This window comes from Candidatus Dadabacteria bacterium, assembly GCA_009837205.1.
Lineage (GTDB): Bacteria > Desulfobacterota_D > UBA1144 > Nemesobacterales > Nemesobacteraceae > Nemesobacter.
Genome location: VXTZ01000005.1, coordinates 1 through 53998, shown reverse-complemented (window position 1 = coordinate 53998; position 53998 = coordinate 1). Strand labels below are relative to the sequence as shown.

Genomic DNA, 53998 nt, shown 5'->3' with positions numbered 1-53998 from the left:
CAAACTCGATTTTAAATTTTTTCGCTTGATTTAAGCTTTCAGAAGGGTACTGGAAACAAATTAAATGGTAATTAGGTCTTTAAGTCAATGAACTCAAATGAAGTTCAAGGAGGTTTTAATTATGAATCGTAAGAAACGTGAAAAAACGAACGCATATGGTCAAGCATATCTACGAAGCCATTCAGACGGCGTGAAGCCGCTACAAGATTTGGTCGAAGCTGCTTTCCATTTATTATATAGACATATTTCAAATTCCTGATCGTCATCGCCAGGAGGAAGTTGACTAACAGTTTCGGGAATTTCCACTGTTATCGTAATTACAGGTCCGTCACTCATTTAACGGATTAGCTATTTGGGGCCATTACACAGGCTTTTATTGAACCATCCTCATTTTTAAGATACTCTGCATAGGCTTGAGCTTCGCAGCCACCTTCCTCGACCATCTCCTGCGGAACCATTATGTACGGACAAACAACGGACGGATTACCTTCCGGACGTGTAGCTCCTCCACCCCAAAACCCAACATATAAATCCCCTCTTTTCCTAAGATAGAGAACTCCGGGATTAACAAGTTCCCCTTCTCTCGTTGCCGTTACGTAAGAGGCGGCTATACGGTCTTGAGTCTTTATACCTATATATCCGAACACCGCTTCATCAAAGACTTCGCCCGTTTCCCCTGATGCAGCAAAATTAGAACTGCCAACAACTACCTCATCTTCCACTATCAAATTCAGGTCCTCACTCTGACAGTCATCCATGTTGTTTTCATCAACGCTGTTAAAGAAACCCTTCATCTTTATTGTCGTGGGCTCAGGTTCCATGTCTGAGTCATTATCGTCATCACAAGAAGCCAAACCTATGACAAAGAAAGCCGTCAATAAAAGCAAAAATCTTTTCACAATAAAAACCTCCATTAACAGTAAGCCAAAACCATTGCCTCAACTAAACACAGGATAAAGAACTCAATAAATAGCAAAGTTTCTATCATCGCCCATATCAAACGGGGCAGTAGATGCGAAGGGTGAATGGTGAATGTTAGTATCTGGTCAGATAGCCTACTAGCATATTTTACTACCGCCCATTCCTCACTATATCAATATGTGCAATAGAACGCAATGCTAGCTTTCTTCATCTTCCATAAATTCCTCGTAGATGGTGGTTTCCTCATCTACGGATGGTGTCCAGGTCGGTCTAGGTACGTACGTCGGTATAACTAACATGAATGTGCATTGTCAAGCATTTGTTCAGAAGTCAGTTAAGCAGTAACTCTGTCCGGTTCGTAGATCCCTCCTGCAACCAAAAATCTAAGACCGGACAATTAGTTTATTGCTAACAAGCGTAAGCGGTAAGCAGTGGCGCTAGTTTGCCCCGCTGCCCAGGTTTATTGTATAGTTTTCGGCGTGAGCAAAACGGCCTACCTTATAATCGATTCGAGCGAGCGCAACTCTGACCTTTACCACAGAACCGGTTTTTTCGTTCCGGATCCCGTTATCTTTTTCGAGCACGACGGTGAAGGAACACTGGTTCTCAGCGACCTTGAGCTTGAGCGGGGGAAAAAAGAGGCAAGAGTAGAACGGGTCATCTCACTTGGGGAGTGGGTTGCCAAGATTCGCGGTGGCAAGAGAAAAAGGCCCGGTATTGCCGAGGTGGCCGCGGCAATTCTCAGGGAAAGAGGGGTAAGGAGCCTGGTTGTCCAGAGATTTTTTCCGGTTTCCTATGCCGACGCGCTTCGGGGAACCGGTTTTTTCGTCAGGACTGCGAAAACGGATTTTCTTTTTCCCGGGCGTCTCAGGAAATCCCCGGCGGAAGTTTCACTCATAAAAAAGGCGCTTTACGCTACGGCATGGGCCATGAGGATTGCTATTTCAATTATATCGGACTCAGTGGTGAAGGGTTCCGTGCTTTACCGCGACGGCAAGCCCCTTACCTCCGAGATAGTGCGTTCCGCCATAAGCTCCTATCTTGCCGAACGGGGGTATCTGGCTTCAAACACCATAGTGGCCGGAGGGGTTCAGGGCTCCATGCCCCACGAGAAGGGCTCAGGGCCTCTTAAGGCCGGGTGGCCGGTGGTGATCGACATTTTCCCGAGGTCCCAGGAGAACGGCTACTTCGGCGACATGACGAGGACGGTTGTTAAGGGCGAGCCCTCGGCTGAACTTCTAAGAATGTACGATACCGTTTTGCGCGGTCAGAAAATCGCGCTTTCCATGATAAAAGACGGCGTGAGATCAAAGGACGTGCACGGCGCGGTAATAGATTTTTTCACGGAACGGGGGTTTCCTACCACGGCTTCGGGTTCCGGAAGCCCCGAGGGGTTCATACATTCCACGGGCCACGGCCTGGGGCTTGACATCCATGAGCCGCCGAGAATCGGTCCCGGAAACGAGATTCTTAAGGAGGGAAATGTTGTTACTGTAGAACCTGGTCTTTACTACGAGCGTCTCGGGGGAGTCAGGATAGAGGACGTGGTCTTGGTCACCCAGGACGGAAACCAGAACCTGACCCGGTGTTCGAAGAAATTTCGGGTCTAGGGTGCCCCAGGAGTTATGAAAGAGGAAAAAACTTTTGACGATATAGTTTCGCTTGCAAGGCGTCTGCGCGCTCCGGGAGGCTGTCCATGGGACAGGGAGCAGACGCTCGAGTCGCTTCGGGCGTACGTTCTCGAAGAGGCCTACGAGGTAATACAGGCAATAGAGCTTGGGGATACGGACGGACTTGTAGAGGAGCTTGGAGATTTCCTTTTCCAGGTTGTCTTCATCTCCCAGATAGCAAGCGAAGAGGGGAAATTCGGCATAGGCGATGTTACCCAGAGACTCCACGACAAACTCATAAGAAGGCACCCTCACGTGTTCGGTGAGAAAAAAGCCAAGGACGCGGACGAGGCCTTAAGGACTTGGAACGCCGAGAAGCTCAAGGAGAAAAAAGGGAAGTCCGATCTGGAGGAAATACCGAGAGCCATGCCCTCTTTGATGAGGGCGCAGAGGGTTGGCGAGAAGGCGGCCCGCGCCGGGTTTGACTGGAGCGACGTTTCTTCGGTTTTTGCTAAGGTAAAGGAGGAACTGCTTGAGCTTGAGCGGGAGATGGAAACCGGCGAGAAAAACAGATCCCGGGAGGAGTGGGGAGATCTTGTTTTTTCCGTAGTGAATCTGGCAAGACATCTTGACATCGATGCCGAGACTACGTCTCATGGGGCCGTCGAGAAGTTCATAGAGAGATTCTCCCGGTTCGAAGAGAAAGCGCGGACCGGGGCAAAAGAAATAAGCACTCTTTCCATGGAGCAGATGGACGAGATCTGGGAAGAGGTAAAAAAGACGTAGTTTCCTTCGCTTCAGGGGTATTCTTTGCCCGTGAACGGTTCTTGAATTGAGAGATACAAGGAGAAAATATATGAGACATTTTACGGGCAACGGGTGTCTTTGGCTTGTGGCGGTTCTTTTGGCGGCCACCTTGTCGGTGACGGATGCAGCGGCGGAAGGTTTTTATGTAGGGCTTGAAGCGGGTTTTTCAAAGTCGGGAGACATGGACGTTTCCCAGTCCTTGATTGATCATCCAACCCGATGCGATTCGTTCCTTTACCCTTCCAGTGCGACTCCACCGATGGACGCGGAGTGCACCACCGAAAAGACAACTATCATTGCAAACGTGTTTGCCCCCGGCGCTGGCTTCGCGGGGGGCGCGACCCTTGGTTACGCATTCGGCAACGGGCTGCGTTTTGAGGCGGAGTATTTAAACCGCCGCCAGGGCTCGCAGAGAAGGCTCGCGCGCCTCGGTTCCGGCGGCGGCGAAACGTTTGATCAGAAGGAGAGCGAATGGGACGAGAACGATCTTCCTTCAGAACGCGTGTATGACCTCAGCGCTCATCATTTCTTCCTGAACGCCTACTACGACCTGCGCAACGACTCGCCCTTTACGCCTTATATCGGGGGCGGTATAGGTGTGGGTTCGACGGAAATGCGTTACTCTGCCAGATTTTTGCGCAGAAGCGATCTGGGCACGGAACCGTGGCAGATGGCCGCGGCGGGCACGGTCAGCGACATAGATACAGAGCTGGGAAAAACCAGGTTCGGCTTTCAGGTTGTGGGCGGAGTCGACTACGCGCTCAGCGACGATCTTTCAGTCGGCGCCAAGGCCCGCTGGACGCGCCTTAGCGATTTTGACCGCGACGACCTGTCTTGGAAGCGGGTCAGAGGCCACGAACCCATACGCGCCGACGGCGTTACGCCGCTTACGACCGATTTCGAAGTGGGTGACACAGACAGCTGGACCTTCACGGTCGGGCTCAAGTATTACCTCTGAGGCACTTTATTCCTGTCTGGCGACAAGCGTTCCCAATAGCTTCCAGCCTTCTTTTACATAGACTCCGCTTGCCGCGGCGCAGTCCTCGGTATAAACAAGAGAGTCATGCTTTACCGAGCGGTTCGCGGAATCAAGTATGGCAAATGGGACGGGTTCGTTCGAGTGGGTCCTGAGGTCTATGGGGGTGGGATGGTCTGAGAGCACCAGCACCCTGTATTCGCCGAACTGCTCCATCCCCGCGAGTGCAGGCCCCACTACCTTTTGGTCAAAATCCTCGATCGCCTGTATCTTAAGGCTCGCGTCTCCGACATGACCCGTTTCGTCCGTTGCCTCTATGTGGATCATTGCGAGGTCCACGCGTTGCAGCGACTCAATAGCGCCGCTCACCTTTCCCGCGTAGTTGGTGTCGAGGTACCCGGTCGCTCCCGGAACCTCGATTACTTCCATCGCGGCGAATATTCCTATCCCTTTTACGAGGTCGACCGCCGATACCACTGACCCGGTGATTCCGTAAAGCTCCTGAAGGGACGGCATGTCGGGTTTTGTCCCCTCGCCCCAGAGCCATATGGAGTCTGCGGTGTTTTTCCCTTCGGCTCTTCTTTTTGCGTTCACGGGATGGTCTTTAAGTATCCTCCGGGATCTCTCCATGAGGTTCAGGAGTTTTTCCGCCCCGTCTCCCGAAGGAAGCCAGGGAGCGATTTCCTTTCCGGAAATGTCATGAGGTGGAGTCGTTTGAATACCGCTGTTTCCTCCGCGCCAGAGCAGAAGATGCCTGTAGCTTACCCCCTGGCTTAGGGAGAACTCCTCCCCGTCGAACTCTTTTTTTAGATCCTCGATGATCCCGGCCGCATCATCGTCGGTTATGTGCCCGGCGCTGTAGTCCTCCATGACCGTCCGGCCGTTTCTCTCCGCGAGAGTTACAAGATTGCATCGCACCGTAACGTCCGTCTCCCCGAGCGAAATCCCTATGCTCGCGGCTTCAAGCGGGGATCTTCCCGTGTAGTATTTCGTCGGGTCATAGCCCAGCACCGCGAGGTTTCCCACGTCGCTTCCGGGAGGGAGCGGGTCGGGAATGGTCTTCGCGATCCCGAAAATCTCCGCCCGCTTCGCTATTGCATCAAGATTCGGGGTGTTTGCGACCTCAAGCGGAGTCCTTCCCTCAAGCTCGGGGAGCTTGTGGTCGGGCATGCCGTCGCCTTGGAGGACAAGGTATTTCACAGAACGAAGATTATACGCAAATTCAGGGGAATCAAGGCTCAGGATATGTCGGCGGCGTATTTTTTAAGATCTGAGAGATCTATGATTTTGAGCACCGATTCATGGGTCGACTGAAGAAAAACCGGGGGAGCCACACCACCGTCAAGTGCTTCTTTCCAGCGAAGCGCGCAAAGACACCACCTGTCTCCGGGTTTCAGCCCATCAAAACCGAACTCGGGGCGGGGGGTTATGAGGTCGTTTCCCCTGGATCTCGAAAATTCGAGAAATTCCTCCGTCATCTCCGCGCAGACCAGATGAAGCCCCACATCCTCGACTGCCGCTCTGCAGCAGCCATCCCTGAAAAATCCGGTCATCGGATCCGTGCTACATTCTTTTAACTCTTCGCCGAATATGTTTTTCTCTTCCGTTTTCATCCCGTATTTTCGGTAAAAGACTGCGCCTTACGGTAAATATTATATATTGTTTTACCGAGTTAGGTATATAATTCTCAGTCAGAAGATGTCCGATTTCATACTCAAGGAAAAACCCCGCACGCTTGCCGGAGAGATAACCCCTCCCGGCGATAAATCCATTTCCCACAGAGCGATCATTCTAGGCTCGCTTGCGCGGGGAAAGACCAGGGCAAGCGGGTTTCTCGCTTCCCAAGATACCCTTGCTACGGCGAACGCTTTTAGAAGCATGGGGATCGAGGTTGAAGTAGGCGCGGGAGGAGTGGAAATTGCGGGAAGGGGGCTTTTCGGCCTCAAGGAGCCCCGCAAGACTATAGACGCTGAAAATTCAGGAACCACCGCCAGGCTGCTCACGGGAGTTCTAAGTGCCCAGAGCTTCCCCTCGACCATTACCGGGGATGCTTCCCTGCGCCGCCGTCCCATGTCCAGAGTGACTGTCCCGCTTCGCAGCATGGGGGCCAGGATATCGGGGGAGGGGGAAGTCCTTCCGCTTCACATAACAGGCTCGGAACTTCAGGGAATAGATTACAGATCTCCAGTGGCAAGCGCGCAGGTAAAATCCACGATTCTGCTCGCGGGACTCTATGCTGCGGGAAGGACGAGCGTGACAGAACTCGAAAGAACCCGGGACCACACCGAAAGGATGCTGCGCTACTTTGGAGTTCCGGTGCAGATAAGCGGAACATGTGTCTCGGTAAGCCAGGGAGTGGAGTTTCCGGGAACCGAGCTTGAAATCCCCTCGGACATCTCATCGGCGGCTTTTTTTATCGTCGCCGCGCTTCTAAACCCGGGATCGGAAATCATGGTGAAAAACGTCGGACTTAACCCGCTTAGAACCGGGGTGCTTGATATCCTGTGGGAAATGGGGGCCGACATCTCGATTGAGAACCGCCGCCAGTGCTGCGGGGAACCGGTAGGGGATCTAATTGCCCGCCACGGTGCGCTTCGCGCCGTGCGCATAGAGGGAGAGTCGGTGTCGCGGGCCATAGACGAGCTTCCCGTTATTTCCGTGGCTGCGTGTTTTGCCGAGGGCGAAACGGTGATAAGCGGCGCGGGGGAGCTTCGGGTGAAGGAAACCGACAGGATAAGCGCCATGACGGGGGAGCTTTCGAAACTTGGCGCGGACATAAGCGAAACACCGGACGGCATGATTATAAACGGCACGGGTGAGCTTCGCGGAGCCCGGTGCAAGAGCCGCGGAGACCACCGGGTCGCCATGTCTCTTGCCGTCGCTGCCACGCGGGCCCGAGGGGAGACGGTGATCGGGGACGCCGGATGCGTTTCCATTTCATTTCCTGAATTCTTCCCGCTTTTCGAGGCTCTTTTAGATTCCAAATGAAACGAGACGGCGACAATATCGTTACCATAGACGGACCTTCGGGAGTGGGGAAAAGCACCGTTGCCAGACGAGTTGCCGACCTGCTCGGTTTTTCGTGTCTTGACACGGGCGCCATGTACAGGGCCGTGGCGCTTAAGGTAAGCGAGGCGGAAGTTGACCCCAACGATCCCGCTTCACTCTCGCGGCTTCTTTCCGGAACTATGGTGGAATTCTCTCCGGAGGGCCTTGTTTTCCTTGACGGGCGCAACGTCTCGAAACTTATAAGGACGGAGAAGATCTCTTCCCTTTCCTCCGAACTCGCGGAGCTTGCCGAAGTAAGGGAATTTCTCATCGGCATTCAGAGAAAGATCGGGGAAGGGGAAAACATAGTTGCCGAGGGAAGAGATATGGGAACCTATGTTTTTCCCGGGGCAAGGTATAAATTCTACCTCGACGCTACGGTCGCCGAGAGAGCGAAAAGGAGATTCCTTCAAAGTAAACGGGGAGATATTCCCCTCTCAGATGTCGAAGACGAGCTTCGCAGAAGGGACCGTCGTGACACGCTTCGCGCGGAGAACCCACTTCGTCCCGCCCAGGACGCCGTGGTGATAGATACGACCCGAATGAGCGCCGAAGATGTGATTGCGGCGATATTTCTTCGCACAAAAGATATCTCTTTCCGCGGCGATTGAAAACAATTTTTCTTCCCTAGCGCTCTTTTCATTTTAGACAGTTTTCATGTAACCTTGCCTTTATTAGTAAAAGACTGATGGCAAAGGCGGCTAAACAAAATGACTCAGGATAATGGTGTTACGGATTCTAATGAGAAAAGCTTTGAGGAGTTACTTGATGAAAGTATGGAATCGCGCTTGAGCGAGCCCGAGAACGGGGAAATAGCGAAAGGAAGGGTCATAAGGGTTGATTCTGATGCTGTTTTCATAGACCTCGGGTTTAAGTTCGAGTGCATAGTTCCCATAAACCAATTTCTAAACAAAGACGGCGAATATGAAGTCTCGGTGGGCTCGGAGATAGAGGTTCTGGTCGAAAGACCTAATCCGAACACCGTCAGGGCTTCCAAACAAAAAGCAGACCAGATCAGAGAAAAAAGGGCGATCGAGGAGAAGTTCAAGAACAAAGAACCGGTCGTCACTAAGATTCTAAACAGAGTTAAGGGTGGTTTTAACTGCGATATAGGGCGGCATACCCCCTTCAAGGTATTTCTTCCCGGTTCCCAAGTCGGCCTGCGACCGGTTGCGGATTTTGACGAGATGGTAGGACAGACGATCGAAACCCGCATTATTCAGAACAACGACAACGGTATAGTGGTGTCGAGAAGGGCGATTCTCGAAGAAGAGAGGGAGGAGAAGAAGAAGGAGACGCTTGCCACTATATCGGAAGACCAGACTGTTTCCGGAAACGTGGTGAAGATAATTGACGCCGGGGCTTTCGTGGATATAGGGGGCATAGAGGGTTTTGTCCCGATAGGAGAGCTTTCCTGGGGGAGGGTAAGGCATCCGGGGGATGTCCTCAAAGAAGGCGAGGACATCCAGGTCAAGATTCTTCGCCTTGAGATCGAAAACGGGAAAATAACTCTCGGGGTGAAACAGACCACCGAGGATCCGTGGGAGAGCATACAGGAAAGATACCGAATCGGCGACAGAGTCAAGGGCAAGGTAGTCTTCGCGGCAGAATTCGGCGTGTTCGTCGAGCTTGAACCCGGGATAGAGGGGCTTGTGCACGTAAGCGAACTTTCCTGGGTTAAGAATTTCCGTCATCCAAGTGAAGTAGTTTCAGTCGGAAGCGAGATAGAAGTCGCGGTTCTGGGAGTAAAGCCGAAGGAAAGAAGAATTTCGCTGAGCCTCAAGCAGATACAGGAAAACCCATGGGATGAGTTCAAGCGGAACAATCCTCCTAACACAAGGGTTAGCGGAACCATAAGAAACGTTACGGAACTCGGGGTTTTTGTCGAAGTTGCCCCGGACATGGTCGGGCTCGTGCGTCCGGAAAATCTGAAGTGGGAGGGGGAAATCAGCCCCCTTGAGGTTTTCTCAAGCGAAGACCTGGGAAAGGAAATAGAGCTTATTGTGCTGAATGTCATCCCGAGGCAGAGAAAAATCGGGCTTGGAGTCAAGCAGCTCACCCCGGACCCGTGGAACAAGGTGCTTCGGGACTACAAGGTGAACGAAACCGTGGTCACCTCCAAGATAGAGGAAATTCTCGAGAGCGGCGTCACCGTGGCGCTTGCCGACGACGTAACGGGATTTTACGCCATCCGCGAATTTCAGGACGATGAGTTCAGCAAGGAATCCATTAAGGTTGGAGACGAGATAAGCGGTCTCGTCACGGGTTTTAACAAGCCCAAGCATCAGGTGAATCTCAGCCGCAGAAGGCTTGAGAAGAAGCAGGAAAAAGACACGATGAGAGACTTCGCGTCTTCCCAGCAGGAAAGTTCCTCCAAGCTCGGGGACATCCTGAACGAAAAGCTCAAGGCCCTTGACTGAGGGGTGGCGAAGTGAAAGTCCCCGACCTGAATTTCTTTCTTAAGACCTTTCTCTCGCTTCTGGTCATCCTCCTTGTCGGTTTCGCGGGAATCCTCATAGGAATGCTGATCTCCGATCATGGCCAGAACCCCGGCGGGGACGGGGTGGCGGTGGTGAACATTGACGGCATAATAATCAACCCCGATCCCTATATTAAAAGCATAAGAAAAATACGCGAGACCGATTCCGTAAAGGCTGTTGTTATAAGGGTAAATTCCCCGGGAGGATCAGTCGCTGCCTCTCAGGAAATATACGAAGAACTCAGAAGCCTGGGCGAAGCCATGCCGGTTGTGGCCAGCATGGGAACGGTTGCCGCCTCGGGGGGTTACTATATCGCCTGCGCGGCAGCCACGATTTATGCCAATCCCGGCACCGTGACCGGGAGCATCGGCGTGATAGCGCAGTTTGCAAGCTACGAGCAGCTGCTTAAGTGGGCGAAGGTGGAAGTCGAGGTGATAAAGAGCGGGGAGTTTAAGGATCTGGGCTCGCCGTTTCGCAAAATGCCCGAGACGCAAAAGGCTTACCTGCAGACTCTCATAGACGGCGCCCACTCCCAGTTCAAGGGCATGATTTCCGAAAGAAGGAACCTGCCTCCGGCGAAAGTCACTTCGCTTTCTGACGGAAAGATATTCATCGGAAGCCAGGCGAGGGAGCTCGGCCTGATTGACCGCATCGGGACTCTTGAGGCCGCGATTGCCGAGGCGAGGGAGCTAGGGGACCTAGATGAGGATTCGTGGATTAGGGAGTATCCCATGAAGAAAAAAACGTTGCTTGATTTCGTTTTCCCCGAAACTCTTTCTGAGCACGTGACTTTTGTCTCTCCCGTGAGAACCGGGTTCGGTCTTTACTACATAGCCGACGTGGTTTACTAACCGAAGTTCCCCCTTATTCCATATCAATTTTCGTCTTGCAGTACGTGTACAGCAGCTTGATTCGGCTGGTATTTTCTCCAAAAACCGATATTCTAAAATGCAGTACCGCTTGGCGGATCACGCTGGTTTAGCGAAACCGTTTTTCAAACAACCGATGAAACACGTAAAAAGATTTTTTCTCCTGATCATATGCTGTTTTGTAGCCGTTTTCTTCATTCAGAACCTTGAGATAGCCACGCAGGTGTTTGTAGTCGAGCTGGGTTTTTTCTCTTTTAAGAATACGTGGGGGGTTTACAATGCCGGGATAATAGGAGCTTCGTTTATTCTGGGCGGGTTTGTTTTTTTCTTGCTGACTTTTGCAAGAGGCCATTCCACAAAGTCCGAGTTGAGGCGAAGCAGGGAAACCGTGAAAGATCTCGAGGAAAAAGTCGGGAAGCTAGAGGTGGAGCTTCTGCAGAACAAACCTGCCGGCTATCAGGAACCGCCTTCTTCCCATGATCTGTTCAAGACGCCGAAATGAGATCTGCTACCACTGAAACTCGGATGCCTGTTCGTACGGGGACTCGCAAAAAACCCGAATGGATAAAGGCCAAAATCCCAAGCGGTCCGAATTATACCAAGCTTAGGAGCTTGGTGCGCGAATTTGGCCTTCACACCGTGTGCGAGGAAGCGAAATGTCCGAACATAGGGGAGTGCTGGGGGGCCGGAACGCTCACTTTCATGATCCTGGGGGACGTCTGCACGAGAAGCTGTGGGTTCTGCCATGTGAAAACGGGGAAAGGCGGTGAACTTGACTGGGAAGAACCCGCCAGGGTGGCTGCGGCGGTCGCGGAGCTTCGGAAAAACAACGCGCGGGTTACACATGTAGTTATAACTTCGGTAAACAGAGATGACAGGAACTACGAAAGTGCCTGTATCTTCGCGCAGACCGTAAACGAGGTAAAAAAGACATCCCCGGGGGTAAAGATCGAAGTTCTGATCCCGGATTTCAAGGGGGAACACGAGGCGATTCACAAAGTGATAGCGTCATCTCCCGACGTTTTGAATCATAATATTGAAACCGTTCCGAGACTCTACTCGCTTCCCCAGAAAACTCAGTCGGGAAGAACGAGGTCCGTGAGGCCGCAGGCGGTCTACGGCAGATCTCTTGAACTTCTTTCGCTGTCCGCGAGGATGGGAAGGCCCGGGATGCTTACCAAATCAGGCATTATGGTCGGTCTTGGGGAGAGTTTCGAAGAAATCGTCGAAACGCTTAAGGATCTCAAGCGCGCCGGTTGCGACATAGTTACCATAGGACAGTATCTGCAGCCCACTATCGATCATATACCGGTATCAAGGTTCTATCATCCCGTCGAATTCGAATCTCTTAAAGACTACGGGGAGAAAATAATCGGTATCCCGCACGTGGAAGCGGGACCGCTTGTCAGAAGCTCTTACCATGCGGAAAAACAGGTTCTTGAACTCTCCGACGCAATGACCGGGACATAGAAGCGCACATTCTCAAAAGACGAACCGGTCGCGACTCGGAATTACACTTAAAGACAAAATGGGGCGTTTTAGCGACGGCTGAGATTTTATTCTCAGTTAAAAAGTCTTTCAAGCTCTTCTGCGATTGCCTCAAGCTTGTCCTCGGAAACCCCGTACTCATCTGAAATTCTTTTTATTTCCTGGGAGGATATCTGAAGTCCCGTGGTTTTTTCCGCAACGGGTTCCCGTTTTTCCCTGTCGATGAGAAGTTTGGCCACGTCCCACCTTGAATAGTGGCCCAGGGAGTCGAACACAGCCTTCACCGCCTTTATCTGGTTTGCGTAGCAGTCGGCGTAGAGTATCGCGTCTTTTTCGAAGTGGGGTTCAAAAAGGTATCTGCCGGCTGGGTTGACGATGGAGCTTCCTCCTCGAGCCCAGTCGTAATTCATGTGGTCCCCGTCGCGCACATAGTGCCATCTTTCCGGGAAATCATCGTCGTCAAGATAACCGCAGGCGCTTAGGACGAACGCCCCCGATTCAAACGCGTGAACCCTTATGAGCGCCTGCACCGTGCACCCCGCTCCGGGATCCTCCGTTTCGGCGGCAAGCAGTTTGTCGTCTCCTCTCCTCCAGTTCCCCGGCCACACCGCCACGTGGAAGTCCTGTCCGCTGTGAACCATCGCGGCCCTTACGAGAACCATGTGATTCTCCCAGCAAACAAGTCCCCCTATTCTTCCTATGTCGGTGTCGTAGGTGGTTATGTCGCTTCCGTCCCCCTGGCCCCAGTAGACTCTCTCTGTGTAGGTGGGCATGAGCTTTCTGTGCCTGCCGAGCACCTTGCCTTCTCGCGATATGAAAAGAAGAGAGTTGTAAACGGTGCGGCTTCCCTTGCGGTCGTCAAGCTCGTTGCAGCCTATTACCACGTGAGCATCAGCTGCCTTGGCGGCCTCTGCGAGCATCTCGGTATCGTCTCCGGGAATCACTAAGGAGTTATCCTGAAGCGCGATCATGAAATCCGTCCAGTCATGCGGCGGGGTTTCGTAGCCGACTGTGTAATAGGCCGGGTAGCCTGGAATGAATGCCTCGGGGAATGCGATAAGCTCCGCTCCGTTATCTCCCGCTTCCCTTATCACGCGACAGGCCTTCTCAAGGGTCCGTTCCTTGTCCATGAACACGGGAGCCGTCTGGGCAACCGCAACTTTTACTTTTTCCCTGCCGCCTAGAACTTTTCTCATGAGCCTCGGGCCGCAGGCGTACTCAGGTTATTATCCTGCTTCCGCCCTCGGGTTCCCCTCCGCTTTGTCTCTGCTGGTTCTGCTTGGCTCTGGCGTAGACAAGAGCGAAGAATTTCTCCTTGAAATCGTTGTCAAAGGCGCATACCCCTGGGATTATGTATCCCATAAGCGCTATCTGGAGAAAGTATTCGGTGTTTGCCTTGAGAAAGGACTCGTTTATCTCGCCGCCGTATGCCTGTGCGAAATTCTGGTATATCTGGTTTCCGAGCTCGGTCGCTATCTCCACGACGCTTTTTGACTGGCCGGACTCCTGATGGGCCGCTACTCCGAGGTTAAAGGCCATGTTTATGGAGTTCATGAAGTTGTCTGCTACTGCCTCTTCCGACTCTGTTCCCTCTTGCGGCTTTGTGTCTTCTTCTGACATTTTAATATCCCCCGTTTTTGTATGGTGAAATCGTCCTGACGTATTATATTATATTGCTGATTTGATTTTAACAATTTTGCTGGAGGAAAATCCATGAAAGCCGATCACCTTATACAGAGACTCGGTCTGAAAAAGCTTCCCGGCGAGGGAGGATACTACAAAGAAACTTACAGAAGCGAGGAAATGGCCGGAGAAGACCGCAGTCTTTCAACCGCTATTTACTACCTTATAACCTCAGAGGAGAATTCCAAGATGCACAGGGTGAATTCGGACGAAATTTTTCATTTTTACTTCGGCGATCCCGTCCAGATGCTGCTTCTCTATCCTACGGGAGAATCAAGGATAGTGTTCATGGGAGATAATCTTCCCTCCGGCCAGAGAACCCAGCTTGTGATTCCCAAGGGAACCTGGCAGGGCGCAATGGTGGTGGAGGGAGAGCACGGATACGCTTTTATGGGAACTACGATGGCTCCCGGGTTTGAGCTTGAGGATTTCGAACTGGGCGCGCAGGAGAGCCTTCTGCTGAGATTTCCTCAGCACGAAAACCTCATACGGGAGCTTACGTAAACGGGAGATAGAGATTCCGGGATCAGAAAAACCTGTGATTTTTTTTGACGGCGTGTGCGGGTTCTGTAACAGGTTCGTCGATTTCGTGATGTGGGCGGATGTCCGCCGGGAAATATTCTTTTCCCCCGTGCAGGGAGAGACAGCCGTTGAGTTCTCTCTGTATCAGGACGAACCCCCGCGCGATTGGAAGATAGCCTACGCTGATGAAGAAGGGGTTTACGAGGGAGCTGACGCGGTTTTGCTGGTTCTTAGAAGGCTTGGGAGTCTCTGGACACTTCCCGCGCTCCTAATATGCGTCCCCAGGCCTGTAAAAGACTATTTCTACGGAATCATATCGAGGAACCGCTACAGTATTTTCGGTAGAAGGGATACATGCCGGGTACCGTCCCCTGAGGAGAGGGAAAGGTTTTTGCCTTAAGTGTTTTTTGATAAATTCCCCGGTATATGTATATTGAAGCGCAGGAGGATTTTCGTTCAAGATGCCTTCACTTGAAGAACTTGTTTTAGCCGACGAGACAGCCAGCGAGATAGAGCGCGCAAGCGAGATCGCCAGAGAAGAATGGGAGAAGATAAGAGTCTCCCTGGCTCTTTGCGGGGATACGGGGGATTACTGCGGGGATGATTTCATGCTCGGGACAATTTCCGGGGAAACGATAACGCGCGAGCCGCTTGGGAGTCCGACGAAATCCGTTTCGGTTTACTCTCCAACCTATTATCCGATGTATCTCGTGAAGAACCTGCAGGAGTTCCGGGAGAGATTCCCGGAGAAAAACTACCGCACAACGGAAGCCCTCTACGTCTATGTAGAGCTTGTGAACGCGGCAGCGCTGCGCCTCGGCCTCGAGGGAACGCTGGCCATGGGGTTTGCCAGCGGCTACGCGAACGTGAGAACGGGCTGGATCGCGGAGAAGGGACTTCCGGAGCAGAGCGCCGTATTCTCCGAAATGTTTTTTTCAGACAGGCCTAAGAACTACGACTGGGATTTTCACTGGACCTCGGTCAGGCAGAAATTCGCAGAAATCCACCAAAAATTCGTTGCTTGGCAGCGCTTCCCCGCTCTCTACCTGGAGGAGTCAAAGTCCAAGGCGGTCGTAAAGCCCTTCATAGTCTAGACGAATCCCTCTTCGAATTCGTCCGAAGGATTCTCGAAGCTCGGAATCCCGTTTTGCTCAAGAAACACCAGCTTCACCGTGCCCGTGGGCCCGTTTCTCTGCTTTCCGATTATGAGTTCCGCCATGCCATCTTTTTCTTCGGGGTTTTTTCTGTATATGTCTTGGCGGTGAATGAAGAGCACTACGTCTGCGTCCTGCTCTATGGCGCCGCTTTCCCTGAGGTCTGAGAGCTGGGGACGGCGGTCGGTTCTGGCTTCGGTCTGGCGGCTTAGCTGCGAGATTCCTATTACCGGAACGTCAAGTTCCTTGGCAAGCGCCTTCAGGGCGCCCGAGATCTCCGCTATTTCCCTTTCCCGGGTTTCATTTCTCGAGCTTCCTCTCATGAGCTGCAGATAGTCAACCACGATCAGGTCGAGGCGGTTGTCCTTCTTAAGCCGTCTCGCCTTTGCCCTTATCTCAAGCACCGTGAGTGCCGGGGTGTCGTCTATAAAGATGCTCGCGCTCGCGTACCTCTCGGCTGAATCAAACAGCCTCTCCAGGTCGTTATCCCTTATGTACCCGCTTCGCATTGCCGAAAAACTGACTTTCGAGTTTATGGAAAGAAGTCTCATCATGAGCTGCTCCTTCGTCATCTCAAGCGAGAACATGGCCACTGAGAGGTCTTCGTTCAATGCGGCGTTGCTTATTATGTTAAGGCAGAGCGATGTTTTTCCCGCCCCCGGGCGCGCGGCAATTATCACGAGATCAGATCTCTGAAGACCCGAGGTCAGGTGGTCGAGTTTCTCAAAGCCGGTTCTTAAGCCGGTTATGAGCTCTTTTTTCTTGTAGAGCCTCTCGATATTGTCTATCGCCACCGGTGCGAGCTCCCTTGAGTGCCAGAAGCTTGGCTTTATCTTGTTCTGGGCGATGTCGAGGATTGACTGCTCCGCCCTGTCCAGGAACTCGTCAACTTCGATATCGGGTCCGTACCCGCGGTGGGCTATGTCAGTTGCGGTGAGCACCAGTTTCCTCAGGACGGACTTGTCTTTTACTATCCTCGCGTAATGAGCGACGTTTCCCGCCGTGGGAACGGTCGAGACCAAGTAGGTGAGGTAGGCGGCTCCCCCGACTTCTTCTATGATCCCCTTGGAGTCCATCCACTCATACAGGGTAAGAACGTCGATGGGTGTGCCCTCCCTGTCAAGATCTATCATGCAGTTCATTATCTTGGAGTGGCTTTCGTTATAGAAATCCTCGGCTATAAGGATTTCGAGGACCTGGTTTATCGAGCTGCTTTCAATGAGTACAGAGCCCAGTACAGCGCGCTCCGCCTCTTCGTTGCTCGGAAGGGGTGATTTCGTCAGACTGTCCATCGTTCGAGGTTCTCTCCTGTTCCGCCTGTCCGATGGTTTTTCATTCTCCTATCAGAACCACTCCCACGTCCATGACGTTTGTTCCCGTGCTTCCGGTTTTTATAAGATCGCCCAGGGTTTCGAAGAAAGAGTAAGAGTCGTTGTCGGCAAGATGGTCTCTCGCGCTTATGCCCATCGATCTTGCTATCAGGCGTGATTGCCCGTCGCATATCGCCCCGGCGGCGTCCGTGGGACCGTCTATTCCGTCGGTTCCGGCGAAAAGCCCCACGATTCCACTACTCCCTATTATCTCAAAGCAGAAGGAAAGGGCGGTCTCGGTGTTGCGCCCGCCGCGTCCCCGCCCCGTTACGTTCACGGTTGTCTCTCCCCCGAAAAGTATGCAGGCGGGTTTCTTAACAGGCCTTCCGAACCTTTGTACATCAAAGGAGATTCCCGCAAGCACCTTGGCCACTTCCCTTGCCTCTCCAGATATCTGGGAGGAGAGAAAAAGCGTGTTGTACCCCATTTTCTTCGCCATCTTCTCCATAGAGATTATCGCCTTGTGATTGTTTCCGACAACAACCGTGGTGGCTCCGCTCCGTTCGTACTGCTCGCGGTCCATCGTGGGAGAACTGTTTTTTTCCCTTCCTCTCTCAAGATGCACCACCACCCTAGGGGGAATTTTATGCTCAAGCTCAAGTGCCTCTATGACCCGCCACGCGTCCTCGTAGGTCGTAGTGTCGGGAACCGTGGGTCCCGAAGCTATGAATTCAAGCCGGTCGCCCACAACATCCGAGAGAATCAGCGTGATGACCTGCGAGGGCAGGGCTTTTTTAAGAAGCCCTCCTCCTTTTGTCTGCGACATTTTCTTCCTCACGGTGTTAAGGCCGTAGGTGTCGACTCCGCTCAGCATCAGTCTCTGGGTCACCGCTCTTTTATCCCCTATGGTGAGCCCTTCGCTTGGCATCGCGAGTATCGAGCTTCCGCCTCCCGATATGAGGAAAATCACGAGATCTTTCTCTCCCGATCCTTCGAGAAGCGAGACTACTTTTTTCGCCGCCTCGACGCTTTTTTCATCCGGCACCGGGTGAGAGGAGAGATGAAAATCCATTTTCTGAAAAGCCTGCTCGGAACGGACATTTGATACCACGATTCCCCCGGTTATCCGCTCGCCGAGAAGCTCCTCAAGCGCCGCGGCCATGGAGGACGCAGCCTTTCCGAAGGCCACGACGTACACCGACTCGAAATCGGAGAGATTGAAGCTCTTCCCTCCGACCTTAAGTTGCTTGCCTTTGAGTTTAATATGCTCCAGAACGCATTTTCCCGGGTCGGCTTCTTTAAGCGCCTGGTCAAAAAGCTTCCTTGCGTCCTTTCTAAGTTTCTCGCTCATTCCCTTCTCTTAATTTCATCAACTATTCTGTCAACTTCCGACTCGGTGAGGTTCTCGTAAAGAGTATCGTCCACGAGCATGGCGGGGGCGGTACCGCAGGAGGCAAGACATTCCGCTTCGAGAAAGGTTATTTTTCCGTCGGCCGTTGTTTCACCGGTTTTTACTCCCAGGCGCTTGCATAGGTGATGCTCCAACCCCTCGGCTCCGCGAAGCGCACAGGAAAGGGTTCTGCAGAGCCACATAACGTGAGTCCCCACGGGTTCTGTGAAAAACATGGTGTAAAATGACGCGACGTTCTGAACCGAAGAGGCGGGAATATCAAGTGTCTCGGCGACTTCTTCCATGGATTCGGTGGAAAGCCAGCCGAATTCGTTCTGCACTTCCCGCAGGACGGGAATAAGCGCCGAAAGCCTGGTTTCGTGGTCATCCGCTATTTCTTGTATCTTATCTCTTAGCCTGGGGGGGAAAGGCAATCCGAACCTCCTCACAACTTAAAGCCGGAAATTAAAAACTAACATGATTTAAAGCGGCGGGCAAGGCGCTTGGGATGTGTCGCAGGAGGGAGGAGATTTAAACCACAATTGAAGCTCGCAGGAGGGCGGTTAAAATTTTTTCAAATGCCTAAAAAGAGAATAACTACTGTTTACACTGGTCTTGGAGATGACGGGAAAACTTCGCTTCTGGGCGGAAAAAGGGTGAGGAAATCATCGCCGAGGGTCGATGCGTACGGCGATGTGGACGAGCTTAACTCGGTTCTGGGAGTTGCCTGCACAAAAGCGGTCGATCCCAGGGTTAAGGAGCTTCTGCGGGAAATACAGAACGCGCTTTTCACCGTGGGAAGCGACTTGGCGACCCCGCTGGATTCGACTTTCTCCCCGCCGAGGGTGACCGCGGGGATGGCGAAACGGCTTGAGGAACGGATAGATGAGTTTTTGCCAGAGGTCGGAGAGCTTAGGGAATTTGTTTTGCCTGGAGGGGCGGAGGGCGCCGCCTGGCTTCATCTCGCCCGCACGGTGTGCAGGAGGGCCGAGAGAGGCGTTGAGGAATTTTTCGGGGATTCCGAGGAGGGAAGCAAGATTCTGGTTTACCTTAACCGCCTCTCGGATCTTCTTTTCGTTCTTGCGAGAGTGGAGAATAAGGCCGCGGGGACGGGGGAGATCTTCGTTGATTTCGGACGGGGCGAGGACGGGTGATGGACGAAGGCGCAATTATAACGAACCCCGAGATCGAAGATTACATTCTCTCTCTCTATCCTCGCGTCCACGAGGTTTTCTATGAGATGGAAAAGCGGGCTGAGGGAAGCGACGTGAAAATAGTGGGGCCTCTTGTGGGAAGGTTTTTTTCGCAGATATGCCTTCTGCGCAGGCCGCAAAGCATTTTTGAGATGGGTTCCGGGTTCGGGTACTCGGCCCTTTGGTTCTCCCTTTTTCTGGGTGACGGAGGCGTGGTAACCTGTACGGACTGGCTTGAGGAAAACGCGGAGGCGGCGCGCGGGTACTTCACGCGGGCCGGGCAGATTCGCAAGCTCCGCTTTGTCTGCGGGGACGCGCTCGAAGTACTGGCGAATTCGGACCGTAAATTTGATATGATATTCAATGACATAGACAAGGAGAACTACCCGCAGGTCATCGAGCTTGCGCGGGAGAGGCTTAACCCCGGAGGGATGCTCATTACCGATAACGTGCTTTGGGGAGGGAGGGTTCTCGGCGGCGGAGGTTCTGAGAGCACCGAAGGAGTCTTGGAGTTTAACCGGCTTTTGTTCTCGGACCCGGAGTTTTTCTCCACGGTGGTTCCCCTTCGCGACGGGGTGGCGCTAAGTGTCAGGATTTAACGGATATTTATTTCCCGGGATCCCAAAGTGAAAGAACTTGAGACCACTGAGAATGAGCTTCTGGCTTTTTTTACGGACTCCTACGAGCATATACGCAGGCGCCATTACGCGAGGAGCAGGAAAAATAAGGCCCTCATAGGCTACGAGCTTGCCCGAGAGAGAACCGAGATTGTGGACGAGTTCATCAAGCAGGCCCTTTCGCGGTACGGTTACCCGGAACTCAAAGGCGTCTCTATAGTGGCTCTCGGGGGTTACGGCAGGGAAGAGCTTTCCCCGTACTCCGACATAGATCTTCTTTTCCTTCACAAAAAAGGCTCGAAGGGCCTGGCCGAGGAAGTAGTTGAGCGGCTTCTTTACCTTCTCTGGGATACGAAAATGGATGTGGGGAACTGCACGAGAAGCCTTGAGGAGTGCAGGGAGCTCTCAATGGACAAAAACGATGTAACCATCCTGAGTTCTCTTCTTGACTCGAGGTTCATATGCGGGGACAGGGCTCTTTACGACGAACTTGAAAACGAAATTTACGGCGAGGTGCTCCCCAAGATCTCACACGATTTCATAAGGAGAAAAATAGATGAAAGGGACGTAAGGGGCGAAAGATACGGAAAAACCCTCTACATCCTCGAACCTAACGTTAAGGAGGGAAGAGGAGGGCTCAGGGAGTTCCAGACGGCGATGTGGATAGCACAGGCAAGCTACAAGGCCAAAAGTTTCGAGGAGGTGCTCCAGAGGGGGTTTGTCTCGGAGAGGGAATACGTGGCGATACGCAAATGCCTTAACTTCCTTATGCTTGTGCGTGCGCAGTTGCATTACCAGGCGAAAAAAAGGGAGGACAACCTGAGTTTCGATCTTCAGGTCCAGGTAGCGAAATCCTTCGGTTACAGGGACGGAAAGCTCCGTGCGGTGGAGAAGTTCATGAGGATCTATTACCTCCGCGCCGCGGTGCTGGTACAGCAGTCCCGAAGGCTGACGGAAAAATGCACGAGGGCGTACGCGCGAAGAAGGCTCGCCAAAAGGGCCATTCATCTTGACCACGGTTTTACAATACGGGGCAAGTATCTCTCCGTGACGAGCAGAAACGTTTTCAGCGAGGACTTCTGCAATTTCCTGCGCGCGTTTGAATACGCTGACCGCCACTCGGTCGAATTCACGGAATACCTGGAACTTCTCATGGCCGAGCAGGCAACCCGCATAGACGAAAAGGTCCGAAACGACCCGGAGTTCAACATGATGTTCCTGAGACTCCTGCGTTTCGGAAAGGATGTTTCTAAAATGCTGCTCAAGATGAACGAGATGCGTCTTTTGGGCCGCTTCATTCCGGAATTCGGGAAAATAGTCTGCATGGTGCAGTTCGATTCCTACCATGTCTATACAGTCGACATACACTCCATATTCATGGTCAGGGAGATCGAAAGGCTTATAAATTACGAATACGAGGAAAAATTTCCCTTTCTCACAAAGGTCGCCGAAACCTTGGTGAAAAGACATGTTCTTTTCCTCGCCTGCCTTTTCCACGACATGGGGAAGGGCCAAGGGGGAAGCCACGCGCAGAAAGGGGCTGCCATGATCCCGAAGATAGCCGAGAGGATGGGTCTTAGTGCCTCCGACGCGGAGCAGCTTGAATTTCTGGTGAGACATCATCTGGCCATGGTTCATTTTTCCCAGAGAAGGGATCTTGACGACCCGGTCGTTCTGAACAGGTTGGCCAAGTCCATTCCGGACCAGGAAACACTCTCTCTTCTCTACCTGCTCACTTTTGCGGATATAAGATCGGTTGGTCCCGACGTGTGGAAAGACTGGACGGGAATGCTGCTCCAGGAGCTCTATGTGAAGACCCTCCGGCAGATGTCGGCGGGCACGTACCGGCGTAAAACCGATGAGGAGTGGATGCAGAAGATGACCTCGGACATAGTGGCAGACGCCGCCGGAGAGATTCCCGAGCGCAAGGTGACGAAAATATTGAAAAGAATGCCGGTTTCCTATTTCGGCCAGTTTTCGAGACAGAACATTTTACGCCACGTAAAGCTCCTGAACTCGATTGAGGGAAAGTTCGCAACGGAGGTAATCCGCTACGAGGAATACGACGAGTTTACAGTCTGTGCTCCCGACAAGAAGGGTATATTCTCGGAGTTCTGCGGGGTTCTTAGTGCGAACGGACTCAATATCCTGGGGGCAAGAATCGTAACCACTCTCGACAAGAAGGCTTTCGACGTGTTCTACGTGGAAAGGACCGATTACCTGACCGAAGAGGAGTATGGAGAGGTGTGGAAAAAGGTCGACAAAAACCTCGGGAAGGTGCTTGACGGAGATGTTGAGGTTAACGAGCTGGTTGAGAGGAGGAAGAGGAACTATTCCTCCTACGGAAGAAAGATTCCCGAGTATCCTCCGGAAATCGTGTTTGACAACGAGTCTTCAGATAAGGCGACCGTGATAGAGGTTTATGCCCATGACCGGGAGGGACTTCTCTACAGCATCACGAAAACAATTGCCGAGCTGAATCTTTCGATTGACTACGCCAAGATTTCGACCAGGGCGGATCAGGTCGCCGATACGTTTTACGTGCGTGACTCGAGAGGGCGCAAGATAAGCGGTGCCAAGAAGCTGAAAAAGATAGAGGATTTTCTTATATCGGCGGTGAGCTAGGAGAGAAGGCGGGCGGTTTTAATGAGCGCGGAAATTATTGACGTCGAGTGCGATTTTCTTGTTGTGGGCGGGGGGCTTGCGGGTCTCTACGCTGCGGTGTGCGCATCTTCCCTCGGCCGGTGCGTGGTGGTGACCAAGCAGACCCTCGTGCAAAGCAATTCATACTGGGCTCAGGGAGGAATCGCGGCTGCGGTCGACCCCGAGGACTCGCCCGTTTTTCACCAAGAGGACACTATTGCCGCGGGAAGAGGGCTTTGCGATGGCCGCGCAGTGCAGATTCTGGTCGAGGAGGGAAGGGAGAGGGTCACGGACCTCATAAACCTCGGCATGAAGTTCGATTCCGACGACAGCGGTCTTCTGCTCGGCCTCGAGGGTGGCCACTCGAAAAGGAGAGTTCTTCACGCGGGAGGCGACTCGACGGGAAAGGAGATGATCGAGTTCCTAATCTCTTTTGTAAGTTCAAGCGAATCGGTAACCATTTTGGAACTTGTCACCGTTACCGACATAATCTCAGACGGAGAGAGATGCTATGGCGTCTGGGGTTACGACGAGGGAAGGGAAAGCTACGTGAGAATTTCTTCTCCCTGCACCATAGTCGCCACCGGCGGTGCGAGCGCCCTTTACAGCAGGACCACCAACCCGGAAGGGGCCTCGGGAGAAGGCATATCGCTTGCTTGGAGAGCGGGGGCCGAGATTTCCGACATGGAGTTCGTTCAGTTCCACCCCACTGTTTTCAGCGGCAAAAAAGGCGACGCCTTTCTTCTCACCGAGGCGATAAGGGGGGAGGGAGCCTATCTCCTTAACGCCCGGGGCGCGAGGTTCATGGAACACTACAGTTCCCTCCTTGAACTTGCCCCGAGAGACGTGGTCTCAAAGGCGATTCACAGTGAGATGAGGTCCTGCGGAGAAGATTACGTGTATCTCGATCTCTCCCATATGGATCCCGGATTTGTAAGGAAAAGGTTCTCTAACATAGACAGGCTCTGCAGGGATTCGGGCTTTGATCTTGCCAAAGACCGCATTCCTGTTGCTCCGGCCGCCCATTACACCATAGGCGGAGTGAGGACCAGTCTCATGGGAGAGACGAACATAGAGGGTCTTTACGCCTGCGGAGAGGTTTCAAACACTGGTGTCCACGGAGCCAACCGCCTTGCGAGCAATTCCCTTCTCGAGTGCATGGTGTTTGCTAAAAGGTGTGTTGACAGCGCGTCCGGCAGGCGGCATGCGGGGGACATTAGCGGAGATTTCGAAGGCTTTATGCTTGCCGACACCAGAGAAGCCGATGCCGGGTTTTTCAACGAAGCCAAGGACTCAATAATCGGGGGGATGAGCACGCATCTCGGGATAGTGAGAGAGCGAGAGGGTATGGAGGAATTCGTTGCGCGGCTCGAGGAGTTTTCCTCGGCAGCCAGGGATGTTCCCGGATGGTTTGGCTTTAAGCTCGGGACGATGCTGGATGTGTGTCTGCTCGTCGCGCGCGCAGCTCTTTTGAGGAAGGAGTCGCGGGGAGCCCACATGAGGTCTGATCATCCGGAGGAAGACTCGGATTATGAAAAACATCTGGTTTTCAGGAAGAATCTGGAGATATACGGAGCCGACTGATGAAGACGCACGAAAGTTACCCGCAGGAAGTTGACGCCGTCTTGGAGCTTGCCCTTCGGGAGGATATAGGAAGCGGAGACGTTACGACCGGGAGCATAGTTCCCGAAGACGCCGTTTTAACCGGAGAAGTGCGTGCGAAGGGGACCGGCGTGGTTTCGGGACTGGGACTTTCCGGCGCCGTTTTCCGGAAACTTGATCCGGACTGTGTGTGGGAAGAGATTGTCCATGACGGGGACAGGGTTTCGCCGGGAGACACTCTTGCCCGCGTTACGGGTAGAAGCAGGGCGATTCTTTCGGCGGAGCGGACCGCTCTTAACGTACTTCAGAAAATGAGCGGCATCTCGACTCTCACTTCTTTTTTCGTCGAGGCCGTAGCCGGTTCCGGAGTGAAGATAAAAGACACGAGAAAAACCCTTCCGGGACTCAGGTGGATCAGCAAATACGCCGTGGCAGTTGGCGGGGGACATAATCACCGCGCCGGGCTTTACGACGGAGTGCTCATAAAGGACAACCATATAAAGGCCGCCGGGAGCATAACGGCGGCGGTCGAGAGGGCGGGGCGGGGCGTCGGAGAGGATTTCTCCATAGAGGTAGAGACCAAAACCATGGAGCAGGTAAAGGAGGCGGTTTCCTGCGGCGTTGACGTCATAATGCTTGACAACATGGACATCCGGGAAATCGGGGAGGCCGTGCGCCTGATAGGCCGCCGCGCGCTTGTCGAGGTCTCCGGCGGAGTTACCCTTGAGAACGTTAGGGATCTGGCGCAAAGCGGAGTCGATTTCATATCCGTAGGAGCTCTTACGCACTCGGCTCCGTGTTTAGATATTTCTTTTGATGTGTTAGACTGAAAGTTGCGGGCTAAATAGTGGATGCCCGGCTGTTGAGATGGACAGCTTACGTGACATTTCAGAAGAAATAAACAGGCTCAGAAAGGAAAAAAACGCGGTAATTCTGGCCCATAACTACCAGATACCCGAAATCCAGGATCTTGCCGACTACACGGGGGATTCCTTGGGTCTCTCGCAGAAGGCTTCTGAAACCGACGCGGAAATCATCATCTTCTGCGGAGTCCACTTCATGGCCGAAACCGCTTCCATAATCTCTCCCGACAAGAAGGTGCTCATCCCCGACCCCGAGGCAGGGTGCTCCCTTGCCGAGACCATAAACCTGGAGCAGCTCAAAAAGTGGAAATCCGAACACCCGGACGCACTCGTGGTTTCCTACGTGAACACCTCGGCCGCCGTCAAGTCGGAGACCGACTACTGCGTTACATCCTCAAACGCCGTCAAGATAGTGGAATCCATTCCCAAGGACAGGGAGATACTTTTTCTGCCTGACATGTTCCTGGGAGCTTTCGTCTCCAAGGTTACGGGCAGAAAGATTCATATCTGGCCCGGGGAATGCCACGTGCACGCGGGAATACGGCCTAAGGACATAAGGAGAATAAAGGAGTCCTATCCCAACGCGGAGATGATAGTTCACCCCGAGTGCGGCTGTACCACGTCTTTTCTTCATTCCGCAGCCGGGGACGACGAGCTTGCAAGGGAGATAAAGTTTTTCTCTACGGGAAAGATGATTGACTACACCCGCAATTCCGACACCCCAGAGTTCGTGGTCGCCACTGAAACCGGAATTCTTCACACTCTCAGGAAGCAGAGCCCCGAGAAGGAGTTCTACCCCGCCAAGGCCGACGCGGTCTGCGAGTACATGAAGATGATAACGGTTGAGAAGGTGCTGAATTCACTAAGGGAAGAGGTGTATGAGGTCAGGGTTCCGGAGGATATTGCCCACAAGGCTAAAAAATCGATAGACAGGATGCTTTACATCTCGGCTCAGTGACGCTTTCTAGAATGTCATGTGCACTCCGAGACTGAACTCATGGTTGAGGTTGGAGTCGTTGCCAAAGCCCCCGGAGTAGCCGACGAAAGTTTTCGTCCGGCTGCCGATGTTGGCAGTAAGGCCGCCGCCGGCGTTTACCCATTCATTCGGCGGTTTGAAACCCGGGAGAGTAAAGCGGCCGGACATGGTGTTCGATCCCGCGGTGACCGAAACGGAATCGTCATTAAGCTCTCTCTCGTAAGAGACGCGGAGGTATGGCAGCAGCCTTTCGCCTAGGCCTAGATTTCCCTTGAACTGATAACCCGCTCTCGCAAATAGGGAGTCGCGTTCAAAGTCCGAGAAGTTCATCGAGGTGGACGTGGAGCCGATTTCACTGTAGCCGTCGATTTTCTGATTAAGCCATCCGAGTCCCAGGAACAGATTATGTCTGTATCTCTCGGATGTGCTCGAAACCCAGCCCACTTCAACATCGGTTCCGAACTGATAGGAGCTTGTGGAGCCGTGCTCCGTGCGTAGTGCCGCTCCGAGCCGGGTCGAACGGTTGATGTCAATGGATGTCCTGCCCCCGTTAAAGGCGCCGCTTAGGTAAAAAACGTCGTAAACAAGGGTGCCGTGCAGCGAGCCTGTCACAACGATGCTGTCAATGCTTGCGCCCGAGAGATCATTGTCGTGGTTCCCGAGGCTCAATGCCGCGCCCAGGTAAAGCCCATCCCCGATGCGGTAGTCGGTGCCCAGGGTGAGCACATGCATTTCGGCCTGCGTTTTGCCCAGATGCGGCAGGGATTCGAGATTGTGTCTGCCTATCAGGCCCCTAGCGTAGCTGCGCCATTTCCTGGCCGAGCGGTTAAACCCGAGGTCAAGCATCCGCTCCGTAAATACGGCGTCGCGGTGCGCCCTAGCAACTTCTACTCCTGCCTCCCCTCCAAGCGATACCTGAACCGGGGCCGCGAGGGTGGAGATTACCGTGTTTGCAACCGCCGCGTGAACCGCTCCGCTGGGATGGGAATCATCCGCGAAAAGATAAGTCTCGTCAGTTTTGGGAGGTGAGAGGTAGCCTGAGTCGGTCGGGCCGCATACCAGTGACTCCAGTCCCCCGCCAGGGCGCAGGGGGTTTGAACCGGGAGCGCAGGCTATATCATCGGTGTTTGTGAATCCGTAGTTTCCTGGATCTTCAGTTATCTCGTCCATCAGGGCGGAGACATTTACGGGAATGATTCCGCGCTCCAGAGAAGCAAGACCCGTGTCCAGTGCTTCGTTGTAGGCGCGGGTCAGGGCTGAGAGTCCTGCCGCGGCCGCGGCTCCGGCGCGCCGGGCGCTTAAGGTTTTTCCGCGGTCGGGCAGGTTCAGCACCACGACGTAACGCGCGCCGGCGTCCTGAAGGCCTCGGATCTGATCTATGTATGCTTCCGCCGCTTTCAACGTGTCTTCAAGAGCGTCCTGGGGATCAGACTGGTTCTCCCCGGCTACGGCGCTTATGTCGTTTGCGCCGCCCCAGATCATGTAGAGCGCGTCCGGATCCGCGCTTGAGCCCGAGAGATGCTGGCTGATCTGCTGCCGCGTCGTGGGCACGGGATTCTCACAGGCAACGTCCGGGTCTACGCAGGCGCCTCCCCAGGAATAGTTCGTCCCGCCGGCGAGCGAATTGACTGCCGATGCTCCGAAGGCTTCGGCCACGATTTCAACCCAGACCGGGTCGGGATTCGTGGTGAAGCTTGTGCCGTCCGGAATATTGAATCCGCGAGACTTGGCAACAGGCGCGTAAAACTGGACGATATTTCCTGAGTCGCTCAAGCTGTCGCCGAATGTGACGACGGAACTGAAAGTTTGCGCCCGGCTGCCGATGCCAAACCCTGACAGGAGCAAAACGGCAACGGCAAAAAGCAGATATCGCAACATGGAGAGTTCTCCTCTGGATTCCGTTTTCAGACTTGATTTTACCATACAAATAAAGACGGATTCCGGCAACCTGTTTTCCCGGGCGCGGCGTGCGGGTCAGTATCCCTGCGCCAGTCCTCCCGGGTGCCTGGGATCGGCTGCTCCGAGAAAGAGCCCTTCTGTCTTCGCCACGCTCTGAGCGCTCTCCATCGGGCCGGTTCTTTTCACCTCGTATCCTTTTTCCCGCAGCCTGGCCTCCAGGTCTTTCCCTGTTTCCCTTTCCACGTACAGGGTATCGGGGAGCCACTGGTGGTGTATCCTCGGGGCCGATGTGGCCTCCCGGATGCTCATCTTGTGATCAATCACGTTCAGAATGACCTGAAGCACGGAAGTTATTATTCTGCTCCCTCCACGGCCCCCCGTCGCGAGAAGAAATTCTTCGCCGTTAAACACGATGGTCGGCGTCATGGAGCTCAGCATTCTTTTGCCGGGGGCAATGGAGTTCTTTTCGCCGCCGATGAGACCGTATGCGTTCGGCGTTGCGGGTTTTGCCGAGAAATCATCCATTTCGTTGTTAAGCAGTATCCCTGTTCCCGCCACGGCGAGACCCGAGCCGTAGGCGAAATTAAGCGTGTACGTGTTTGAAACCACGTTTCCGAACCTGTCGGCTACGGTGAAGTGGGTGGTGTCAGTGCCTCCGGCGGGGGGTGGTGAGCCCGGCTTTACGTATATGCTCGGAGTCGCTTTTTGGGGATTGACGCGGTTTGCCAAGCGTTTTGCGTACTGTTTTGAGACAAGATGTGCTGTGGGAACGGGAGAGAAGTCCGGATCGCCCAGATGTTTTGATCTGTCGGCGTAGGCAAGCTTCATGGTCTCCGAGAGAATATGGATGTAGCGCGCGGAATTATGGCCGTATTGCGAGAGGGGATAGCGCTCGAGAATGTTAAGCATCTGGATAAGATGGACCCCGCCCGAGCTTGGAGGCGGCATCGAGTGTATGCTGTAGCCCCTGTAGCTTCCGGTCACCGGTTCTCTTATGAGAGCCTCATAAGAGGTAAGGTCCTGTTCGGTTATGAGGCCTCCCTCTTTTTTCATGTAAGCCGTGATTTTTTTCGCTATCGTCCCTCTGTAAAACGCCCCGGGACCGTTTTTGCTTATTTCCTTGAGGCTCCACGCAAGGTTTTTCTGCCTGAGGATTTCTCCCTCCCGGGGCGGCTCTCCGTTGTTTTTGAAAAAAATCTCCATGCTCTCGCCTGATTTTTTCAAGCGCCCTTTTGCTTTCAGAAGCGATTTTCTGAGTTCCGGCGTAACCGCAAATCCCTCCTCCGCGAGCCTTATTGCCGGCGCAAGAACCTTTTCAAGCGGCATGGTCCCGTATTTTTCAAGGGCCAGCGAAAGCCCCGCGACCGTTCCCGGAACCCCGCAGGAATAGATGCTGTGCCGTGCCCGCTCCGTGTCAACCTTTCCGTTCTCATCGAGGAACATGTTGCGCGTGGCTTTAAGCGGAGCTTTTTCCCTGTAATCTATGGCGACTGTCCGTCCCGTTTTGCTCAGATGCACCAGCATGAATCCGCCGCCCCCGAGGTTTCCGGCTCTCGGGTGAGTGACCGCAAGGGCGAATCCGACGGCGACCGCTGCATCAACGGCGTTTCCGCCTTCCTTGAGTACGGAGAGCCCGACGAGGGTAGCGATCTGCTCCTCGGATACAACCATCCCGTTTCGAAAAGATGTGGATTCCGCCGTACTTTTATTTAAATAATCGGGCTCCGCGTGGGCGGAAGAGAGTGCAATGGATAAAACAAGACAGAGTATGAAGGCGTGTTTAAGGATCGAGTCCGCGGGCATATTAAGCGACCGGGGAGTGTTCAGAAAGACACTCCATACCTGTAACGCTTCGACATGTTCATCCTGTCTTCGCAGATCTTTATCTTTTTGGAATAAAATGCCTTTTCGAAAGAGTCCTCGGCAAGGCCGATCGCGCGGTTGAAATTCGATATCGCGTCTTCGTACTTATGAAGCTGGAAATGAAGATTTCCAAGAGTTGAATACAGAAGATCGTGCGAGCGGAGATCCTCAACCCCGCGTATTCCCCCTATGACGCGAAGACCTTCCTGCGCCCCTCGGGTTTTGGAAATGGCGATTGCTTTTTGAAGTTCGACAAGCGGACAGTAGTTGCACGCCAGGTACTTGTCGTAAAGTGAGATAATCCGGTCCCAGTTCGTGTCTCCGTATTTTTTGGCTAGAGAGTGAACGGCGTCAACGCCTGCCTTCAGGTGAATCTCCGTCACCTCTTCTCCTTCTTCAGCCGAGAGGGCAAGGTGCTCAAATCCCCTTTTGATCATGTCCCTGTCCCAAAGCTCCCTGTTCTGCTCCTTTATCCCAAGCGGTCTTCCGTTGCCGTCGTTCATGGTCTGAAGTCTCGAGGCGTTTAGCAGCATGAAGGATAAGAGGGCGTGAACCCTGGGTTTTTTCGTTGCGGGGAAATCAAGCAGCATTTCGCCAAGCCTTATCGCGGAAAAGCACAAGGAGGCGACCGGGGGCATTGCCTTGCGGATACCGTTTTGGCCGAGGCTGAAAATCTCGTATATGTTCTTGGTCACCACCCCGAGATTTTTCTCCATGTCGGCCTCGGTCAGCCGAACGGCCGCTTCGGTGATCTTCTTTTTTTCCGAAGCGAGCTGCTCTTCAAGGGCCTTCTCGTTTCTCTCCAGTATCCTGGCGAGGGAGGAGCAGGAAAAGCCGCAGAGCACGTTCAGTACGAGATATTTCTGGATGGAGCTTTCAACTCCGGGCGCGCACAGGGCGAAAAGCATCTTAACCTGGTTTTTCGCCACTTCCTCTTTATCTGGAAAGGGGAGCTGAAATCCCGATACGTCGATCTTTCTCTTCGCACCGTTTGCTCTGGAGAGATAGTTTATCTTCCTGCAGAAAAGCTTGTTTGAGCTCTCCGTTATATCAGCCCACACCGCGCTCTGGGGATCCTGGGGAATTCCGTCTTTTCCCCATCTGGCCCTCATCTTCTCAAAAGAGTTGGCGCATACTCTCTGCACGTGCTCAAGGCTCTCGTAGCCGAAAACCTTCACGAGCGTGGAAACAATCGCTCCGTAGTCACTTATAAGCTGTTTTGTAATCTGCCTGTTTACTTCAGGCCGGTTGTATTTTATTCCCAATTGTCCGCTTCCTTCCCCACTGCGGAGAACGTTTTAATCTACAAACAGACTAAAATACATACCGGAGCTTGAAAGTAAAGATCGCCAGAGTTTTCGCTTATTCACCCTCTCTTGAGGCGAGTTCCCTGTCGAGAATCAGAAGCGCTGCGGGATTGTCCTCTGCTAGCTTCAACTGCTCTACGACTTCCTCGGCGCTTTTCTCCTCCTCGACCTGTTCTTCTATGAACCAGTGAAGCATTACTAGAGTTGCCTGATCGTTTTTCGAGGCGGCGAGATCATAAATGTTGTTTATCATTCCCGTAACCTCCCTTTCATGCTCCAAAACCTCCTCGAACATTTCAAGGAACGCTCCGAACTCAGAGGGGGGCTGCTCTATCGAATCAAGGGTTACCCTGCCGCCCCTGTCGATCAGGTAATCAAAAAACTTCAACGCGTGCACAAGCTCCTCTTCGCTCTGCTTGCGAAGCCAGCTTGCGAAACCGGAAAAGTTTTTGGATTCACAATAGGCGGACATCGAAAGATATAGATAGGATGAATAGTACTCGTTTCTTATCTGCGTGTTTATTGCGTCCTGTACGTCACTGTCAATCATTTTTATTCCTCCTTGGTTTCTTGTTTTGCACCTTTAATGATAACCTGCTTGTTAAAAATTACTACTAGATGGTAATTATTTCCAACAAGAGGCCTGCCCGATTATGACTGGCGCTCTGCATGCTGTATAATAACAGGGTTGTAAATATCCGAACCTGTATTATATACTCCAAATAGGATTATTGAGGAGGAGAAAATGTCAGATCCCGAAAACGTTAACGAAAAAGTCCTTCCACTCCTTCCACTTCGCGACGTAGTTATATACCCCTACATGCTGGCCCCTCTTTTCGTGGGCAGGGAAAAATCCATCAAGGCTCTTGAGGAGGCGGCTAAGGGCAGCAAGGAAATATTCCTTTCGGCGCAGAAAGACGCGAAGGTGAACGAACCTGGGAACGAGGATATGTACAGAATCGGGACCATCGGAACGATAGTTCAGATGCTCCGGCTTCCCGACGGCACCGTGAAGGTTCTTGTCGAGGGCAAAAAGAGGGCCTCAATATCCGGCTTTGTTTCTCACAAGGACATGTTTGTCGTAAAAGTAAAGGAGATAGAGGAACCTTCGGGGGAAAGCGTCGAGGTTGAAGCGCTCATGCGTTCGGCGACCAAGCTTTTCGAGGATTACGTGAAACTCAACACGAAGATCCCCTCGGAAACCCTCGTGACTTTCATGTCCATTGACGAACCGGGCAAGCTCGGCGACACGGTCGCTTCGCATCTTAGCATGAAGCTTTCGGACAAGCAGGAGATTCTCGAGGTTCTCCATCCGCTCGAGAGGCTGGAGAAGCTTTGCGAGAAGATGCAGTCCGAGCTCGAGATACTCCAGATGGAAAAGCGCATAGGAAAAAGGGTCAAAAAGCAGATGGAGAAGGCCCAGAGGGAGTATTACCTCAACGAGCAGATGAAGGCAATTCAGAAGGAGCTCGGCACGGGAGATGACCTTAAAAGCGAAATAGACGAGTTTGAGGAAAAGCTTCGTGAGAAGGAGCTTCCCGAGGATGTTGAGCAGAGGGTAAAAAGAGAGATAAACAAGCTTCGCCTGATGTCCTCCATGTCGGCCGAGGCTACTGTGGTGAGAAACTATATCGACTGGCTTTTGGATCTGCCGTGGATAAAGGAGAAGACCGAGGACCGTCTTGACATCGAGGAAGCCGCATCGATTCTCGACGAGGATCACTACGGCCTTGAAAAACCCAAGGAGAGAATACTTGAATATCTGGCGGTTAGGGTTCTAGCCGAGAAGCTTAAGGGCCCGATAATCTGTTTCGTAGGACCCCCGGGCGTGGGAAAGACCTCTTTGGCCAAGTCCATAGCGCGCGCAATGGGCCGCAAGTTCGTCAGGACGTCTCTTGGCGGGGTAAGGGACGAGGCCGAGATAAGGGGACACAGGAGGACCTACATAGGAGCCCTTCCAGGCAAGATCATACAGGGAATGAAAAAGGCCGGAACCGTAAATCCTGTCTTTCTCCTCGACGAGATCGACAAGCTTGGGATGGATTTCAGGGGAGATCCGGCTTCGGCGCTTCTTGAGGCCCTTGACCCTGAGCAGAACTCAAATTTCAACGATCATTACATCGAGGCCGACTACGACCTCTCGAAGGTGATGTTCATAATGACGGCGAACGTGCTGCACACGATTCCCTGGGCGCTTCAGGACCGAATGGAGATAATCCGTCTTCCCGGATACACGGAGCAGGAGAAACTCCAGATAGCCAGGAAATTCCTTATAGGGAAGCAGAAGAATGATCATGGCCTTAACGACCACAAGGTGACCATAAAGAACGAGGCCCTTCTGCAGATCATAAGAAGGTACACGAAGGAAAGCGGCGTGAGGAACCTGGAGAGGGAAATAGCGGCGCTTTGCAGGAAGGTTGCGAGGGAGATCGTTGAGAAGAAAAAGACCAAGGGAGTCAACATCACCGCCAAGAACGTCGGCAAGTACCTCGGTACTCCCAAGTACGAGTACGGGGAGATTGAGCAGACCGATCAGGTGGGAGCCGCCACGGGACTTGCGTGGACGGAGCTTGGAGGGGAGCTTCTTACGATAGAGGTTTCCATTGTTCCCGGTAAAGGGAATTTCACCGTTACCGGCAAGCTCGGCGAGGTGATGCAGGAATCCGCGCGCGCGGCGATGAGCTACGTGAGGAGCCGGGCGCAACGCCTGGGGCTTGAAAGGCTTTTCTATCAGAACGTGGATATACACATTCACGTTCCCGAGGGAGCTACTCCCAAGGATGGGCCGAGTGCCGGCATAGCGATAGCAAGCGCCATTACGAGCGCCATTACGAGAAAGCCCATAAACAGGGAAATCGCAATGACGGGAGAGATTACGCTTCGCGGAAGAGTGCTTACCATCGGGGGGCTCAAGGAGAAAATCCTCGCCGCCCACAGGGGAAGGGTGAAGGAAGTGCTGATTCCCGTAGAGAATAAGAAAGACATTGAGGACATACCGGAGAACGTGAGAAGAGAGGTAAAGATAACTCCAGTGGAACATATGGACGAAGTTGTTGAAAAGGTGCTTCTCTCGGATGAGCCTGTGCTCAAGAACTTCGTAGTTCCCAAGGCCGGTTACCCCCTCGAGGCCGACCCGGTGCCGAAGAACATAAACTGAAGGCAAGCAGTTGCTTAGTGTTTCAAAAGCCCCGAGGCGGTCGCTGCCGCTTCGGGGCTTTTTGGTTTAGGGAAGATTCGTAAAGTGAAGCCATACATAAAAGGAAGGGGATCCCAGGAGAACCCCGCGGGAAGGTTCGAGCGGATTGATTTTGTTGCGGACGAGGATGCGCCCGTCGCTGACGGCGCCCCCAGAACCGTTTACTACAGGGACCGGACGAAAACCATAATCTCCTACAACCAGAGTCCCGATGTTTCCTTTGACGCGAGCATCAATCCCTACCGGGGATGCGAGCACGGATGCGTTTACTGCTACGCAAGGCCCACGCACGAATACCTGGGGCTCTCCGCGGGGCTTGATTTCGAAACAAAGATTTTCGTAAAGCAAAATGCCCCTGAGCTTCTGAGAAAGGAGCTTCGCTCGGCGAAATGGGTTCCTAAGCCGATAGCGATAAGCGGGGTTACCGACTGCTATCAGCCGGCGGAAAAGCATTTTCAGATAACGAGAAAATGCCTCGAGGTTCTGAGGGAATTCCAAAACCCGGTCGGGATAATAACTAAACACTATCTGGTGACCCGCGATATTGATATTCTCTCCGACATGGCCAGAATCGGTTGCGCGAGCGTGGTTATCTCCGTCACGACGCTTGACGGCGAACTTTCAAGAAAGATGGAACCCAGAGCGTCGCAGCCCGAATACAGGCTCAGGGCAATAGCCAGGCTTGCGGACGCCGGTATTCCCGTGACGGTGCTCATAGCTCCGGTGATTCCCGGGCTAACTGACCATGAGATTCCGGAGATAATGAAAGAAGCTTCGTCCCGCGGAGCGGTCGACGCGGGTTACGTGATGCTCAGGCTTCCCTACGGAGTTGCCGACATATTCTCCGAGTGGCTTGGGCGCCACTACCCCGACAGAAAGAAAAAGATACTGGGGCGAATCGAGTCTATGAGGGACGGAGACCTTAGCTCTTCTGAGTACCGCGTCCGGATGAAGGGCAAGGGGATTTTCGCGGAGCAGACCGAAAGGATCTTTCGCGTGGCTTACGGGAAGTTCGGTTTTGGGGGAAGGAAGGCGCCTCTTGATGTTTCCCGCTTCAGAAGAGACGGGCCCGCCCAGCTCGAGCTTTTCTGATAAGCCGTGTGAAAAAAGGGAGGCAGCCTATCTTACCTCCTCAAGTTTCTCAATCAGTTCCTTTATTTCCTTTGACTTTATTTTCATGCTTACCTTGTTGACGATCAACTTCGCGCTTACCTCCGCTACCACTTCCACTATCTCAAGGTCGTTTTTCTTAAGGGTTTCTCCCGTGGCCGTAAGATCAACTATAGCGTCGCAAAGCCCTATTATGGGGGCAAGCTCAACCGAACCGTAGAGTTTTATGACTTCCGTGCTTATGCCTTTTTTGTTGTAGAAATCGCTTGCGATCTTCGGGTACTTTGTCGCGATCCGCAAGGATGCCTTGCCCGATTTCTCAAAGCCCTTCGGAGCGGCGACCACCATCTTGCATTTTCCTATTCTGAGGTCGAGAGGCTCGTAGAGGCCGCAGTCCTGCTCCATTAGCGTGTCCTTGCCGACTATTCCGCAGTCCGCGGCGCCGTACTCGACGTAGGAGGTGACGTCTGTGGGTCTCACTATAAGCAGCCTCATCCCCGCCTCTTCGAACTCGAATATGAGTTTTCTCGAATCCTTTATTATCTCCGTTATGTCTATCGAGGCTTTCTTGAAGAGATCGACGGTCTCCTCAAGCAGCCTCCCTCTGGGCGTCGCTATGGTTATCACTCTTTTTCCCTCCAGATGCTGGCTCCTACCGCCCGCAGTTTTTCATCAAGCTTCTCGTATCCCCGGTCAAGATGGTAAATTCTCGACACTTCCGTCCTGCCGGCGCCGCAAAGCCCCGCCAGCACGAGCGAGGCGCTCGCCCGAAGATCGCTTGCCATGATCGGGGCGCCCCTAATCTCCCGGACACCTCTTACCACGGCGCTGTTTCCGACAAGCTTTATATCCGCGCCCATCCTCCGCAGTTCGGCGGTGTGCATGAACCTCTGCGGAAATATGTTTTCCGTTATGACGCTCATTCCGTCGGCAACGCACATGAGTATCATCATCTGAGCCTGCATGTCGGTCGGGAATCCCGGGTATGGGAGCGTGGAGAAGTCTATGCTTTTTATCTTCCCTGTGCCCCGCACCCTGATGGAGTTCCCGTTTTTTTCTATTTCTGTTCCCGTCTGAAGCAGTTTCCCTGTGAGTGCCCCAAGGTGCTCGAACCTGCAGTTCCTGATCATGAGATCGCTTTCATTAAGGGCGGCGGCTATCATCAGCGTCCCCGCCTCTATCCTGTCGGGCATTACGCTGTAGCCCCTCAGCGGACCGAGCGAGCTTACTCCCGTTATCGTTATTATATCCGTTCCAGCTCCTTCTATTTTCGCTCCCATTAGATTGAGGGCGTTTGCGAGATCCACCACTTCGGGTTCGCATGCGGCGTTTAGGATGACGGTTTCTCCTTCGCAGACGCTGGCCAGCAGCATTATGTTTTCGGTCCCCGTAACGGTCGAGAGATCGAAGGGCACGGTGGTTCCTTCAAGTTTTTTTGCGACGGCGCTTACGTATCCGTCTTCAAGTTGCACCGATGTCCCGAGGATTCGAAGTCCCTTTATGTGCTGATCTATAGGCCTTTCTCCTATAGCGCATCCTCCTGGGAGCGACACTTCGGCTCTTTTAAATCTGGCCACAAGCGGTCCAAGAACCAGCACGGAAGCCCTCATCGTCTTTACCAGATCGTAGGGAGCCTTGTAGCGGTCAATGGTTGTTGAGTCAACGAGCAGTTCACCGTCCGCGTACTCGCATCTCGCGCCTAGGGTTTCGAGGAGTTTCATCATGGTCCGCACGTCCGCCAGATCCGGCACGTTCGAGATGGTGTTCTCCCCGTCGTTCAGTATGCAGGCTGCCATTATGGGAAGGACAGCGTTTTTTGCTCCGCCGACCGACACCTCTCCGGAAAGCCTGTTTTTTCCTTCTATTACTATTTTTTCCAAGTTGCTTTCACTACCCTTTTTATGCCGCCGATATCGGTCTCAAAGCATATGTCTGAAAAACCGTTTTCACGAACTATTCTCTCCGCACTCTCTGCTTGGGATGCTCCGATTTCAAGAAGCAGAAACCCGCCTTCTCGAAGCGCGGTTCCTGCCGCGGCCGCTATTTCCCTTATGCACGCAAGCCCGTCCTTCCCGCCGAGAAGCGCCGTGCGCGGCTCGTAGCCCCTTATCTGCGGGGAGAGTTCCGCGTATTCCGCTTCGGACACGTAAGGCGGGTTGGAAATTATGATGTCAAACGAAGATTTTGCAAAGCAGACCAGAAGATCCGAGCGGATGAACCGAACGCGCGCGCCGTGTGTGCGGGCGTTTCTCTCCGCTATCCCAAGTGCTGCGGCGGATACGTCCGAGGCGAAAACCTCGCAGCCTTGCACTTCGAGAGACAGGGTTACGGCGAGGCACCCGCTTCCCGTTCCGAGGTCGAGGATGCGGGGATTCTTCAACCGTCCCGCGGTTTCTATGGCGAGTTCCGCAAGCGTTTCGGTTTCCGGTCTCGGTATCAGGACGTCCCGGGTCACGACAAAAGGCCTCGAGCAGAATTCCCGCCTGCCGGTAACATACGCAAGGGGTTCTCCAGCGAGGCGTCGGCGAAGGAGCTCTTCAAACGCTTCTGCGCGTTCGGGGTCCACGTGTCTCTCCGGATGCGCGTAGAATTCCAGCGGGTCCGTGCCGAGGCTTCTCGCGAGTATCGCCCTTGTTTCTACCCCCGGGCACTCGAAACCGTTTTCCTCGAAGCTTTTTCTGCCTTTCAGGTAAAGTTCTCTAAGTTCCATTTGAGCTTGAAACGATGAGTGTATACGCAGAAGACGCGTTTTCAAGTTTCGGGTTTCCGCTTATGGGGTCTTTCCTGGATGCTTAAGAACAGAAACTTTGTGCTTGCTTCCTCTTCTCCGAGAAGACGGGAGCTGCTTGCGGGTGTTGGTCTTGATTTCGAAGTGATTCCGCCGCGGGTGCGCGAGAGCGCTCGCGATGGAGAAGCGCCGCTTGATTTCGCAAAGCGCATGGCCAGAGAAAAGGCGCTTTACGTCTGCGCCCAGGAGCGTCGCGGGCGAATCGTGGTGGGCAGCGACACGGTCGTATCCATTTCGGGAGAGATTTTCGGCAAACCCCGCGACGAAGAGGACGCGCTTTCGATGCTCCAAAAACTCTCGGGAAGAACCCACGAGGTCATAACAGGCTTCTGCGTGGCGAGGTCCCCCGGCGATGTTCTTCACCTTGGGGCCACCCGTACCGAGGTGCGGATGAAGTCTCTTGATACGGAAGGGATGCGTCGGTACATTAAGACCGGAGAGCCCATGGACAAGGCGGGCGCGTACGCCATTCAGGGGATCGGGTCCTGCCTTGTTGAGTGGATAAAAGGTTCCTACACGGGTGTCGTCGGGCTTCCGCTTTTTGAGCTGGTTTCAGTACTCTCGGATATAGGTGTCGTGGAATCCGGATGAGTTTGAAGGATCACATAGACGAAGTAGAACGGAGAATCGCAGAGGCGTGTCGAAGATCCGGGAGGATCCGGGAGGATGTGCAGCTGGTAGCGGTCTCGAAGAAATTCCCTTTGGCGGTGGTTTTGGAGGCCAACCGGTTCGGGCTTCGGGATTTCGGGGAGAATTACGCCCAGGAGCTTCGCGACAAGCAGAGGGAAGCCGGAAGCGGTGCCGCCGGTACGCTTCGCTGGCACTTCATTGGCGCCTTGCAGAGAAACAAGGTGAAGTACGTTGTGGGCAAGGCGGATCTTATACACGCGGTTGACAACATGGCCCTTGTGGCGGAGCTTGATAAAAGGGCCGCAGCTGCCGGAACCCGTGTCCGGGCGCTTGTTGAGATAAACGGCGGGGAGGACAGTAAACACGGGATCGAAGGGAGCGATCTTCAGGGGTTTCTCGAAAGTGCTTCCGGATTCCAGAACGTTTCGCTTGAGGGACTCATGGTGATGCCCCCTTACTTCGAGGATCCCGAGATGAGCAGACCATGGTTTTCGGAGCTCAGGGAGATGAGGGACAAGGTGTCGGGGGAGTTTCCCGGAATACAGGAGCTTTCAATGGGCATGAGTAACGATTTCGAAGTGGCGATTGAAGAGGGAGCCACGATTCTCAGGGTCGGTTCGGCTCTTTTTGGTCCGAGGCCTGAGTGAGTTTGAAAATGAAAAAGACAGCATTCATAGGAGCGGGGAACATGGCCGAGGCGATGGTGAGAGGACTTCTCGCCTCGGGAAGCTTTAGCAAAAAGGACGTAACGCTCTCAGACGTAGACCCCGAGAGACTCTCTTACCTGTCCTCGCAGTACGGAGTCGCGACCACCTCCGACAACAGGGAAGCGGTAAGAAAGTCCGATATAGTTATTTTTTCCGTAAAGCCCCAGGTAATTCCCGAGGTCTGCAGGGGAGTGAAAAACGTCGCCACCAAAGATAAGCTCTACGTATCGATCGCTGCCGGGGTAGGTTATTCTTCCATAAGAAAACTTATCGGAAGGGAGATAAAGCTCGCGCGGGTTATGCCCAACACCCCGAGTCTCGTGCTTGAGGGGGCATCCTGCATATATTTCGGGGAGGGGTTCTCCGGTGAGGAAGAAGATCTGATTCTCGAAATCCTGGGCTCCCTGGGAAAAGCCTTTCGGGTTGAGAGCGAGAGCCTCATGGATGCCGTTACGGCCCTTTCCGGAAGTGGACCGGCGTTTGTATCGATTTTCATCGAGGCGCTTTGCGACGGCGCGGTTAAAATGGGACTTTCGAGAAAGCTCGCAACGGACCTTGCCGCGCAGACAGTTCTGGGTACCTCGAAAATGATTCAGGAAGGCGCCGCGCACCCTGCCGAGATAAAGGACATGGTCACGTCGCCCGGGGGAACCACGGCAAGCGGGATTCATTCACTTGAGCGGGGCGGTTTCCGGGCTGCTGTGATATCTGCTATCGAGTCCGCGGCCAGACGTTCCGCGGAACTTTCAGGAGAGGAGGACTGACATGGAAATATTAGGAGGCAATTTCTTAAGGGCCATCGCCGAAGTGGTGGACATACTTCTTAGCGTTTACATATGGCTCATAGTGGGACGGGCGATACTTTCATGGGTGAATCCCGACCCGTATAACCCCATAGTGAGGTTTCTTTACTCGGCCACGGAGCCGGTTCTGGGTTTTGCCAGAAGATACATCCCTCCCATCGGGGGCTCATTAGACCTTAGCCCTATAGTGGTTCTGCTTCTGATAGTCTTCATAAAGCGCGCCGTCGTCAACTCTCTTTTCCAGCTTGCGGTCGGCTTGTGATAGATTGAGACTCGTTCTCTTTTCCCGACATGATCTTGGCTATGCTTGAAAAACACTTCGGAGGCATATACGATAGAAGTTCTGTAAAATTTTTGACGCAAGGAGAGATCAAAAAATGAAAATTTCACTTCTAGGTGGGACGGGAGACATAGCGGAAGGTCTGGTGCTGCGGTGGTCAAGAGCGGGACATGAGATCTACATAGGTTCTAGAAGCGAGGAAAAAGCGCTTGGCATAGCGGCTGGCCACGCGGAAACGCTCGAGGGGCTCGGAATCGAATCGAACATACACGGCATGGCGAACGCAGACGCTGCGGCGGCTTCCGAGGTAATAATAATAAGCATTCCTCCCGAGTATGCGGCGGCCACTGTAGCGGGATGCGGCGACAGCATCACGGATCAGATAGTCGTAACCCCGGTAGTCTCGATGAAGAGAGAAGGCAAGACTTTTCTGTTCGATCCTCCCGCACAGGGTTCTTCGGCTCTTGAGATAAAGGACGCGCTTCCCGAAACGGCGAGGCTAGTGTCCGCTTATCACAATCTTCCCGCAAACGAACTTGCCAAAATAGACGAGGACCTTGATTACGACGTGGTCATATGCGGGGATGACGAGGGAGCTAAAGAGGTGATCAAGAACCTTACCGAGGAAATGAAGGACCTTAGGGTGCTTGACGCGGGTCCGCTTGAGATCTCCTCGATGATAGAGTCGCTTACGCCCCTTATCGTTAACCTTAACGTAAGGTACAAGCCCTCGCATTTTTCAGTCAAGTTTGTCTGAGGCGTCATTCTCCGATAATCTGGATGATTACCCTTCTTGTTCTGGGGCGATTATCGAAGTCAACGAGCACTATCTGCTGCCAGGTGCCGAGTAACGGACCGCTTTCTGAGAACGGAACCGTAAGCGAGGGGCCGAGCACCGACGCTCTCACGTGCGAGTGACCGTTTCCGTCGCCCCATCTGGCGTTGTGCGCGTAGTGCATGGCCTCCGGTGCCATTCTTTCAAACGCGTCTTTCAGGTCGGAGAGCACTCCGCTTTCATACTCTATAGTAGTGACCCCACAGGTCGAGCCGGCGACAAAGACCGTGGCCGTTCCCGAGGATAATTCCGCCTTGGAGAGCTCGCGGCTCACGTGAGGAGTTATGTCCAGTATGTCGCAGTCGCCCTGGGTGTTTATCGTGAATGATTTCGTTTCAACCGGCATCTTGTCCTCAGAAAAGTTCCAGCTGGCGCGGCTTTTTAAACGCCGTTATGTTCCACCCGTCCTTCTCAAGTCCCTCCGTGAAACTGTCGCCGAAATTTCCCCTTATGATCACGTTCTCGGGCCTTGAAACGCCAAGATATTCTGAGATCTCGTCGTATCCAAAGTGATTGCTTAATGGGAACGCCACCTCGGCCCGTAGAGCCGATCTAACAAACGTTCCGTTTTCCATTGAGCGGCCGCTTATCACCGCAACCTTCTTTCTTTGAAGGTTTTCGATGACCGCAGAGTCCCTGTAGGAAAGAGGGGCTATTAAGACCTTGTTTTTGAAATGCTTTCTTTTAATCCCTCCGTAAGGCGGAATTTTTATCCCGAGTTCCTCATAGAGCCTTAGAGTCTTAGCCATCGCTGGATGAAGGCTCATCTCGATGTCTCTTTCCCCGAGGAAGATTATAAGGTCCTGCGCTTTTCCCATGGGGTTTACCAGGATTACCGGCACGTTGTCCTCAAACAGCGTCCTGTTTACGAATTCGAATACGGATTCCATTACTACTTCGGGCGGCGGGAAAATGAACTTCGGTGCTCCGTAAGCGCAGTTTACGACCAGCGTGTCACATCTTCTGAGTTCCGCGTAACCGGCGGTGCCGGTATTCTTAAGCTTGAAACCGCCCGCGTAAACGATCCTTTTTCCGTCTTTTTCGATCACTACCTGCGCCGCCCCGAGCATCTGTCCCGATGGGATGAGCTCAATCGAGTAGCTGCCTAGGGTAAAAGGTTTTCCGTAAGGGGAGGAAAGAACCGCGGAGCCTTTTATTTTTTTCCCCAGAAGTTTTATCGTTTCGGGCGTAGCTATGATTTTTTCGCTGCGGGGAAGTTTGTTGAAGTTTGCGCTTGAAACAAAAGAAAGCGGCACGGCCCGTTTCGAGTCGAAGTATATATCGGTACCGGCAAGCTTTATTTCAGAGCTAGAACTGATCTCCAGCATACGGAAGGAAATTTACTTTAGTTTTTCCTTCATAACAAGCGATTCGTCCCGGCCTCGCCGACTTCCTGGATCAGTCGCTTGGCGGTGGATGATAAGGATGTTCGGCCTACGGGTGTGTTGGGACAAAAAAACCGTCGCCCTCGCCGGTTTTCTCGGTCGTTACTTCACTTACTCAAGTGAGGAAGACCTTCTGTTGCGAGGAGACTTGCATGTCAAACTATACTGCCCGTAGTACGGGTTATACCTAGTTTTGCCCTGAAAGTGCTTGACAGGGTTACTGCTTTCTTGTTCTAATTTGTAAGATAAATGTCACTAATGACCCGGCGAGAGTCGGGACTCTTTAGGGATTAAACTTAACAAATCAGTAAGGAGGATATAATGGGAATCTTAATGCGAAATACTGTCTTTAAGACAGCGGCCCTTGCGGGTCTTTTTTCATGCATGCTGATGCTTGCAGGCGCCTTTTCCGGTATTACGACTTCGGTGCACGCTATACACGCTGACGAGGTAGATACCGAAGCAGAACTTGAGCAATTTGTAAAAGAGGCGATTGATGAATATTACATAAATACCATTATAAAGAGTTGTGATTTTAGTAGCGCTCCTTTTGGTCCTGCGATTGAAGCAGCGGGACTAGATCTTGCAACTGCTACGGTAGATGAAATAAAGAGAGTTATTCCTCTTTTTCCTGCTGTCGGTCTAACAGGTAGGTCGGATGTAGAGCCGTATTGCGATTTTAGCCAACGCTTCGGCGAGGTCTTTGGCTATGAAGAGGGAGATTGGAAGTCGGGTTCCATATATCTTTTCATTATGGATGATAACGGAATTACGCTTTATAACGGAGATGACCCAGAGGATGAGAACATGCGTGTGGTTGCCGTGGACGAGGGTGGAAATGATGTCGGGAAGTTAATTGTTGACGGGGCGGAGACTTCCATGGCCTCCGGCGCCATTGTTAAATATTGCTGGGAAGACCCGGGTGTAGACGGTGACGAAATAGACGATGGCAATCCTGCAACAGCCCCTGGCGACTCTTTGAAAGTTAGCTATGTTGTAGACCCCTTTGAATACTTGGGAGCGCCGGCGCTCTCCGCTTCTCCGGGTGTTATCTTCGGTTCCGGCATCTATCCGGGAGAGGACAGCGAATTTCCAGCATGTGACGGGGACGGAATGGCTGATGGCGGAGAAGAGATGGAAGAGATGATGGAAGAAGAAATGGAAGAACCCATGGAAGAGCCTATGGAAGAACCTATGGAGGAAGCTGAAGATGTTGAGGACATAGTGGAAGATGTCGTCGATAGTGTCAGCGGCGGAGGCTGTGCAATTGCGGCGGGAAGCGACAGTACTCCTCGGGGCGATGCGCTTAACCTGCTGTTAATAGTGTCCGCTCTGCTTTTTACCGTATCGTTCGGAAACCGTGCAGTGGGCAGACGGAACGGCAATAGCTCTTAGTTTTTAGGGATGTTTTTTGACTAAGCACCTCTCCAGAGCGGATTGGTGTTTTAGCCAAAACAAGTAAAGGGGGAGCGTCGCTTGGCGCTCCCCCTTTTTTTTGATCAATTCACCTCTATTTTCTTTGAAGGTTCATCCTGCTTTCTCGGCAGGGTGAGGCGCAGGACGCCGTCTTTGTACTCGGCCTTTATGTTTTCCCTGTCTATGTTGTCGTCAAGAAAAAAACTTCTCTCAAACAGTCCGTAGGATCTCTCGACCCTTAGATATCCTTCCTTCTCGGTCTTGTTCTCAAGCTTTTTTTCTCCCTTTATCGTAAGCCGGTTGTCCTTTACGTCTATGTCAAGGTCTTCCCTGCTTACCCCGGGAAGTTCCGCCGATAAAACGAAATTGTCTCCGTCGTCAAAAATATCAACTCTCGGACTCCGGCCACCCTCCGCCGCATCGGAATCAAAAACCCTTGGGAAGGCGCTTGCGAAGTTACGAAAGACATTGGCTGGCTCCAATAGATTTACTGCGTATTTCATTGTCTTTACCTCCGTTTAAATGAATTTTTTGTCCCCGTTTCCCACTTCCGCAATTCCATATTAATCATCATCCGGGGGCACTCAAGGAATTTTTTTTGTTTCCCCCAGGTTGTATTTCCCTCCAAATAATGGTTTGTTTGATTAAGGGAGAACCACTCATGGCGAGACTGCAGGGCGGATATCTGGTTTCCAAGGCTCTTTACGACCTGGGAGTGAAAGACATCTTTACCCTCGGAGGGGGACACATAAACCCTGTCTACAGGGCCTGTACGGATCTTGGCATAAGGCTTGTCGACACCCATCATGAACAGGGGGCCGCGATGGCGGCGGATGCTTACGGAAGACTCAGAAGAGTGCCTGGGATATGCCTTGTGACGGCGGGTCCCGGACTTACAAACGCCCTCACGGGGGTATCGGGCTCTTACCTTGCCAATTCTCCCATGATCCTGATTTCGGGACGTTCGGGGATCGAGGAGAACGACAGGATGTCCCTTCAGGAGATAGACCAGGAAGCAATCGTAAGGCCCGTTACGAAGTGGGCGAGAACGGTTTACGAAGTCGGAAGACTCGAAGAGTACGTTTCGGCTGCCTACGGGGCCGCGATCTCTGCCAGGCCGGGGCCTGCGTACCTTGGAATGTCCTACGAGGTCCTTTACCCCAGTTGCGATGAAAAGGAGACTTCACCCGCAAGGGCTCCCGTTCCGGACACGGACTGCGAACCGCCCGAGCACAAAATCTCGGAATTTTTCCGGTTGCTTTCCGACTCGAAGAGACCCGTTGTGATTGTCGGAAGCGGCGGCTGGTACTCGGGTGCGGAGCAAAGCATTTTGGAATTCGCGGAAAGACTTGGAGCGCCTTTTTTCACTCTTAACATGGGAAGAGGTATCCTGCCGGACAACCACAAATGCTGCTTCGGGGCGGCATCACCTGCAAGTCTTGGGGGATTCAGGGAGATAAGCGCAAACGCGGACCTTGTGATTCTTCTTGGGATAAGGCTTAGCATCTACGCCGGGTTCGGAAATACAATAGACCCCGAGGCCAAAACGGTCCAGGTGGATATCCATCCCGAGGAGATCGGGAGAAACCGCCCGGCCGATCTCGGGATAGTCTGCGATCTAGATTCTTTTCTCGCGAAGGCGAATCTTTACGCCCGGGAAAACAAGAGAAGCTTCGATTTTCGTTCCTGGATGAAGGATGCCCGCTCCTCAAGGTCCCGCGCCCGCGCGGCGTTTCGCCGGACCGTTTCCAAATCGAAGGGAATCCACCCGGCTACGGTAGCAAAAACTGTTTCGGATTACTTGGGGGGAGGGGGAATAATCGCGGTTGACGGCGGAGACTGCCAGTCATGGACAGACCTTTCATCCGAAGTAAGAACCCCTGGGCATTACCTTAAGGGAGGCCCGCTTGGATGCATGGGCGTCGGAGTGCCTTTTGCCCTCGGGGCAAAGGTCGCTTTTCCCGAAAAGCCCGTGGTGCTCGTGACCGGAGATGGAGCCGTGGCCATGAATTTCATGGAGATGGAAACCGCGGTGAGACACTCTATCCCGTTTGTGGTTGTGGTCTGCAACGATTCCGCGTGGGGAATGACCAAGCATCAGATAGAGATAACCTATCCTGACGCGGGGGTGACCCAGGGAGTGGACCTCGGTTTTGTTGATTTTCACGAAATAATAAAAGCAATGGGCGGGTACGGGGAGAAGATAGAGGATATAAAAGACCTGACCCCAGGCTTGGAAAGGGCTTTTTCCTCGGGACTCCCTTCAGTGATCAACGTGAGAACCGACCCTGATGCGGTAAGCGGCGCAACGCGGGTGATCACGGAGATGATGATGAGGGCGATGGACTGAAGTTTCCTTTCGAGGGGCTTTGCAGTCAGTCGTTTTTAAGCACGGCCAGAAAAGCTTCCTGCGGTATCTCCACCCTTCCTACCTGCTTCATCCTCTTTTTTCCCTCTTTCTGTTTCTCAAGAAGTTTTCTTTTTCTGGTGACGTCTCCCCCGTAGCACTTCGAAGTAACGTCCTTCCTCATCGCCTTTACGGATTCGCGGGCTATGACCCTGCTTCCGATTGCGGCCTGTATGGCTACCTCGTAGAGCTGGCGGGGTATAAGCGACCGGAGTTTTCCTATAAGTCCTCTCCCCCTCTCGTAGGCCTTGTCCTTGTGGGAGATTATCGAGAGCGCATCGACTATGTTTCCGTTAACTAGGATATCGAGCTTTATGAGGTCTGAGTCCTTGTATCCGGCGGGTTCGTAATCCATCGAGGCGTAGCCCTTGGTGACGGATTTTAGATTGTCGTAAAAATCGTAGACTATTTCTGCGAGGGGAAGTTCGTATTCGATTATGGCCCTGTTTTCAGTCACGTAGCTTAGGTTCCTCTGTATGCCCCTTCTTTTCTCGCAGAGCTCGAATATCTGCCCCAGATAATCCGAAGGGGTGTGAACGGAGACGTACACGTACGGTTCCTGGAGCCGGGCCGAGCGGTCGCCGGTCGGAAGCTCGCTGGGATTGTCGACGTACACCCCCCTTCCTCCCGGATAGACGGCCTTGTAAATGACGGTCGGCGCGGTAGTTATGAGATTTACCTCGAATTCCCTCTCCACCCTCTCCCGCACGATTTCCATATGTAGCAGCCCGAGGAAGCCGCAGCGGAAACCGAACCCAAGCGCCAATGACGTCTCGGGCTCGTAAACAAGTGACGAGTCATTGAGCTTGAGCTTCTCGAGCCCTTCCTTGAGCCTGTCGTAATCTCCCGTGTCGATGGGGTAGAGCCCGCTGAAGACCATGGGCTTTATGACCTTGAATCCCTCGAGGGGGTTTTTGATGGGGGAATCGGCATCCGTTATCGTGTCACCGACTCCAGCTTCCCCGATTTCCTTTATGGAGGCGGTTATGAATCCGACCTGTCCCGTCGTGAGCTGCTCAAGTTCCTCTGCCTGCGGAGCAAACGCACCTATCTTCCGCACCTCGTATTTTTTGCCAGTTGCCATGAGCTTGATTCTCATGCCAAGTCTTACCGTTCCCTCGTATATCCTCACCAGCATCACGACGCCTTGGTATGAGTCGAACCAGCTGTCGAATATGAGCGCTTTGAGCCTCGAGTCCTCGGGGCTCTTAGGCGGCGGTACGAGCGCCACGATTGATTCCAGTATCTCCTTCGTGCCGGTTCCGTCCTTGGCGCTTGCCAAAACGGCGTCCTCGGTGGAGATTCCGACTATATCCTCTATTTCTTTTTTCACTCTCTCGGGTTCGGCGGAAGGCAGGTCTATCTTGTTTATGACGGGTATCATCTCAAGCCCTGAATCAGCGGCCAGGTAAGCGTGGGCAAGCGTCTGGGCCTCAACTCCCTGGGAGGCGTCAACCACAAGCAGTGCTCCCTCGCACGCTATGAGGCTCCGCGAAACCTCGTAGCTGAAATCGACGTGCCCGGGGGTGTCTATCAGGTTGAACTCATAGGTTCTGCCGTCATCGGCTTTGTACTTCAGCCTTACCGCCTGGGCCTTTATGGTTATTCCCCTCTCCCTTTCTATTTCCATGTTGTCGAGGAATTGCTCGGTTTTCTCGCGTTCGCTGAGGGTGCCCGTGAACTCAAGAAGCCTGTCGGCAAGAGTTGATTTGCCGTGATCGACGTGAGCTATTATGGAGAAATTTCGAATTAGGTCTGTTTCCATGATCAGGCTGAAAGTATAAAGCAATGTCTTTATGTTTCAAACGGCGTGAAGGTTCATGTGCCTGAATGAAACCTGATCGTCCGCACTTGCTCCGCGGTGGTTTTTCTTAGGATTTGCAAGGAACTGTCATTACTTCTAAATTTTCCGTTTTCCTGAAATATTACGGTTTAAACTATGCTGTGTTCTGTGTTATAATCAAAAATCTGCATTATTAAGTTATGGAGGATTAAGATGAGAAAAGGAATTATTGCGGGGCTTGCCGTGCTGCTCGTCGCAGGTTTGCTAAGTCCCTTGACGCACGCCTTTGAACTCGAAAAGCTCGTAGTGCTCGGAAGCCGTTTTGAGGAACGCAGCGTTTCAGACTCCCCCGTTCCCGTTGACGTCATAACCGAAGAGGAGATCGTCGCGACGGGCCAGACCGAGGTAGGAAGGATTATTCAGGAGCTCATACCGTCTTTTAATTTCTCGAGCTCGACCATAAGCGACGGAACAGACTCTCTTCGTCCCGCCACGCTTCGGGGCCTTGGGCCTGATCAGGTTCTGGTGCTTGTTAACGGAAAGCGCCGCCATAAAAGCGCTCTGATACACGTAAACACCTCCGTGGGTCGCGGTACCGCTGGTGTTGACATGAACACGATTCCCGTAAGTGCCATAAAGAGAATCGAGGTGCTGAGGGACGGTGCTTCAGCGCAGTACGGTTCAGATGCTATATCCGGTGTTATAAACATAGTCCTTAAGGACGGCTACGACGGCAAGATAACGGCGACTGCCGGACAGCTTTACGAAGGAGACGGAGAAACTCTTGTGGCGAGCATAAACAAGGGTTTTTCGCTTGGTGGGGAAAGCGTAGTTAATGCGACCCTTGAAGTAAGGGACAGAAGTAAATCCAACAGGGCCGGGGTAATGGGAGATATCCAGTATCCGGGCAGTGAATGTCTTGATGCGGATGGAAATGCGGCCCCGTGCGGAAGCCTGAGTGGTCCCCGGACGCTTTCAGCCAACAGTGTAAACGATCCCGAGCGCGTTTTTGACAGGGACAGGTTCAGAGTGGGTGACGCAGATTCCACGCACGTAAGCTTCGTGCTCAACATGAGAGCGCCGGTGGACCTGATGGACGGTGAGATTTACAGCTTCTTTGACCTGTCGAAGAGGGAAAACGAGAGCGGAGGTTTTTACAGAAGGGCGAATCAGCTTGACAGAAACCCTGCCGGATCAGCTTATCCGGATGGTTTTCTTCCTCTTATCAACACCAGCATAAATGATATCGCGTTCGGTGCGGGTTTTGAGGGAAACCTTACTGACAGCGTTGAAATGGACGCGAGTTATGTAGTGGGTGGAAACTCTTTTTCCTTTGAGATTACTGATTCCCATAACGCCTCATGGGTCAGGTGTCATACCGGTGAAGCGGAGCAATGTCTCTCCGATGCGGATTACACCGGTTCAATTCCACTGTCCGCCGATGCGGGAGAGCTGAAGCTTCTTCAGCATACAGTGAATCTTGATTTTACGGCTCCCTTTACGTTTGGAAATCTCGCTTGGGGAGGTGAGTACAGAAGGGAGGAATATGAGATAGAAGCCGGCGAACGGTATTCATACGAAGACTACGATGGTCCTGGAGGCAGAGGGTCTCCCGGAATACAGGTATTTCCAGGCTTCAAACCTAGCAATGAGCTCTCGGAAGCGAGGGATGCTTTTTCCGCTTACGCCGACGCAGAGGTTGATGTAGGGGAGATGTTGCTTTTAAGTCCTGCGGTGCGCTACGAGAACTACAGCGATTTCGGAAACACCTTTAACGGAAAGCTCTCCGCCCGAGCCGGACTTTCCGATTCATTTGCCCTTAGGGGTTCCGCGAGCACGGGTTTTAGGGCTCCTTCCATGCAGCAGATTTATTTCAACAACGTCTCGACACAGTTCAATCTTAATGAGCAGACAGGAGAATTTGACGCATTTGAAGTGGGTACTTTCCGCAATGACAGTGATCTTGCGAGGATGATAGGAGTTCCGGAGCTTAAAGAAGAAACTTCAAGGAATTTCAGCGCCGGTTTCGTGTTTAACCCGCTTCCCGCTTTCACAATTACAACCGATTTCTATTACATACTGATTGATGATCGTATTATCCTGAGCGGAAGGATTAGCGAGGGCAATGAAGCCATTCCTCAATCGGTAAGGGATGGCGTAGGGGCGCAGCAGGGCCAGTTCTTCATGAACGCTGCGGACACTACGACCAAGGGAGTGGATGTGGTCGCGAGTTATGATCATTCCTTTTCCGACAATTCTACTTTAAAACTCGTTTTTGCCGGAACTGTAAACGAAACCGAGATCACGGACGTGAATCTTCCGCTCGGCCTTCCTGAAGAGCTTTTTACGGAGCAGGACCGTTCGATTATAGAAGAATGGCAGCCTAAGGACCGGTTCTCCCTTTCCGGGTCTTATTCAAAAGGATTCGCATCCCTGCTGGTTGCTGTTCACCGTTACGGAGAATATACGGTTGTTGACGGCGGAAAAAGCCAGACTTATGGCGCAAAGTACATTACCGATGCAAATCTTAGCCTGGAACTGGGCAAAGTCGGTACGCTTAAAGTTGGGGCCAACAACCTTTTTGATGTAAAGCCGGACAAAAACGAAATCGGCCAGTCAAGGGGCGGTAAAATATATGATCACGATGGGTCTCTTATAGTCGATTCTCCGGGAGTTTTCACCTACTCACGGCGCTCGGCACCTTTCGGATTTAACGGCGGTTATTACTACCTGGCTTACGAGTACAGCTTCTAAGCTTCTCTTGACGCAACGATATTATTTTCCTGCCGGGATGGATTTGTCCCGGCAGGAACTTTTCCCCAAAATCCTCTTATACCGCGGATGACCTTATTACCATAAGTTTTTCGTGGGTCATCTCGCGCATCGTGTACGGAATACCCCCCGTTCCGATTCCCGAGTGCCCGGCCCCACGAAAAGGCATCCAGTCGACCCGAAATGCGGTGTGATCGTTTACAAGCACCGAAGCCGCCTTTAACTCCTTCACGGCTTCAAGTGCGGTATCGATGTTCTTGGTGAATACTGACGCCTGAAACGAGTAGGGGAGACTGTTTGCCAGTTCTATGGCCTCGTCCGTTTTCTCGTACGAGTAAACGGCTATGACGGGTCCGAAGATCTCCTCGCGCGAGAGCCTGCAGTTCTGGCTCGGGTTAAGGATTACAGTGGGTTCGTAGCAGGTTTTCCCTATTCTACTGCCTCCGCAAAGAAGCTCCCCGTCTTTTCTCAAAGCCTCTTTTACCCAGCTGTGGACTCTTGTGACCTCCCTCGGGCTTATGAGGGGGCCTATATGCGTTTCTTCACTCATCGGGTCTCCGACTTTTGTCTCAAGGGCGAGTTTTTTAAGTCCCCTGGCGACCTTTTTCACTACCGAGCTTTGCGCGAAAACCCTTTGCACGGAAACGCAGACCTGGCCCGCGTGGTAGAAGCCGCCTTTTGCGAGAAGGGGAAGCATGTCGTCTATGTCGGCGTCACGCCCTACTATCACGGGAGCCGCGCCCCCGTGCTCAAGAGCGCATCTTGTTCCCGGCGCGAGTCTTGATCTCAGATGCCATCCCACTTTGGCGGAACCGATGAATGTGAGGTAGTTGACCCTTCTGTCGGTGGCCAGCGCTTCGGCGAGCGTATCGTCCACTATAACCGCGCGGGCCCATTTTTCCGGAAGACCGCTCTCGTAGAGAGCTTCGAGCAGGTTAAGGCAGGAAAGGGGAGTATTAAGCGCGGGTTTTATGATTACCGGGCAACCGACGGCCACCGCGGGTATCACCTGGTGAACGGCGAGGTTAAAAGGGTGATTGAAGGCCGAGATGGCCACCACAACCCCTATGGGTTCCCTGAGAGTAAATGCCATCCTGTTAAGGGAAGCGGCGTTTGAGCCCATGGGTATTTCCTCTCCTCCGAGATTGGAGAGGGATTCGGTTGCCACCTTTATTCCGTTTACGGCCCTCGTAATCTCGGCTCTTGTGTCAATGAGAGGTTTTCCTCCCTCTGCCGCTGCGTCCGCTACGATGCGGTCGTAGTTTCTCTCGACAAACTCTCTGGTCCGCTCGAGGATCTCTATTCTTTGCGGAATGGGAATTCTCTCTGACGGCCTATCGGCAAGAGCCCTTGCCTCGGAAAGCGCTTTTTGCATCTCCCTTTTGCTTGTCACGGGAATTTTTCTTATGAGTTTTTCGTCGTAGGCCCCAAGAACCTCAAGTGTTTTCGGCATGCTTTCTCCCTCCTCCTCCCTTCGGTGTGTTTGCTTTTTTAGATACCTGATTTTAAGGCACTTTACATGCCGACAGGGGGTGTTTATATTGAAAAATAGAGGTCGGTTTCATGATTATACGCGGAATTTCCCTGATTGTTTTTGCGGTTGCGGTTCTTGTTGTCTGGCCCCTTCTGCCCGCAGGTGGCGAGCAAGCTGAAAAACCCCTGCCCGAGGGAGTCATGGGACTTACCGCGGAGCAGTGGAGAGAGAAGCTTTCTTCGCTTGAGTACAAAGTTCTCTGGAAAAAAGGCACGGAAGCCCCTTTTTCGGGAGACCTGCTTTATAACAAGAAAAAGGGGACCTATGTCACCGCCGGCTGCGGACAGCCTGTTTTTTCCTCCGAGCATAAATACGATTCAAAAACCGGATGGCCGAGTTTCTGGAGGCCCATAAGCGAGGACGCAGTGAGGATAGTTCCCGATAACTCCTTCGGGCTCAGGCGCTATGAGGTAGTATCAAGTAAATGCGGGGAACACTTGGGACATGTTTTCAAAGATGGTCCTCCTCCGACGGGACTTAGATACTGCATAAACTCGGTTGCTTTGGATTTTATTCCTTCCGGGTAATGCCATTTTGCTCCAGATTGCGGATCTAATTTAGGGGGTTCTATGCCTTGTGCCCTGTTTTACACAGGATGTGAGTCTGGTGTTTTTGTTCTAGGTGCATATTCCGATTTATTCGTACACCTTTTTCATCGGTCGTTAAACGGGTAAACTACCACGCATGGGCACTTCTAAAAATTGATTTGCGGTTCAAGATTGCGGGCAACTTCCCATTTTCCCTTTCAACCAAGGGGGTTTTCGTCATGCAAAGCCGTTTTTCGTGCCATAAAAAGCAATTCTCTCCGTTTCATGATCATTTCTGACCCCGTTTCCGCTTATACCGTTCCCTCAAGATAAACCATCCGCCGCATGTTGTACGCCAGATTCTTAAGACCTATGTGCGCCCTGGCCCTCACTATCCCTACGCTCCTTAGAAGTCTCCCGCCCATGTCGTTGCTCTGTGCCCCGAACACATGCTCAACCCTCACCCTCACCGCCGAATAAATCCTGTTGGCATACTCGGCCCATCTCCCAAGCGGCCTGTTCCGTGAACCCTTGCGGTGTACATGGCTCCTGTATCCCTTCTCCTGAAGTTTCTTCTCCGTCTCCTTCGACCTGTATGCGCTGT

General features: G+C 52.9%; 50 protein-coding genes. 29 read left to right on the top strand and 21 right to left on the bottom strand.

Translation table 11 applies throughout. The annotated features are described in order from the left end of the window. Positions 1 to 344 precede the first annotated feature (344 nt). Positions 345 to 899 (bottom strand): hypothetical protein, encoded by a 555-nt coding sequence (locus tag F4Z13_00755; protein MXZ47775.1) that lies wholly within the window; start codon positions 897 to 899, stop codon positions 345 to 347. Between the two features lie 501 nt (positions 900 to 1400). Between F4Z13_00755 and F4Z13_00750 the strand changes: the two genes are divergently transcribed. The 3 genes from F4Z13_00750 to F4Z13_00740 all read left to right on the top strand — a co-directional run bounded on the left by F4Z13_00750 (position 1401) and on the right by F4Z13_00740 (position 4296). Next, positions 1401 to 2531 carry an aminopeptidase P family protein gene (locus F4Z13_00750; protein ID MXZ47774.1) on the top strand — a complete coding sequence of 377 codons (1131 nt, stop codon included), beginning with the start codon at positions 1401 to 1403 and terminating at the stop codon, positions 2529 to 2531. Positions 2532 to 2546: 15 nt separating this feature from the next. Next, a complete protein-coding gene (gene mazG, locus F4Z13_00745; protein ID MXZ47773.1) occupies positions 2547 to 3317 on the top strand; it encodes a nucleoside triphosphate pyrophosphohydrolase in 771 nt (256 codons plus the stop codon). Between the two features lie 70 nt (positions 3318 to 3387). Then, a complete protein-coding gene (locus tag F4Z13_00740; GenBank protein ID MXZ47772.1) occupies positions 3388 to 4296 on the top strand; it encodes a porin family protein in 909 nt (302 codons plus the stop codon). A 6-nt stretch (positions 4297 to 4302) separates the two neighbouring features. Here F4Z13_00740 and F4Z13_00735 read toward each other — a convergent pair whose 3' ends face one another. Further along, a complete protein-coding gene (locus tag F4Z13_00735; GenBank protein MXZ47771.1) occupies positions 4303 to 5514 on the bottom strand; it encodes a cofactor-independent phosphoglycerate mutase in 1212 nt (403 codons plus the stop codon). Between the two features lie 38 nt (positions 5515 to 5552). Beyond that, positions 5553 to 5927, bottom strand: a complete 375-nt coding sequence (locus F4Z13_00730) for a DUF2237 domain-containing protein (GenBank protein MXZ47770.1) — start codon at positions 5925 to 5927, stop codon at positions 5553 to 5555. Between the two features lie 85 nt (positions 5928 to 6012). On the opposite strand from F4Z13_00730, the gene aroA reads away from it, so the two are divergent. From aroA to lipA, 6 genes are all read left to right on the top strand, one after another. After that, the gene (aroA, locus tag F4Z13_00725) at positions 6013 to 7302 is read left to right on the top strand and encodes a 3-phosphoshikimate 1-carboxyvinyltransferase (protein ID MXZ47769.1); all 1290 of its coding nucleotides are present in this window, start codon (positions 6013 to 6015) and stop codon (positions 7300 to 7302) included. After that, positions 7299 to 7973: a (d)CMP kinase gene (locus tag F4Z13_00720; GenBank protein ID MXZ47768.1), complete on the top strand. Its 675-nt coding sequence runs from the start codon at positions 7299 to 7301 to the stop codon at positions 7971 to 7973. Before aroA ends, F4Z13_00720 begins: the two co-directional genes overlap by 4 nt. Before the next feature lie 99 nt (positions 7974 to 8072). Further along, positions 8073 to 9782 carry a 30S ribosomal protein S1 gene (locus F4Z13_00715; protein ID MXZ47767.1) on the top strand — a complete coding sequence of 570 codons (1710 nt, stop codon included), beginning with the start codon at positions 8073 to 8075 and terminating at the stop codon, positions 9780 to 9782. A gap of 11 nt (positions 9783 to 9793) precedes the next feature. Continuing rightward, positions 9794 to 10693, top strand: a complete 900-nt coding sequence (sppA, locus tag F4Z13_00710) for a signal peptide peptidase SppA (GenBank protein ID MXZ47766.1) — start codon at positions 9794 to 9796, stop codon at positions 10691 to 10693. Positions 10694 to 10847: 154 nt separating this feature from the next. After that, on the top strand, positions 10848 to 11213 hold the full coding sequence (locus F4Z13_00705; protein ID MXZ47765.1) for a hypothetical protein: 366 nt from the start codon (positions 10848 to 10850) through the stop codon (positions 11211 to 11213). Further along, complete coding sequence (gene lipA, locus F4Z13_00700) at positions 11210 to 12181, top strand: lipoyl synthase (protein MXZ47764.1); 972 nt, start codon at positions 11210 to 11212, stop codon at positions 12179 to 12181. The genes F4Z13_00705 and lipA overlap by 4 nt, the downstream gene beginning before the upstream one ends. A gap of 92 nt (positions 12182 to 12273) precedes the next feature. Here lipA and F4Z13_00695 read toward each other — a convergent pair whose 3' ends face one another. After that, the gene (locus F4Z13_00695) at positions 12274 to 13395 is read right to left on the bottom strand and encodes a carbon-nitrogen hydrolase family protein (GenBank protein MXZ47763.1); all 1122 of its coding nucleotides are present in this window, start codon (positions 13393 to 13395) and stop codon (positions 12274 to 12276) included. 22 nt (positions 13396 to 13417) lie between these two features. Continuing rightward, positions 13418 to 13819 (bottom strand): hypothetical protein, encoded by a 402-nt coding sequence (locus F4Z13_00690; protein ID MXZ47762.1) that lies wholly within the window; start codon positions 13817 to 13819, stop codon positions 13418 to 13420. A 93-nt stretch (positions 13820 to 13912) separates the two neighbouring features. Between F4Z13_00690 and F4Z13_00685 the strand changes: the two genes are divergently transcribed. The 3 genes from F4Z13_00685 to F4Z13_00675 all read left to right on the top strand — a co-directional run bounded on the left by F4Z13_00685 (position 13913) and on the right by F4Z13_00675 (position 15498). Beyond that, positions 13913 to 14386, top strand: a complete 474-nt coding sequence (locus tag F4Z13_00685) for a cupin domain-containing protein (protein MXZ47761.1) — start codon at positions 13913 to 13915, stop codon at positions 14384 to 14386. A gap of 7 nt (positions 14387 to 14393) precedes the next feature. Next, positions 14394 to 14804: a DUF393 domain-containing protein gene (locus F4Z13_00680; protein MXZ47760.1), complete on the top strand. Its 411-nt coding sequence runs from the start codon at positions 14394 to 14396 to the stop codon at positions 14802 to 14804. A 61-nt stretch (positions 14805 to 14865) separates the two neighbouring features. Further along, the gene (locus F4Z13_00675; GenBank protein ID MXZ47759.1) at positions 14866 to 15498 is read left to right on the top strand and encodes a hypothetical protein; all 633 of its coding nucleotides are present in this window, start codon (positions 14866 to 14868) and stop codon (positions 15496 to 15498) included. On the opposite strand, the gene dnaB is transcribed toward F4Z13_00675, so the two are convergent. Genes dnaB through nuoE form a run of 3 tightly spaced genes read right to left on the bottom strand, consistent with a single transcriptional unit; the run spans position 15495 to position 18707 of the window. Then, positions 15495 to 16850: a replicative DNA helicase gene (gene dnaB, locus F4Z13_00670; GenBank protein ID MXZ47758.1), complete on the bottom strand. Its 1356-nt coding sequence runs from the start codon at positions 16848 to 16850 to the stop codon at positions 15495 to 15497. The two genes, F4Z13_00675 and dnaB, sit on opposite strands and share 4 nt — an antisense overlap. Positions 16851 to 16890: 40 nt before the next feature. Continuing rightward, the gene (locus tag F4Z13_00665) at positions 16891 to 18219 is read right to left on the bottom strand and encodes a glycerate kinase (GenBank protein ID MXZ47757.1); all 1329 of its coding nucleotides are present in this window, start codon (positions 18217 to 18219) and stop codon (positions 16891 to 16893) included. Then, positions 18216 to 18707, bottom strand: a complete 492-nt coding sequence (gene nuoE / locus F4Z13_00660; GenBank protein MXZ47756.1) for an NADH-quinone oxidoreductase subunit NuoE — start codon at positions 18705 to 18707, stop codon at positions 18216 to 18218. The genes F4Z13_00665 and nuoE overlap by 4 nt, the downstream gene beginning before the upstream one ends. Positions 18708 to 18836: 129 nt before the next feature. Here nuoE and F4Z13_00655 point away from each other — a divergent pair, with 129 nt between their 5' ends. Genes F4Z13_00655 through nadA form a run of 6 tightly spaced genes read left to right on the top strand, consistent with a single transcriptional unit; the run spans position 18837 to position 26134 of the window. Then, the gene (locus F4Z13_00655; protein ID MXZ47755.1) at positions 18837 to 19412 is read left to right on the top strand and encodes a cob(I)yrinic acid a,c-diamide adenosyltransferase; all 576 of its coding nucleotides are present in this window, start codon (positions 18837 to 18839) and stop codon (positions 19410 to 19412) included. Then, positions 19412 to 20050, top strand: a complete 639-nt coding sequence (locus tag F4Z13_00650) for an O-methyltransferase (GenBank protein ID MXZ47754.1) — start codon at positions 19412 to 19414, stop codon at positions 20048 to 20050. The genes F4Z13_00655 and F4Z13_00650 overlap by 1 nt, the downstream gene beginning before the upstream one ends. A 3-nt stretch (positions 20051 to 20053) precedes the next feature. Next, positions 20054 to 22693, top strand: coding sequence for a [protein-PII] uridylyltransferase (glnD, locus tag F4Z13_00645; protein MXZ47753.1), 2640 nt, complete (start codon positions 20054 to 20056; stop codon positions 22691 to 22693). A gap of 21 nt (positions 22694 to 22714) precedes the next feature. Further along, positions 22715 to 24295, top strand: coding sequence for an L-aspartate oxidase (nadB, locus tag F4Z13_00640; GenBank protein ID MXZ47752.1), 1581 nt, complete (start codon positions 22715 to 22717; stop codon positions 24293 to 24295). Then, positions 24295 to 25143: a carboxylating nicotinate-nucleotide diphosphorylase gene (nadC, locus tag F4Z13_00635; protein ID MXZ47751.1), complete on the top strand. Its 849-nt coding sequence runs from the start codon at positions 24295 to 24297 to the stop codon at positions 25141 to 25143. The genes nadB and nadC overlap by 1 nt, the downstream gene beginning before the upstream one ends. Before the next feature lie 37 nt (positions 25144 to 25180). Next, positions 25181 to 26134 (top strand): quinolinate synthase NadA, encoded by a 954-nt coding sequence (nadA, locus tag F4Z13_00630; protein ID MXZ47750.1) that lies wholly within the window; start codon positions 25181 to 25183, stop codon positions 26132 to 26134. A gap of 6 nt (positions 26135 to 26140) precedes the next feature. Here nadA and F4Z13_00625 read toward each other — a convergent pair whose 3' ends face one another. From F4Z13_00625 to F4Z13_00610, 4 genes are all read right to left on the bottom strand, one after another. After that, entirely contained in the window at positions 26141 to 28075 is a 1935-nt protein-coding gene (locus F4Z13_00625; protein ID MXZ47749.1) for an autotransporter domain-containing protein, read from the bottom strand. A 51-nt stretch (positions 28076 to 28126) separates the two neighbouring features. Beyond that, positions 28127 to 29854 (bottom strand): gamma-glutamyltransferase, encoded by a 1728-nt coding sequence (ggt, locus tag F4Z13_00620; GenBank protein ID MXZ47748.1) that lies wholly within the window; start codon positions 29852 to 29854, stop codon positions 28127 to 28129. A 20-nt stretch (positions 29855 to 29874) separates the two neighbouring features. After that, complete coding sequence (locus tag F4Z13_00615) at positions 29875 to 31179, bottom strand: hypothetical protein (protein ID MXZ47747.1); 1305 nt, start codon at positions 31177 to 31179, stop codon at positions 29875 to 29877. A gap of 97 nt (positions 31180 to 31276) precedes the next feature. Next, positions 31277 to 31771 (bottom strand): ferritin, encoded by a 495-nt coding sequence (locus tag F4Z13_00610; GenBank protein MXZ47746.1) that lies wholly within the window; start codon positions 31769 to 31771, stop codon positions 31277 to 31279. Between the two features lie 195 nt (positions 31772 to 31966). Between F4Z13_00610 and F4Z13_00605 the strand changes: the two genes are divergently transcribed. Both F4Z13_00605 and F4Z13_00600 read left to right on the top strand, forming a co-directional pair. After that, entirely contained in the window at positions 31967 to 34378 is a 2412-nt protein-coding gene (locus tag F4Z13_00605; protein ID MXZ47745.1) for an endopeptidase La, read from the top strand. Between the two features lie 75 nt (positions 34379 to 34453). After that, positions 34454 to 35509, top strand: a complete 1056-nt coding sequence (locus F4Z13_00600; protein ID MXZ47744.1) for a PA0069 family radical SAM protein — start codon at positions 34454 to 34456, stop codon at positions 35507 to 35509. A 27-nt stretch (positions 35510 to 35536) separates the two neighbouring features. Here F4Z13_00600 and F4Z13_00595 read toward each other — a convergent pair whose 3' ends face one another. The 3 genes from F4Z13_00595 to prmC are packed head-to-tail and all read right to left on the bottom strand — an operon-like array spanning position 35537 to position 38237. After that, the gene (locus F4Z13_00595) at positions 35537 to 36154 is read right to left on the bottom strand and encodes an ATP phosphoribosyltransferase (GenBank protein MXZ47743.1); all 618 of its coding nucleotides are present in this window, start codon (positions 36152 to 36154) and stop codon (positions 35537 to 35539) included. Further along, positions 36151 to 37407, bottom strand: coding sequence for a UDP-N-acetylglucosamine 1-carboxyvinyltransferase (gene murA, locus F4Z13_00590; GenBank protein MXZ47742.1), 1257 nt, complete (start codon positions 37405 to 37407; stop codon positions 36151 to 36153). Before murA ends, F4Z13_00595 begins: the two co-directional genes overlap by 4 nt. Then, positions 37395 to 38237 carry a peptide chain release factor N(5)-glutamine methyltransferase gene (gene prmC / locus F4Z13_00585; protein MXZ47741.1) on the bottom strand — a complete coding sequence of 281 codons (843 nt, stop codon included), beginning with the start codon at positions 38235 to 38237 and terminating at the stop codon, positions 37395 to 37397. Before prmC ends, murA begins: the two co-directional genes overlap by 13 nt. A 78-nt stretch (positions 38238 to 38315) precedes the next feature. On the opposite strand from prmC, the gene F4Z13_00580 reads away from it, so the two are divergent. The 5 genes from F4Z13_00580 to npdG all read left to right on the top strand — a co-directional run bounded on the left by F4Z13_00580 (position 38316) and on the right by npdG (position 41492). Beyond that, positions 38316 to 38906, top strand: a complete 591-nt coding sequence (locus F4Z13_00580) for a septum formation inhibitor Maf (protein MXZ47740.1) — start codon at positions 38316 to 38318, stop codon at positions 38904 to 38906. Further along, the gene (locus F4Z13_00575) at positions 38903 to 39592 is read left to right on the top strand and encodes a YggS family pyridoxal phosphate-dependent enzyme (protein MXZ47739.1); all 690 of its coding nucleotides are present in this window, start codon (positions 38903 to 38905) and stop codon (positions 39590 to 39592) included. Before F4Z13_00580 ends, F4Z13_00575 begins: the two co-directional genes overlap by 4 nt. Positions 39593 to 39600: 8 nt before the next feature. Beyond that, positions 39601 to 40416: a pyrroline-5-carboxylate reductase gene (gene proC, locus F4Z13_00570; protein ID MXZ47738.1), complete on the top strand. Its 816-nt coding sequence runs from the start codon at positions 39601 to 39603 to the stop codon at positions 40414 to 40416. 1 nt (position 40417) lies between these two features. After that, positions 40418 to 40717 (top strand): YggT family protein, encoded by a 300-nt coding sequence (locus F4Z13_00565; protein ID MXZ47737.1) that lies wholly within the window; start codon positions 40418 to 40420, stop codon positions 40715 to 40717. 115 nt (positions 40718 to 40832) lie between these two features. Next, a complete protein-coding gene (npdG, locus tag F4Z13_00560) occupies positions 40833 to 41492 on the top strand; it encodes an NADPH-dependent F420 reductase (protein MXZ47736.1) in 660 nt (219 codons plus the stop codon). A gap of 4 nt (positions 41493 to 41496) precedes the next feature. Here the strand turns inward: npdG and F4Z13_00555 are convergent, their stop codons facing one another. Together F4Z13_00555 and F4Z13_00550 are read right to left on the bottom strand one after the other, a co-directional pair. Next, positions 41497 to 41916 (bottom strand): YjbQ family protein, encoded by a 420-nt coding sequence (locus F4Z13_00555; protein ID MXZ47735.1) that lies wholly within the window; start codon positions 41914 to 41916, stop codon positions 41497 to 41499. A 7-nt stretch (positions 41917 to 41923) separates the two neighbouring features. Then, on the bottom strand, positions 41924 to 42898 hold the full coding sequence (locus F4Z13_00550) for a hypothetical protein (protein ID MXZ47734.1): 975 nt from the start codon (positions 42896 to 42898) through the stop codon (positions 41924 to 41926). A 378-nt stretch (positions 42899 to 43276) separates the two neighbouring features. On the opposite strand from F4Z13_00550, the gene F4Z13_00545 reads away from it, so the two are divergent. Next, positions 43277 to 44350, top strand: a complete 1074-nt coding sequence (locus tag F4Z13_00545; protein MXZ47733.1) for a hypothetical protein — start codon at positions 43277 to 43279, stop codon at positions 44348 to 44350. Positions 44351 to 44454: 104 nt separating this feature from the next. Here F4Z13_00545 and F4Z13_00540 read toward each other — a convergent pair whose 3' ends face one another. Further along, positions 44455 to 44874, bottom strand: a complete 420-nt coding sequence (locus tag F4Z13_00540; protein MXZ47732.1) for an Hsp20/alpha crystallin family protein — start codon at positions 44872 to 44874, stop codon at positions 44455 to 44457. Positions 44875 to 45002: 128 nt separating this feature from the next. On the opposite strand from F4Z13_00540, the gene F4Z13_00535 reads away from it, so the two are divergent. Beyond that, positions 45003 to 46721, top strand: a complete 1719-nt coding sequence (locus F4Z13_00535; protein MXZ47731.1) for a thiamine pyrophosphate-binding protein — start codon at positions 45003 to 45005, stop codon at positions 46719 to 46721. Positions 46722 to 46746: 25 nt separating this feature from the next. Here F4Z13_00535 and lepA read toward each other — a convergent pair whose 3' ends face one another. Beyond that, positions 46747 to 48543 carry an elongation factor 4 gene (gene lepA / locus F4Z13_00530; protein MXZ47730.1) on the bottom strand — a complete coding sequence of 599 codons (1797 nt, stop codon included), beginning with the start codon at positions 48541 to 48543 and terminating at the stop codon, positions 46747 to 46749. A 231-nt stretch (positions 48544 to 48774) separates the two neighbouring features. On the opposite strand from lepA, the gene F4Z13_00525 reads away from it, so the two are divergent. Further along, positions 48775 to 51315, top strand: a complete 2541-nt coding sequence (locus F4Z13_00525) for a TonB-dependent receptor (GenBank protein ID MXZ47729.1) — start codon at positions 48775 to 48777, stop codon at positions 51313 to 51315. 76 nt (positions 51316 to 51391) lie between these two features. On the opposite strand, the gene F4Z13_00520 is transcribed toward F4Z13_00525, so the two are convergent. Continuing rightward, positions 51392 to 52786: an aldehyde dehydrogenase family protein gene (locus tag F4Z13_00520; GenBank protein MXZ47728.1), complete on the bottom strand. Its 1395-nt coding sequence runs from the start codon at positions 52784 to 52786 to the stop codon at positions 51392 to 51394. Between the two features lie 110 nt (positions 52787 to 52896). Between F4Z13_00520 and msrB the strand changes: the two genes are divergently transcribed. Continuing rightward, positions 52897 to 53394, top strand: a complete 498-nt coding sequence (msrB, locus tag F4Z13_00515) for a peptide-methionine (R)-S-oxide reductase MsrB (GenBank protein MXZ47727.1) — start codon at positions 52897 to 52899, stop codon at positions 53392 to 53394. 311 nt (positions 53395 to 53705) lie between these two features. Here the strand turns inward: msrB and F4Z13_00510 are convergent. Beyond that, positions 53706 to 53998 (bottom strand): transposase (locus tag F4Z13_00510; protein MXZ47726.1); only part of this gene is annotated, 293 nt, incomplete at its 5' end.

What these genes read in the sequence shown, in the direction of transcription:
- npdG (MXZ47736.1), top strand. Translation starts at nt 40,833, where the DNA reads ATGAAAATTTCACTTCTAGGTGGGACGGGAGACATAGCGGAAGGTCTG.
- F4Z13_00605 (MXZ47745.1), top strand. Translation starts at nt 31,967, where the DNA reads ATGTCAGATCCCGAAAACGTTAACGAAAAAGTCCTTCCACTCCTTCCA.
- F4Z13_00575 (MXZ47739.1), top strand. Translation starts at nt 38,903, where the DNA reads ATGAGTTTGAAGGATCACATAGACGAAGTAGAACGGAGAATCGCAGAG.
- F4Z13_00535 (MXZ47731.1), top strand. Translation starts at nt 45,003, where the DNA reads ATGGTTTGTTTGATTAAGGGAGAACCACTCATGGCGAGACTGCAGGGC.
- F4Z13_00580 (MXZ47740.1), top strand. Translation starts at nt 38,316, where the DNA reads ATGCTTAAGAACAGAAACTTTGTGCTTGCTTCCTCTTCTCCGAGAAGA.
- F4Z13_00695 (MXZ47763.1), bottom strand. Translation starts at nt 13,395, where the DNA reads ATGAGAAAAGTTCTAGGCGGCAGGGAAAAAGTAAAAGTTGCGGTTGCC.
- F4Z13_00720 (MXZ47768.1), top strand. Translation starts at nt 7,299, where the DNA reads ATGAAACGAGACGGCGACAATATCGTTACCATAGACGGACCTTCGGGA.
- F4Z13_00545 (MXZ47733.1), top strand. Translation starts at nt 43,277, where the DNA reads ATGGGAATCTTAATGCGAAATACTGTCTTTAAGACAGCGGCCCTTGCG.
- F4Z13_00715 (MXZ47767.1), top strand. Translation starts at nt 8,073, where the DNA reads ATGACTCAGGATAATGGTGTTACGGATTCTAATGAGAAAAGCTTTGAG.
- F4Z13_00520 (MXZ47728.1), bottom strand. Translation starts at nt 52,786, where the DNA reads ATGCCGAAAACACTTGAGGTTCTTGGGGCCTACGACGAAAAACTCATA.
- ggt (MXZ47748.1), bottom strand. Translation starts at nt 29,854, where the DNA reads ATGCCCGCGGACTCGATCCTTAAACACGCCTTCATACTCTGTCTTGTT.
- F4Z13_00665 (MXZ47757.1), bottom strand. Translation starts at nt 18,219, where the DNA reads ATGAGCGAGAAACTTAGAAAGGACGCAAGGAAGCTTTTTGACCAGGCG.
- F4Z13_00675 (MXZ47759.1), top strand. Translation starts at nt 14,866, where the DNA reads ATGCCTTCACTTGAAGAACTTGTTTTAGCCGACGAGACAGCCAGCGAG.
- F4Z13_00730 (MXZ47770.1), bottom strand. Translation starts at nt 5,927, where the DNA reads ATGAAAACGGAAGAGAAAAACATATTCGGCGAAGAGTTAAAAGAATGT.
- F4Z13_00690 (MXZ47762.1), bottom strand. Translation starts at nt 13,819, where the DNA reads ATGTCAGAAGAAGACACAAAGCCGCAAGAGGGAACAGAGTCGGAAGAG.
- msrB (MXZ47727.1), top strand. Translation starts at nt 52,897, where the DNA reads ATGATTATACGCGGAATTTCCCTGATTGTTTTTGCGGTTGCGGTTCTT.
- lipA (MXZ47764.1), top strand. Translation starts at nt 11,210, where the DNA reads ATGAGATCTGCTACCACTGAAACTCGGATGCCTGTTCGTACGGGGACT.
- F4Z13_00525 (MXZ47729.1), top strand. Translation starts at nt 48,775, where the DNA reads ATGAGAAAAGGAATTATTGCGGGGCTTGCCGTGCTGCTCGTCGCAGGT.
- aroA (MXZ47769.1), top strand. Translation starts at nt 6,013, where the DNA reads ATGTCCGATTTCATACTCAAGGAAAAACCCCGCACGCTTGCCGGAGAG.
- dnaB (MXZ47758.1), bottom strand. Translation starts at nt 16,850, where the DNA reads ATGGACAGTCTGACGAAATCACCCCTTCCGAGCAACGAAGAGGCGGAG.
- F4Z13_00555 (MXZ47735.1), bottom strand. Translation starts at nt 41,916, where the DNA reads ATGCCGGTTGAAACGAAATCATTCACGATAAACACCCAGGGCGACTGC.
- F4Z13_00565 (MXZ47737.1), top strand. Translation starts at nt 40,418, where the DNA reads ATGGAAATATTAGGAGGCAATTTCTTAAGGGCCATCGCCGAAGTGGTG.
- mazG (MXZ47773.1), top strand. Translation starts at nt 2,547, where the DNA reads ATGAAAGAGGAAAAAACTTTTGACGATATAGTTTCGCTTGCAAGGCGT.
- F4Z13_00625 (MXZ47749.1), bottom strand. Translation starts at nt 28,075, where the DNA reads ATGGTAAAATCAAGTCTGAAAACGGAATCCAGAGGAGAACTCTCCATG.
- F4Z13_00685 (MXZ47761.1), top strand. Translation starts at nt 13,913, where the DNA reads ATGAAAGCCGATCACCTTATACAGAGACTCGGTCTGAAAAAGCTTCCC.
- lepA (MXZ47730.1), bottom strand. Translation starts at nt 48,543, where the DNA reads ATGGAAACAGACCTAATTCGAAATTTCTCCATAATAGCTCACGTCGAT.
- F4Z13_00740 (MXZ47772.1), top strand. Translation starts at nt 3,388, where the DNA reads ATGAGACATTTTACGGGCAACGGGTGTCTTTGGCTTGTGGCGGTTCTT.
- proC (MXZ47738.1), top strand. Translation starts at nt 39,601, where the DNA reads ATGAAAAAGACAGCATTCATAGGAGCGGGGAACATGGCCGAGGCGATG.
- nadB (MXZ47752.1), top strand. Translation starts at nt 22,715, where the DNA reads ATGAGCGCGGAAATTATTGACGTCGAGTGCGATTTTCTTGTTGTGGGC.
- F4Z13_00650 (MXZ47754.1), top strand. Translation starts at nt 19,412, where the DNA reads ATGGACGAAGGCGCAATTATAACGAACCCCGAGATCGAAGATTACATT.
- F4Z13_00705 (MXZ47765.1), top strand. Translation starts at nt 10,848, where the DNA reads ATGAAACACGTAAAAAGATTTTTTCTCCTGATCATATGCTGTTTTGTA.
- F4Z13_00655 (MXZ47755.1), top strand. Translation starts at nt 18,837, where the DNA reads ATGCCTAAAAAGAGAATAACTACTGTTTACACTGGTCTTGGAGATGAC.
- prmC (MXZ47741.1), bottom strand. Translation starts at nt 38,237, where the DNA reads ATGGAACTTAGAGAACTTTACCTGAAAGGCAGAAAAAGCTTCGAGGAA.
- F4Z13_00550 (MXZ47734.1), bottom strand. Translation starts at nt 42,898, where the DNA reads ATGCTGGAGATCAGTTCTAGCTCTGAAATAAAGCTTGCCGGTACCGAT.
- nadA (MXZ47750.1), top strand. Translation starts at nt 25,181, where the DNA reads ATGGACAGCTTACGTGACATTTCAGAAGAAATAAACAGGCTCAGAAAG.
- nadC (MXZ47751.1), top strand. Translation starts at nt 24,295, where the DNA reads ATGAAGACGCACGAAAGTTACCCGCAGGAAGTTGACGCCGTCTTGGAG.
- F4Z13_00610 (MXZ47746.1), bottom strand. Translation starts at nt 31,771, where the DNA reads ATGATTGACAGTGACGTACAGGACGCAATAAACACGCAGATAAGAAAC.
- F4Z13_00540 (MXZ47732.1), bottom strand. Translation starts at nt 44,874, where the DNA reads ATGAAATACGCAGTAAATCTATTGGAGCCAGCCAATGTCTTTCGTAAC.